The 57671-nt window shown below is 43.8% G+C and carries 63 protein-coding genes (2 of these 63 only partly in view); 12 read left to right on the top strand and 51 right to left on the bottom strand.

Going from position 1 to position 57671, the window contains the following annotated elements; genetic code table 11:
- The 3 genes in view from flhF to aroQ are tightly spaced (at most 19 nt apart) and all read right to left on the bottom strand, a layout consistent with a single transcriptional unit that may run on beyond the window.
- Positions 1 to 914, bottom strand: the 5' portion of a protein-coding gene (gene flhF, locus B649_RS02435; RefSeq protein WP_015652914.1) for a flagellar biosynthesis protein FlhF. 352 nt of this gene lie to the left of the window's left edge; 914 of the gene's 1266 nt are visible here — the first part of the coding sequence; it begins with the start codon at positions 912 to 914; its stop codon lies beyond the left edge, outside the window.
- A 19-nt stretch (positions 915 to 933) separates the two neighbouring features.
- The gene (gene folK / locus B649_RS02430) at positions 934 to 1419 is read right to left on the bottom strand and encodes a 2-amino-4-hydroxy-6-hydroxymethyldihydropteridine diphosphokinase (protein ID WP_015652913.1); all 486 of its coding nucleotides are present in this window, start codon (positions 1417 to 1419) and stop codon (positions 934 to 936) included.
- Positions 1420 to 1422: 3 nt separating this feature from the next.
- Positions 1423 to 1899: a type II 3-dehydroquinate dehydratase gene (aroQ, locus tag B649_RS02425; protein ID WP_015652912.1), complete on the bottom strand. Its 477-nt coding sequence runs from the start codon at positions 1897 to 1899 to the stop codon at positions 1423 to 1425.
- Positions 1900 to 2062: 163 nt separating this feature from the next.
- On the opposite strand from aroQ, the gene B649_RS02420 reads away from it, so the two are divergent.
- Together B649_RS02420 and sppA are read left to right on the top strand one after the other, a co-directional pair.
- Positions 2063 to 3274 (top strand): aminofutalosine deaminase family hydrolase, encoded by a 1212-nt coding sequence (locus B649_RS02420; RefSeq protein ID WP_015652911.1) that lies wholly within the window; start codon positions 2063 to 2065, stop codon positions 3272 to 3274.
- The gene (sppA, locus tag B649_RS02415) at positions 3271 to 4143 is read left to right on the top strand and encodes a signal peptide peptidase SppA (RefSeq protein ID WP_015652910.1); all 873 of its coding nucleotides are present in this window, start codon (positions 3271 to 3273) and stop codon (positions 4141 to 4143) included. The genes B649_RS02420 and sppA overlap by 4 nt, the downstream gene beginning before the upstream one ends.
- A 52-nt stretch (positions 4144 to 4195) precedes the next feature.
- Here sppA and B649_RS02410 read toward each other — a convergent pair whose 3' ends face one another.
- Positions 4196 to 4489 carry a nucleotidyltransferase domain-containing protein gene (locus tag B649_RS02410; protein WP_015652909.1) on the bottom strand — a complete coding sequence of 98 codons (294 nt, stop codon included), beginning with the start codon at positions 4487 to 4489 and terminating at the stop codon, positions 4196 to 4198.
- Positions 4490 to 4595: 106 nt separating this feature from the next.
- A complete protein-coding gene (locus tag B649_RS02405; protein WP_015652908.1) occupies positions 4596 to 5924 on the bottom strand; it encodes a hypothetical protein in 1329 nt (442 codons plus the stop codon).
- Between the two features lie 59 nt (positions 5925 to 5983).
- On the opposite strand from B649_RS02405, the gene B649_RS02395 reads away from it, so the two are divergent.
- Positions 5984 to 7146, top strand: a protein-coding gene (locus tag B649_RS02395; protein ID WP_291750865.1) for an IS3 family transposase whose coding sequence is annotated in 2 segments (ribosomal slippage) — positions 5984 to 6221 and positions 6221 to 7146 — 1164 coding nt in all. Because the reading frame shifts where the segments join, the coding sequence is not laid out codon by codon here.
- A 5-nt stretch (positions 7147 to 7151) separates the two neighbouring features.
- On the opposite strand, the gene B649_RS02390 is transcribed toward B649_RS02395, so the two are convergent.
- Both B649_RS02390 and B649_RS02385 read right to left on the bottom strand, forming a co-directional pair.
- Complete coding sequence (locus B649_RS02390) at positions 7152 to 7421, bottom strand: hypothetical protein (RefSeq protein WP_291750922.1); 270 nt, start codon at positions 7419 to 7421, stop codon at positions 7152 to 7154.
- A 26-nt stretch (positions 7422 to 7447) separates the two neighbouring features.
- The gene (locus B649_RS02385) at positions 7448 to 8263 is read right to left on the bottom strand and encodes a hypothetical protein (RefSeq protein ID WP_015652904.1); all 816 of its coding nucleotides are present in this window, start codon (positions 8261 to 8263) and stop codon (positions 7448 to 7450) included.
- Between the two features lie 133 nt (positions 8264 to 8396).
- Here B649_RS02385 and B649_RS02380 point away from each other — a divergent pair, with 133 nt between their 5' ends.
- The gene (locus tag B649_RS02380) at positions 8397 to 8780 is read left to right on the top strand and encodes a DUF6232 family protein (RefSeq protein ID WP_015652903.1); all 384 of its coding nucleotides are present in this window, start codon (positions 8397 to 8399) and stop codon (positions 8778 to 8780) included.
- Between the two features lie 16 nt (positions 8781 to 8796).
- Here B649_RS02380 and B649_RS02375 read toward each other — a convergent pair whose 3' ends face one another.
- From B649_RS02375 to nadA, 31 genes are all read right to left on the bottom strand, one after another.
- A complete protein-coding gene (locus tag B649_RS02375) occupies positions 8797 to 9186 on the bottom strand; it encodes a type II toxin-antitoxin system HicB family antitoxin (RefSeq protein WP_015652902.1) in 390 nt (129 codons plus the stop codon).
- 3 nt (positions 9187 to 9189) lie between these two features.
- Positions 9190 to 9378, bottom strand: coding sequence for a type II toxin-antitoxin system HicA family toxin (locus B649_RS02370; RefSeq protein WP_015652901.1), 189 nt, complete (start codon positions 9376 to 9378; stop codon positions 9190 to 9192).
- Between the two features lie 31 nt (positions 9379 to 9409).
- Positions 9410 to 10663, bottom strand: a complete 1254-nt coding sequence (gene xseA, locus B649_RS02365; RefSeq protein WP_015652900.1) for an exodeoxyribonuclease VII large subunit — start codon at positions 10661 to 10663, stop codon at positions 9410 to 9412.
- Between the two features lie 4 nt (positions 10664 to 10667).
- Entirely contained in the window at positions 10668 to 11378 is a 711-nt protein-coding gene (gene ubiE, locus B649_RS02360) for a bifunctional demethylmenaquinone methyltransferase/2-methoxy-6-polyprenyl-1,4-benzoquinol methylase UbiE (protein WP_015652899.1), read from the bottom strand.
- 8 nt (positions 11379 to 11386) lie between these two features.
- Complete coding sequence (gene ribD / locus B649_RS02355) at positions 11387 to 12397, bottom strand: bifunctional diaminohydroxyphosphoribosylaminopyrimidine deaminase/5-amino-6-(5-phosphoribosylamino)uracil reductase RibD (RefSeq protein ID WP_015652898.1); 1011 nt, start codon at positions 12395 to 12397, stop codon at positions 11387 to 11389.
- Positions 12397 to 12828: a ribosome maturation factor gene (locus B649_RS02350; protein WP_015652897.1), complete on the bottom strand. Its 432-nt coding sequence runs from the start codon at positions 12826 to 12828 to the stop codon at positions 12397 to 12399. The genes ribD and B649_RS02350 overlap by 1 nt, the downstream gene beginning before the upstream one ends.
- On the bottom strand, positions 12818 to 13183 hold the full coding sequence (rbfA, locus tag B649_RS02345) for a 30S ribosome-binding factor RbfA (protein ID WP_015652896.1): 366 nt from the start codon (positions 13181 to 13183) through the stop codon (positions 12818 to 12820). Before rbfA ends, B649_RS02350 begins: the two co-directional genes overlap by 11 nt.
- Positions 13180 to 15711 (bottom strand): translation initiation factor IF-2, encoded by a 2532-nt coding sequence (gene infB / locus B649_RS02340; protein WP_291750961.1) that lies wholly within the window; start codon positions 15709 to 15711, stop codon positions 13180 to 13182. Before infB ends, rbfA begins: the two co-directional genes overlap by 4 nt.
- A complete protein-coding gene (locus B649_RS12420) occupies positions 15704 to 15928 on the bottom strand; it encodes a DUF448 domain-containing protein (RefSeq protein ID WP_291750960.1) in 225 nt (74 codons plus the stop codon). Before B649_RS12420 ends, infB begins: the two co-directional genes overlap by 8 nt.
- A 50-nt stretch (positions 15929 to 15978) precedes the next feature.
- On the bottom strand, positions 15979 to 16860 hold the full coding sequence (gene thrB / locus B649_RS02335) for a homoserine kinase (RefSeq protein ID WP_015652893.1): 882 nt from the start codon (positions 16858 to 16860) through the stop codon (positions 15979 to 15981).
- A 9-nt stretch (positions 16861 to 16869) separates the two neighbouring features.
- The gene (locus B649_RS02330; RefSeq protein ID WP_015652892.1) at positions 16870 to 17322 is read right to left on the bottom strand and encodes a hypothetical protein; all 453 of its coding nucleotides are present in this window, start codon (positions 17320 to 17322) and stop codon (positions 16870 to 16872) included.
- Complete coding sequence (gene lpxC, locus B649_RS02325; RefSeq protein ID WP_015652891.1) at positions 17315 to 18199, bottom strand: UDP-3-O-acyl-N-acetylglucosamine deacetylase; 885 nt, start codon at positions 18197 to 18199, stop codon at positions 17315 to 17317. Before lpxC ends, B649_RS02330 begins: the two co-directional genes overlap by 8 nt.
- Before the next feature lie 147 nt (positions 18200 to 18346).
- The gene (locus B649_RS02320) at positions 18347 to 19717 is read right to left on the bottom strand and encodes a M23 family metallopeptidase (protein WP_015652890.1); all 1371 of its coding nucleotides are present in this window, start codon (positions 19715 to 19717) and stop codon (positions 18347 to 18349) included.
- Entirely contained in the window at positions 19714 to 20646 is a 933-nt protein-coding gene (locus B649_RS02315; RefSeq protein WP_015652889.1) for a DHH family phosphoesterase, read from the bottom strand. The genes B649_RS02320 and B649_RS02315 overlap by 4 nt, the downstream gene beginning before the upstream one ends.
- Positions 20647 to 20747: 101 nt before the next feature.
- Positions 20748 to 22724, bottom strand: coding sequence for a diguanylate cyclase (locus B649_RS12040; RefSeq protein ID WP_015652888.1), 1977 nt, complete (start codon positions 22722 to 22724; stop codon positions 20748 to 20750).
- A gap of 9 nt (positions 22725 to 22733) precedes the next feature.
- Positions 22734 to 23855, bottom strand: a complete 1122-nt coding sequence (locus tag B649_RS02305) for a sensor domain-containing diguanylate cyclase (RefSeq protein ID WP_015652887.1) — start codon at positions 23853 to 23855, stop codon at positions 22734 to 22736.
- Between the two features lie 95 nt (positions 23856 to 23950).
- Positions 23951 to 24850: a DUF302 domain-containing protein gene (locus B649_RS02300; protein ID WP_015652886.1), complete on the bottom strand. Its 900-nt coding sequence runs from the start codon at positions 24848 to 24850 to the stop codon at positions 23951 to 23953.
- 9 nt (positions 24851 to 24859) lie between these two features.
- Positions 24860 to 25297, bottom strand: coding sequence for a DsrE family protein (locus B649_RS02295; protein ID WP_041192376.1), 438 nt, complete (start codon positions 25295 to 25297; stop codon positions 24860 to 24862).
- Positions 25297 to 26202, bottom strand: a complete 906-nt coding sequence (locus B649_RS02290) for an MBL fold metallo-hydrolase (RefSeq protein WP_015652884.1) — start codon at positions 26200 to 26202, stop codon at positions 25297 to 25299. Before B649_RS02290 ends, B649_RS02295 begins: the two co-directional genes overlap by 1 nt.
- Before the next feature lie 10 nt (positions 26203 to 26212).
- On the bottom strand, positions 26213 to 27712 hold the full coding sequence (locus tag B649_RS02285) for an OprD family outer membrane porin (protein ID WP_015652883.1): 1500 nt from the start codon (positions 27710 to 27712) through the stop codon (positions 26213 to 26215).
- A gap of 39 nt (positions 27713 to 27751) precedes the next feature.
- Entirely contained in the window at positions 27752 to 29518 is a 1767-nt protein-coding gene (gene soxB, locus B649_RS02280; RefSeq protein ID WP_015652882.1) for a thiosulfohydrolase SoxB, read from the bottom strand.
- 10 nt (positions 29519 to 29528) lie between these two features.
- Complete coding sequence (gene soxA, locus B649_RS02275; RefSeq protein ID WP_015652881.1) at positions 29529 to 30302, bottom strand: sulfur oxidation c-type cytochrome SoxA; 774 nt, start codon at positions 30300 to 30302, stop codon at positions 29529 to 29531.
- 3 nt (positions 30303 to 30305) lie between these two features.
- A complete protein-coding gene (gene soxZ / locus B649_RS02270; protein ID WP_015652880.1) occupies positions 30306 to 30632 on the bottom strand; it encodes a thiosulfate oxidation carrier complex protein SoxZ in 327 nt (108 codons plus the stop codon).
- Positions 30633 to 30682: 50 nt separating this feature from the next.
- Positions 30683 to 31153 carry a thiosulfate oxidation carrier protein SoxY gene (soxY, locus tag B649_RS02265; protein ID WP_015652879.1) on the bottom strand — a complete coding sequence of 157 codons (471 nt, stop codon included), beginning with the start codon at positions 31151 to 31153 and terminating at the stop codon, positions 30683 to 30685.
- Positions 31154 to 31171: 18 nt separating this feature from the next.
- Positions 31172 to 31693 (bottom strand): sulfur oxidation c-type cytochrome SoxX, encoded by a 522-nt coding sequence (soxX, locus tag B649_RS02260; protein WP_015652878.1) that lies wholly within the window; start codon positions 31691 to 31693, stop codon positions 31172 to 31174.
- Positions 31694 to 31768: 75 nt separating this feature from the next.
- The gene (locus B649_RS02255) at positions 31769 to 32935 is read right to left on the bottom strand and encodes a HAMP domain-containing sensor histidine kinase (RefSeq protein ID WP_015652877.1); all 1167 of its coding nucleotides are present in this window, start codon (positions 32933 to 32935) and stop codon (positions 31769 to 31771) included.
- Positions 32925 to 33578 carry a response regulator transcription factor gene (locus B649_RS02250; RefSeq protein WP_015652876.1) on the bottom strand — a complete coding sequence of 218 codons (654 nt, stop codon included), beginning with the start codon at positions 33576 to 33578 and terminating at the stop codon, positions 32925 to 32927. The genes B649_RS02255 and B649_RS02250 overlap by 11 nt, the downstream gene beginning before the upstream one ends.
- Entirely contained in the window at positions 33575 to 34702 is a 1128-nt protein-coding gene (locus tag B649_RS02245) for a cache domain-containing protein (protein WP_015652875.1), read from the bottom strand. Before B649_RS02245 ends, B649_RS02250 begins: the two co-directional genes overlap by 4 nt.
- Complete coding sequence (flhB, locus tag B649_RS02240) at positions 34702 to 35769, bottom strand: flagellar biosynthesis protein FlhB (RefSeq protein WP_015652874.1); 1068 nt, start codon at positions 35767 to 35769, stop codon at positions 34702 to 34704. Before flhB ends, B649_RS02245 begins: the two co-directional genes overlap by 1 nt.
- Positions 35770 to 35778: 9 nt before the next feature.
- Positions 35779 to 36594 carry a carboxylating nicotinate-nucleotide diphosphorylase gene (nadC, locus tag B649_RS02235; RefSeq protein ID WP_015652873.1) on the bottom strand — a complete coding sequence of 272 codons (816 nt, stop codon included), beginning with the start codon at positions 36592 to 36594 and terminating at the stop codon, positions 35779 to 35781.
- Positions 36591 to 37583 (bottom strand): quinolinate synthase NadA, encoded by a 993-nt coding sequence (gene nadA, locus B649_RS02230; protein ID WP_015652872.1) that lies wholly within the window; start codon positions 37581 to 37583, stop codon positions 36591 to 36593. Before nadA ends, nadC begins: the two co-directional genes overlap by 4 nt.
- Positions 37584 to 37737: 154 nt before the next feature.
- Here nadA and plsY point away from each other — a divergent pair, with 154 nt between their 5' ends.
- The 7 genes from plsY to B649_RS02195 all read left to right on the top strand — a co-directional run bounded on the left by plsY (position 37738) and on the right by B649_RS02195 (position 43272).
- Entirely contained in the window at positions 37738 to 38352 is a 615-nt protein-coding gene (gene plsY, locus B649_RS02225; RefSeq protein WP_015652871.1) for a glycerol-3-phosphate 1-O-acyltransferase PlsY, read from the top strand.
- Positions 38349 to 38678, top strand: coding sequence for a dihydroneopterin aldolase (locus B649_RS02220; RefSeq protein ID WP_015652870.1), 330 nt, complete (start codon positions 38349 to 38351; stop codon positions 38676 to 38678). Before plsY ends, B649_RS02220 begins: the two co-directional genes overlap by 4 nt.
- A 62-nt stretch (positions 38679 to 38740) precedes the next feature.
- On the top strand, positions 38741 to 39382 hold the full coding sequence (locus B649_RS02215; RefSeq protein WP_015652869.1) for an OmpA family protein: 642 nt from the start codon (positions 38741 to 38743) through the stop codon (positions 39380 to 39382).
- A gap of 129 nt (positions 39383 to 39511) precedes the next feature.
- Complete coding sequence (gene hsrA, locus B649_RS02210) at positions 39512 to 40183, top strand: homeostatic response regulator transcription factor HsrA (protein ID WP_015652868.1); 672 nt, start codon at positions 39512 to 39514, stop codon at positions 40181 to 40183.
- Positions 40162 to 41460: a HAMP domain-containing sensor histidine kinase gene (locus tag B649_RS02205; RefSeq protein ID WP_015652867.1), complete on the top strand. Its 1299-nt coding sequence runs from the start codon at positions 40162 to 40164 to the stop codon at positions 41458 to 41460. The genes hsrA and B649_RS02205 overlap by 22 nt, the downstream gene beginning before the upstream one ends.
- An 84-nt stretch (positions 41461 to 41544) precedes the next feature.
- On the top strand, positions 41545 to 41799 hold the full coding sequence (locus B649_RS02200) for a YfhL family 4Fe-4S dicluster ferredoxin (protein WP_013459298.1): 255 nt from the start codon (positions 41545 to 41547) through the stop codon (positions 41797 to 41799).
- Complete coding sequence (locus B649_RS02195; protein WP_015652865.1) at positions 41800 to 43272, top strand: Ppx/GppA phosphatase family protein; 1473 nt, start codon at positions 41800 to 41802, stop codon at positions 43270 to 43272.
- Positions 43273 to 43322: 50 nt separating this feature from the next.
- Here the strand turns inward: B649_RS02195 and bamA are convergent, their stop codons facing one another.
- The gene (bamA, locus tag B649_RS02190; protein ID WP_015652864.1) at positions 43323 to 45560 is read right to left on the bottom strand and encodes an outer membrane protein assembly factor BamA; all 2238 of its coding nucleotides are present in this window, start codon (positions 45558 to 45560) and stop codon (positions 43323 to 43325) included.
- Positions 45561 to 45674: 114 nt separating this feature from the next.
- Between bamA and B649_RS02185 the strand changes: the two genes are divergently transcribed.
- On the top strand, positions 45675 to 46511 hold the full coding sequence (locus B649_RS02185; RefSeq protein WP_041192375.1) for a prephenate dehydrogenase: 837 nt from the start codon (positions 45675 to 45677) through the stop codon (positions 46509 to 46511).
- Here the strand turns inward: B649_RS02185 and B649_RS02180 are convergent, their stop codons facing one another.
- The 12 genes from B649_RS02180 to B649_RS02125 form a co-directional block, all read right to left on the bottom strand.
- Positions 46512 to 47660, bottom strand: a complete 1149-nt coding sequence (locus B649_RS02180) for a tetratricopeptide repeat protein (protein WP_015652862.1) — start codon at positions 47658 to 47660, stop codon at positions 46512 to 46514.
- Positions 47657 to 48436 carry a hypothetical protein gene (locus tag B649_RS02175; protein WP_291750921.1) on the bottom strand — a complete coding sequence of 260 codons (780 nt, stop codon included), beginning with the start codon at positions 48434 to 48436 and terminating at the stop codon, positions 47657 to 47659. Before B649_RS02175 ends, B649_RS02180 begins: the two co-directional genes overlap by 4 nt.
- Positions 48384 to 48779, bottom strand: coding sequence for a hypothetical protein (locus tag B649_RS02170; RefSeq protein WP_015652860.1), 396 nt, complete (start codon positions 48777 to 48779; stop codon positions 48384 to 48386). The genes B649_RS02175 and B649_RS02170 overlap by 53 nt, the downstream gene beginning before the upstream one ends.
- A complete protein-coding gene (locus tag B649_RS02165) occupies positions 48776 to 49609 on the bottom strand; it encodes a DUF58 domain-containing protein (protein ID WP_015652859.1) in 834 nt (277 codons plus the stop codon). The genes B649_RS02170 and B649_RS02165 overlap by 4 nt, the downstream gene beginning before the upstream one ends.
- Positions 49609 to 50556, bottom strand: coding sequence for a MoxR family ATPase (locus B649_RS02160; RefSeq protein WP_015652858.1), 948 nt, complete (start codon positions 50554 to 50556; stop codon positions 49609 to 49611). Before B649_RS02160 ends, B649_RS02165 begins: the two co-directional genes overlap by 1 nt.
- On the bottom strand, positions 50553 to 51665 hold the full coding sequence (locus tag B649_RS02155; protein ID WP_015652857.1) for a BatD family protein: 1113 nt from the start codon (positions 51663 to 51665) through the stop codon (positions 50553 to 50555). The genes B649_RS02160 and B649_RS02155 overlap by 4 nt, the downstream gene beginning before the upstream one ends.
- Positions 51646 to 53172, bottom strand: coding sequence for a VWA domain-containing protein (locus tag B649_RS02150; RefSeq protein ID WP_015652856.1), 1527 nt, complete (start codon positions 53170 to 53172; stop codon positions 51646 to 51648). The genes B649_RS02155 and B649_RS02150 overlap by 20 nt, the downstream gene beginning before the upstream one ends.
- Complete coding sequence (locus B649_RS02145; protein WP_015652855.1) at positions 53169 to 54080, bottom strand: VWA domain-containing protein; 912 nt, start codon at positions 54078 to 54080, stop codon at positions 53169 to 53171. Before B649_RS02145 ends, B649_RS02150 begins: the two co-directional genes overlap by 4 nt.
- Before the next feature lie 165 nt (positions 54081 to 54245).
- Positions 54246 to 54974: a phosphatase PAP2 family protein gene (locus tag B649_RS02140; RefSeq protein WP_015652854.1), complete on the bottom strand. Its 729-nt coding sequence runs from the start codon at positions 54972 to 54974 to the stop codon at positions 54246 to 54248.
- Positions 54961 to 56559 (bottom strand): phosphoethanolamine--lipid A transferase, encoded by a 1599-nt coding sequence (locus B649_RS02135; protein ID WP_015652853.1) that lies wholly within the window; start codon positions 56557 to 56559, stop codon positions 54961 to 54963. Before B649_RS02135 ends, B649_RS02140 begins: the two co-directional genes overlap by 14 nt.
- A 63-nt stretch (positions 56560 to 56622) precedes the next feature.
- Positions 56623 to 57666 (bottom strand): HAMP domain-containing sensor histidine kinase, encoded by a 1044-nt coding sequence (locus tag B649_RS02130; protein WP_015652852.1) that lies wholly within the window; start codon positions 57664 to 57666, stop codon positions 56623 to 56625.
- On the bottom strand, positions 57653 to 57671 hold the end of the coding sequence (locus B649_RS02125) for a response regulator transcription factor (RefSeq protein ID WP_015652851.1). Its footprint extends 617 nt past the window's final position; only the last 19 of its 636 coding nucleotides appear in the window; the start codon falls outside the window, past its right edge; its stop codon occupies positions 57653 to 57655. The genes B649_RS02130 and B649_RS02125 overlap by 14 nt, the downstream gene beginning before the upstream one ends.

The following is a 57671-nucleotide window of genomic DNA, read 5'->3' as shown; positions in this document are numbered from 1 at the left end:
ATCGTATCAATCAATATATAGTCACTGTAGCGCAACGCATTAAGAGCACTGGAGAATTCCGGCGGATCGACCACCGTCTCAATCCCCAGTTTCATCATTCGAGCATACTGCATCAGCTGCTCAACCGCACCGATACGATACGTATCGAGGACTACAAGACCCACTTTGTATTTTTTCTCTAAGAGATACGAAAAACGTGCCGCAAGTTTCGCGATCGAAGTCGTTTTTCCTACCCCCGTAGGACCTACGAGCATAATCACTTTTTTCCCGCCATTTTTCGGTGAAGTCTCAAGTCGAACAGGGATCATTTTGCGCATCAATACTTGAAAATAGCGCTTAACAGTTGAAGAACTTTCCCGCATTTTCGAAGGCATATGCTCCAACGTCAGCTGCATAATCTCATCAAGATGATTTTGATCCATCCCGCTTTGTTGGGCAAGACGGTAAATCTCGGCAAATTCTGGAGGGATAGGAGCCGATGTTTTCGGAGATTTTTCATCCCAAAACATGTTTTGGATCAGTTTAACTTTGTCGCCGAGTTTTTCGATCTCCTCTTTGATCCGCTTCAGATCTTCACTCTCAGCAGCAGGAGCTTGGCGGGCAGGTCGCTGCTCTTCTTCGGTCACTTCGGCTATTTTGGAGATTTGTTTGGCGGCTTCGGAGATATTGTAAAGAACATCACTGCTTTTTTGTGCCAATGGACGCTGTTTCATCAACGGTTCTTCGATTTTAGCTCGCGGTTTGGGAAGAGAGTCCTCTTCAATCCCTACGACAATCTCATACAAAGCACTTTTGCCCAGTGATTTTTTCTGTACTTCACGTGTCTCGATCAGCATCGCTTCTTCGCCAACCTCCAATTGCGCTTTTTTAAGCGCTTCAGCAGGGGTGGCACCGCTAAATGTCAAGATTTTCATAGTGTCTCCGTATGCTCTCTCAAGCCAAACTTCCAAGAGGAATCGTCACACTGGAGCGTTCACTCCAATGAGGATGGGGGATAGATAACTCTTTCGTATTCATCACACGATTTTCAAAGAATAGTATATCCAAGTCCAACGTCCTCGGCGCATTCGCAAAACTGCGACGACGCCCAAAACGTTTCTCTATCCGCCATACCAAACGCAACAATGCTTTTGGTTCTAATGACGTTCCGATTTCGATAACCGTATTGTCAAAATCACCCTGATCGTAATATCCGAAAGGGGGATTTCGCAATATCACCCCGCTTCGGATTCTACAAATCTGCGGTAATTTCCCCAAATAGTGCCAAAGATGATTCATCCGGCGCCGCGTATCTCCGATGTTTCCCCCAACGCCTAAAACGACGCGATAGCGATATCCCGGAGCCTTTTGAAGCGATTTAGGAAAATTGTGATCCACATAAATGCGATGGCTCTCATCCAGAATACGGCAGAGCGGCATAATTTACTCTTCTACCGTGCCTTGCTGTGCTTGACGCATTGCATTGATTTCACTCAAAATTTGCATCATCCCCACCATTGCCAAATGGTATCCGAACGGACCAAAACCGATCACCGAAGAGGTACATACCGGAGCGGTCATACTTTTTTGACGGAACTCTTCACGGCGATAGATGTTGCTGATATGAACTTCAATGGTCGGAAGATTGACCGCACTGATCGCATCACGAATCGCGATAGAGGTATGCGTGTAAGCAGCCGGGTTAATAATAATCCCATCCGCATCACCGTAACACTCTTGGATACGGTCAACAATTTCACCCTCTAAATTGCTTTGATAAAACTCGATCTCTACACCGTTTTGAGTTGCGACCTCTTTCATCTGTGCATGGATTTGCTCTAAACGCATCGGTCCGTATACTTGTTGTTCACGTACACCGAGCATATTGAGGTTTGGCCCTTGGATAACGACTATTTTCATTGATTAAACCTTGATTTCTGTTTTAGGGATAGATTATAAGGGGTTCTATATTATAAGGAACTAAATCGCTTAAATCTTATGCGCGTTCCATCCCTCTAAAGGGAGATTTCTCATCCGTTAGGTATACTTTATTTTTATAAAAAATTAGAATGAAAGAGCTCTTGTGCAAATTTTCCTCTCTGACGCACTTTTTTCCGACGGAACGATTCTCCGAGATCACGGTATCGTATTTAATAAAACTATTGTAGAAGTCGCCCCTAGCGACGATTTACGTTCACGTTACGGCGCACAATGTACAGAGTTGGGAGAGGGATCGATTCTTGTTCCCGGACTCATCAATTCGCACGTACATCTAGAGTTCAGCGCCAACCGATCTACCCTAAAGTACGGAGAGTTTATGCCATGGCTCTCCAGCGTTATCGCCGCGCGTGATGAACTAATCAACGAGTGTGATGATGAATGTACATCCAAAGCTATCGAAATGATGCTCTCCAACGGCATTACGGCATTCGGTGCGGTGAGTTCGTACGGTTTTGATTTGGAACCGTGTGTTAAAGCCCCTCAAAAAGTGGTCTTTTTCAACGAGCTCATCGGCTCCGATCCCATGATGGCGGATGCACTCTATGCCAATTTTCAAGAGCGCCTGTTTACTTCCCAAGAGAGTATGAGAGAAGGATTTTATCCCTCTGTTGCCATCCACTCCCCCTACTCCGTCCATCGGATTTTGATCCAAAAAGCGCTCAAATATGCTCGTGAAAAAAACCTGCGGGTTACGGCACATTTTATGGAAAGCCCAGCCGAGCGTGAATGGCTCGATTCTAACAGCGGAGCGTTTGCACCATTTTTCCAAAATTTTCTCAAACAAACCCAAGCCGCCAATACGGCTGAGGAATTTTTGAGTTATTTTCGTGACACACCTACCCTCTTTACCCATGCTATCCAAGCCTCAGATAAAGAGTTATCCGCCATCTCCGAGGGGAATCATTCCATCATCCATTGCCCCATTTCCAACCGACTCCTCGGAAACGGCGTACTCGATCTGAAATCTCTATCCGATCAAAACATCCGCTTTGTCTGCGGAACCGACGGTCTGAGCTCCAACTATACCCTTGATCTGTTCGAAGAGATGAAAATAGCCCTTTTTATCCATCCGAAAGATGATCTTCTCACCTTGGCACATCAGCTATGGCTGGGGGTCACCTCCTATGCGGCGGAAGCATTGCGTCTCAATTGTGGTAAAATCATGTCTGATTACGATGCTGATTTTCTTGTTATGCGGATAAACTATCCTATCAATGAGCAATTACCGATTCATCTCATCAATCAGCCTCGCGTCATCGAATCGGTCTATATCCAAGGGGAGAAAATACAATGATGGAAATTATCAAAAAAATCGGCTCGTGTCTCGCAACGGGTCTGCGATTTATCCAAGGACATTTTAAAGCGACCGTTTTGGTTTTGTTTGTCCTATGGCTCATTCTCCCCTCAGGAGATGAGGGGATAACCCCCCATAATCTCCAAAAAATCACCCTTACGGGACCCATTTTGGATGCGACAACGATTGTCGAACAACTCGATGAAGCACGTGAAAACGAGGATATCAAAGGGGTAATGTTCAGTATCGACTCTCCCGGCGGAGCCGTTGCCCCCTCGGTTGAAATCGCTTATGCCATCAAGCGCCTTAGTGAAACTAAACCCACTGTTGTTTACGCGGCAGGGATCATGGCAAGCGGCGGCTATTACTCCGCTATCTGGGGTAATGAAATCATCGCCAATCCGGGCAGTATGATCGGCTCAATCGGTGTCATTATGCAAGGGGCCGATCTCTCGGAACTGATGGAAAAAGTGGGGGTCAAAACCCAAGTTGTCCATGCCGGAACCTACAAACAGGTGGGTACCTTTGATCGCAAATGGAGCGACGAAGAGCGAGCAGAACTCGACAAAGTAATCGGCGGAACCTATGAACTGTTTGTCGGAGATGTAGCACGCGCACGAGGACTCCCTCTCAACAAAAGCAGTGAGTACGCAGATGCTCACATTTTCACCGCCGCTCAAGCACAAAAAGTGGGTCTCGTTGATTCTATAGGGGTTGAATTTGATGCTAAAAAGCGTGTAGAAGCTCTCTCTAAAGTAGCTGAGCCTATCTGGAATAAAGAAGATCCGATGGATAAATTTTTCAAACGGTTCGCCGCAGAGGGGGCGAGTTTAGCTCATATGTATTTCCCGCCCGTATCGTTACAATAATTTTCTCTCTATTCCCGATTTTTCGGGAATCAAACTATTTTATATCCAATCCCTAGACATAAATTATGTCCTTATAAATATAAGGCTTTAACTCGCTTTTGATCGTTTCGGCTCTGACTAAATCGACTTTGTGATTGAGATATTTCTCAAGATCAGCCAAATATTTGAGATATTTAAACATCGAAAAAGTTTTTCCTTTTTCGATCTCATAGACAATATCGACATCACTATCACTCTTCTCTTCACCACGTGAAAAACTGCCGAACAATCCGACAAGGATCAAGCCGTCTTGTTGATAACGAGGCTTTAGTGTTTTGAGTATTTCAAGAATTTCGTTTTTGCTCATCTCATTCAATCGTATTGATTTTATAGTGATATTGTACACTTAAAATGAAGGAATAGGAAAAACTCACTTTTGTTCATGCAGAACTTTCTCCTTGCATCTCACATCATTATTTATCAGAAACTACCTCTCTAGGCATTGCTCCAAAATTCAACCCTTGAAGAACATTCATCCTCAACCAGTTATTGAATGGATATATAATACTTTCCATACGTATAATCCACTCTGCTCCTAAAGCCAATGTTGTCCCATTTTTTTCTTTAATGCCTTCTGAAAGGATTTGATACGGCTTACTTTCAATAACTGGATTAGAAAAAATAAACATTATCACAGAGACTACTATTACACCTATCAGCATTCGTACAAATCCAGTCCATAAAGTTACCCAACTTTCCATTATAAGTGCACCACTTTTCATAAAATGCCCAAGACCTCCCAATAATGAGAAAAATAAAGCAACCGCAGGAACGAAAACTCTTTTAGCCGCTGATTCACCCAACTCTTCATGCTTACCTTCTGGGGCAAATTCCTTTGCATCGGAATTCAAGCGTGAAAGTTCTTTATCTACAAAGTATTCTAACACTCGATTATAAATATATTTTTCACTCTCTTCATGGATATACACCAACGGAAAAGTCATCTTATTATTTGTTATATTCAAAGTTTCTCTGATATGTTGTTGTGTACCTTTTTGTTTAAAAAACCACTCAAAAGAAAGGTTCGTTGGAATTGAGCGGCCCAATTGACGACTTAATGATTTATCTGCTTGTCTATATATCTTGTTACTGACAGCAGTATTAAATGAACTTCTATCACTAGGATTCCAGCCGTATGGCAAAATCAACCCATGATCTTTTTTTAATCTTGCTCGAATTTTATCGTGCATATATTCTGGTACATTGTCGGGATCATAGCCCGTTTTAGAACGTACAGCTGAAACATGGCGTTTCCAAGCTTTGCTTTGCTGTTTTTTAATGCTACTTGACGAAGTTTCACTTTGGTAACTTTCTACCATTGCATTGTATTTGTTTTGAGATTCTTCGACTATTTTTGCCCAAACATTATTATGGAAAGCCTGAGAATCACCAATACACCCTTCCTCACCTGCTTCACACGATCGTGTTAGTTGCGACTTTACAAATAAGGGTGTAAGTTTTTCAATATCTTTATCAATATTCTCTTTGTATAAAGCAAGTGCAGGAAACAACGCAACGAATGATTTCGCTGAAGCAGAATCCATTCCTCCATCTCCATACTTTTGATTGGCAATATCAACATCACCTGAAGCGATTTGAGGAGCCGCAATTGCTAAAACTACAGCTTGCTTACGTTCTTCATCGCTTAAACGGTCAATTAAAGACCTAACAATACTTTCTTGAATTTGATACATCAAAACAAATGAAAATATAAAGTGGAATGACCCCAAAACAGTAGACACTTTTTTATTCGTTAATTTCGTCGATAATAATCGACAAGGAATACGATTAGGAGAGAAAAATGCCCCCAAGATACACAGATGAGTTCAAAGAAGAAGCTGCAAAGCAGGTAATCAATAACAATTACCCGATCAAAGAGGTTGCTGATCGGCTGGGAGTACATCCTGATTCATTGAAAAAGTGGGTGAGCCAGTATAAAAGTCCCAAGGAGTTTGGACAGCAACAAGCATCTAATGATGAGATACGACGGCTAAAGTCAGAACTCAAGCGCGTTACCGAGGAGCGTGACATCCTAAAAAAGGCCGCCGCGTACTTTGCCAGAAACCAAGGATAAAGTACGCATTTATTCAGGTTCATGAACCCCTATATGGGATTAGACGATTGTGCAAAGCAATGCAAGTTCATCCGAGCGGATATTACGCTTGGGTGAAAGCGCCATTGTCTGATCGGGCAAAGGCAAATGAAGTGCTGAGTGTTCAGATCAAAGAGGCGTATGCACAGAGTCACAATGCCTACGGCTATCGGAATATCCACAAAGACCTAATCGAATCGGGAATCACCGTCAATCGCAAACGTGTGGCACGATTGATGAAGATTATTGGATTGTACGGTGCCGGAACTCTCAAGAAGAAACCTCGCCATAAAGCTGGCAGTATCCATAAAGCCCATCCGAATCATCTCAAGCAGTGCTTTAACGTCGAGAAACCTAATGAAGCATGGGTGACCGATATCACCTATATCCGAACTTATGAGGGATGGCTCTATTTGGCGGTGGTGCTCGATCTCTTCAGCCGTAAAGTGATTGGATGGGGGATGAGCCATCGGATGACAACATCCGTGGCTATGGATGCACTAAGAATGGCTACAATGCGGCAGCGTCCGAAACAAAGCGTGATACTTCATTCCGATCAAGGATCGCAGTTTAGCTCCTATGAATGGCAAAGTATGCTAAAACACTCCAACATCATCCCCAGTATGAGCAGACGAGGGAACTGTTATGACAATGCCGTCGTGGAAAGCTTCTTTAAAACCTTGAAACGTGAATGTGTCAGGAAAGAGATATTTGTAACGAGAGAGTATGCAAAATCCAAAATATTTCACTATATAGAGATGTTCTATAACCCTAAAAGACGGCATAGTTATCTGGGTTATCTATCTCCAAACGAATTTGAGGTACGATACTTTTTGGAATCAACGAAAAATGAGGTGTTAGCGGAAAACTAATGTGTCTATAAAACGGGGGTCATTCCAAAGATGATGAAAACCAATACAACTTTATTAAATGGAACCCATTCTTTATTTTTCAACCAAGAGAATAGAAACAATCCTGCGGCTATTCCAGACAACATACGACCATATGTTTCTATACCATCTATATCATTCTGAGATGATACACCACCTGCAACATCCAATAATCTTGCTGAAAAAGAGAGCTCAAAAATTAAATATAAAAGCGTAATCCATAGTAGAGGATTTTTAAAACTCGGAAATTTTGACACCATACTATTTCTATCTCCAACTCAATTTATGATTTATCGATTTGCCAAACAGTTTTAGCTTGTTTTACTTTTTTTGTTGATGTTTCCACTTTTTTAAGATTCTTTGAATCCTCAAAAGTTCTAATAAAAGGTTTATTGACGTGCTGAGAAGTATTATTTGTCTTGTTGATAGATGGATTGTTCGCTAATGGCTGACCGACTGGTTTTGAAATTATTTTCTGATTGTTGCTGTAATTACTTTGGCGCTCATTTTCTTTATATACTTTTTGCTCAGCAACCCAAGTAGAAGCCAATTTACCCTCACTAAGTCCATCACTATCATATAAATAAACAAATGGGTCAAGACTATTATTTTCTACAATTTTAAAGACACCGTTACCCTCTGATTTTAAATCAAATGAGTTATGGCAATTTCCAAGACGATACATAGAATATCCTGCTGGATCCATATCAATCAGCCAATTAGTTTTATCGCATTTATCCGATGCACCATACAACATCAAAATAGTACGATCATTCTGTCTCCATTGATCCATACTATAAAATTTTGTCATCGTCGGGATCGTTTCTCCTTTGAGTAAAGTCGCCCCTTTAAAATCAAACACCTGTCCATCGATTCGTTTTCGAATTTGTCCTCTACCGTCTCCATACGGTGATTTAAACTGCACAATATCTCTATAGGTAAAAACCTCTACAGTTGCTTGTCCAAAATCTTTTAACGATGTCGCAAGATTTTCACCTATTGAAGGTCCACTATGACTAGTGCAACCTGTCAAAATAAAAGATATAAAAAACAACGAAATAAACTCTTTTTTTCTTGAATTTAAAATTTTAGATAACATAAATAAGCTTTCAGTTCAAAATAATAATATTGATATTACCAAAAAAACGCTCAAATGAACGAATGTAGATTAAGTTTAATGAAAAAAAATTTATGTTAGAGTCTTTATAATTTATGCAATAAGGTAGATTCAAATGGAAGAAAAAGTATTTTTTGAAAGCGTAAACAATAAAGTTACTAATGCACGCTTTATTACACATGGAGAAACGTATGCTCTAGCAGGTTTAACTTCTGTTAAAATGACAGAAACACCTTCAAAATTTAAAGGTTTAGTAATTCTTGCTGGTATTTTTTTAATTCTTGTTGGAATAGCTAACATGTCTGAAAATGCTTCTAGCGGATTGGTAATACTAACATTAGCTGCTTTCTTGCTTTGGCTTGGTTTTAAAATAAAACCTACTTATAGTGTAGTTACTGTAAGTGCAGGAGGAACAATTCAAGCCCTTAGTTCAAAAGACTTCGATTTAATCAACAATATTGTTAATGCGATAAATGACGCAATTGTTCACCGAGGCTAACACAAAAAGAGCTTCTTTACGCCCCGATACTCAGACGCGCGATATACCCGCTCCGCGTCTCTCCCGCCTCTTTGGCTTTTGCATCAAGTCTCGCTAATACACGGCGAGGAAGGGTGATATTAACCCTCTCGGCTTTATCATCTAATATAGCGGGGTCAATCTCAACAATCGCCCAAATAGTCCCTGCGTATTCACTTAACAAACTGTACTTACTCACTGGCGATGGTGCGGGTATCGTTTCATTATCATCGAGCAGTCCGTCGATATGCAAAGTGATCGCCTCTTTGGCATTATCAATCGCTTCATCGAGGGTATCACCTGCTGAAAAACACCCTACGAGATCAGGGACGATCACCCCAAACGCCGTTGTCTCATTTCCCATTTCGATTGCGATAGGATAGCGCATAGTTTACTCCTCTTTCAGTCCGGCTTGTTTCATAATCGCCCGTACTAGCCCGATACCCAAATCTTTTTTAGGATGGGGGACGGTTACTCGACCTGCTTTGGTCGGATGTTTGAACTGATGGTGACTTCCGCGCACGGCAACCAATACCCAACCATCCGCTAACATCTTCTTGATTATTTCCGAACTTTTCATGAAAACATTATACTTACTATACACACTATTGTCAAATAATGCTAATTTCTACCACTTCCGAGCGGACAACGCGCCGCTCATTCATCGCATCAAACCGATCCCCGACACTGAGCGCATCCAAATCGATCACTTTTCCCTCACGGGCGATCTGGGCAAATCCGCTTTTGTTTTTATTTTTCGGATGATTGGCAGTAAACCCTTCCGTGAGTTGATTAATCACAAACTGCTTTTGACGGAGTGTTGATTCGATACTTTGGTTTAACCGCTCCATCAGAGGAGCAATCTCACGTCTGCTTTGCTCTAACCGCTGTGTTATCTGCCCAGTCAATCGCTCTTTTAACTCTTTTACCAGCTCGCGCTGTACCTCTAAACGATGTTCTACCCCATGACGTTTAAACGCCTCTTGCATAGAGGTGAGCTGTTCACGTTTACGCTCCAGCCGTTGAGCAATCATCCCATAGGCACTAAAGCGGATTTCATCGATATTTTGAAACAGCTCGTTTTGATCAGGGAGAAGCATTTGCATTGCGGCACTCGGTGTCGGAGCGCGCATATCAGAGACGTAATCGCTAATGACCCAGTCGATCTCATGCCCCACCGCCGACATCACGGGCGTGTTCATAGCGAAAATCGCATCGGCAACGATCTCCTCGTTAAATGCCCACAAATCCTCGATACTTCCGCCACCTCGTCCGACAATCACCGCATCCGCGTTTAATGTATCGGCATAGCGCAACGCATCAGCGATCTGTCCCGCCGCACTGGAGCCTTGAACCAATACATCCAACACGATGAGTTTGACCAACGGCCATCGGTGCGTTGCAACTCTCTGCATATCCTGCAACGCGGCACCTGTCGCGGAGGTCACTAAAATAATTGTTTGGGGAAATTTTGGAAAGGACTTTTTACGTGTCGGGTCAAAATACCCTTTGGCTTCCAACTTTTGTTTGAGTTGCTCGAATGCCACCGCCAAAGCCCCTGCACCGTAAGGCTCTGCACTGAATGCATTGATTTGATACTCACCGCGCGGTTTGTAGAGGCTCAGCGCTCCATGGAGGATGATGTGCGCCCCCTCTTCGAGAGAGAACTTTAGCCTAGCCGCATTACCCTTGAACATCACACATTTGATGGCGGAATCACTGTCTTTGAGCGTGAAATAGATATGTCCGCTGCCGTGTTTAGTGACGCGGGAGAGTTCCCCCTCGACGCTAACAAATTCAAAGGAGGTTTCTAATAGCGTCTTAATTTGTTCATTTAAACTGCTGACGCTGAGAGTGGAAGCCATAAAACTACTTTTTACGGGCAATCATCAAGGTCGAAATATCCATCGAGAAGCTTTTCGTATAGAGCATCTCAAATCCCGCTTCTTCAAGCTCGCGAGACATTTTTCCCACGGTCAAAAAACCTTCGATAGAGTCAGGCAAATAGCGATACGCTTCATAGTTATTAGAGATCAAACCGCCGATACGGGGAAGGACGTTGTTCATGTACCAATCGCGTACTTTACCCAACAGGGAAGGGTTTTCATTTTTCATAAATTCCAAAATGACGACAAGTCCCCCCGGTTTAAGGACACGATTAAATTCACGGAGTCCCTCTTGACGTTCAACAACGTTACGAATACCGTATGAGATACTGATGATGTCGGCCGAGCTGTCCGATTTTGGAAGCTCGGTTGCAGGGGCAATATGAAACGACATATCCGGAAACTTTTCGCGCCCTACTCCAACCATCCCCTCACTCGGGTCAATCCCGACAATCCGATCAACGATCAATCCCGCTTTATCGGCACGGCGTTTCCAGTATCCCATCATATCACCCGTACCGCACGCGACATCAACGATAGAATCAATCGTTTTTGATGGGCAGTAACCAAACGCTAAATCGCATGCTCTGCGGCGCCAGAAGGTATCGATACCCATACTGAGGACTCGATTAGCACGATCATACGTCGGAGCTATATCGTTGAACATCGATACGATTTTCTCTTGTTTGGTCATAAATAGTCCTATTTTTTCTTCATCCAAAGGATAATATTATCGGTGATTTTAGCGTTCATTACCTCAAAATCCTCTTGAATTACGCCAAGAGTTTGTGATCCGCCCCCAATTTTGGGTGCAATGTAACTGAGATACCAATTTGCAACCTCAGATGTGGCTTCCATCATTCCCATGCCCCCCTCTATCATCACCAATCGGTATTTATTTATTTTTTCCAATGAAGCTTCAACAAATACCTGACGGTTTGGAATATTAAAGAGAGGGATTGTACGATCAAATTCATTGTTGTGTGAATAGATTAAGACATCAGGGGCTTTCCCCTCTACCAGCCGTGCATCGAGCGTCGGACGATCACTGCGTACCGTATTACCGCCGATTACAATCAAGTCGCACCGGTCGCGTAGAGCGTGCATATGCTCACGTGAACTTTTTGAACTGATTGTGCCGTTATCAATCGTCCCATCAAGCCGCTGTGCCCATTTAAAAAACACAAAAGGGTTACTCTGCCACCGGATAAACGGTTCTAATAGTTTTTGCCCCTCATTTTCCAGTACGCCAAAAATACACTCGACACCCGAATCGCTCAAAATCTCTGCACCGCCTGCTGCTGAGGGATTGGGATCACGGACACTGATATAAAGTCTCTTAATGCCCAAATCACGGATCAACAAGGCGCATGAGGGGGTTTTACCGATATGAGAACACGGTTCCAGCGTTACTGCCATCGAGACAAAGTTAAAAATTCCATTATGGTGGGTACGAAGATACTCATGAATGTGGTGAGCGTCATCGCTATCCGCTATTGAAGTGTCACCGGAAAGGGCTGTATAAGCATCACGCAGTGCATACACTTCGGCATGAGGACCGCCCGCAATTATATGAGCACCGATGGATAAGATTGAACCATTTTCTAAAATACACGCTGCACCGACGGCAGGATTAGGAAAAGTGAGAAGTTGATAGTCCCACGCCGCGTTAAGCGCGAGTTTCATAGCATGAAGCGCAGTGGTGGTTTTCATTACCACTCGAAGTAAGTTTTAGCCTTGCTGATCGAGCGGAAAGGGATTCTTTGCTCACCGTTTTCTGCTGTTTTGAGAATAATTTCGTCGTTTTCGACACCGATCATTTCACCCTCAAACTTCTCTTTAGTGATCGTGCTCAAAGCAACTTTTTCACCCACGGACTGGACAAAATGCTCTAAGCTTTTGAGTTTACGTTCAATCCCTGGACTGCTCACTTCCAGACGGTATTCACCGCTTACGGGAGAGGTTACATCCAACAAAGGATTAATGAGATGAGTGAGTTCTGCACATTGGTTGAGTGTCACTCCGCCCGGAGCGGTGACGCTCACACGAAAAATCGTATTCTCATTTTCATTGAAAACGGCGGTATCGTACAACGATAAGCCGATCGATTCAACCATTTTTTTGATGTCGCTCTCAAGACTCATCTTTTTTCTCCTTGGCGATTTGGGCGAATAATGCCTCGATATTTTGGCTTCGTTTGAGGGTATCGTCAAATACGAAGGTCATACGAGGCGAACGGAACCACCCTTGATCTTTCATACAATGCTCTTCGATAATCGGGCGGGCTTTTTCAAGCAGTTTTAAAAATACTGCTTGCTCTTGCGGCGTATAGTGGTGAGGGTCAAGATACACTTTGGCATCACTGCGTCCGCGTGAACAATGGACATCGATAACATCCACTTCACGTACACGTGCATCGGAGAGTTGGCTGATCGCTTCGGGAATCAACTCTTTGAGAATGGATTCCGTTCGCTTGATTTTGATTTGTGCCGGCGTCACAGGGATACTTTTGTCTCGATTTTTTTGAAGGTTTCGATAACGTCACCCACTTTGACATCGGTGTAACCATTGAGGACAACACCACAATCAAATCCTTTACCAACCTCTTTGACATCGTCTTTGAAACGTCTAAGAGAGGTGAGATCACCCTCATGGATAACAACACCCTCACGGATAACGCGAACCATTCCGCCGCGTACGAGTTTACCGTCAACAACCACACAACCTGCGATGGTTCCTGCACCTTTAGGCATCGGGAACGTATCACGAACTTCGGCTTGTCCGGTATTCTCTTCACGGAATTGCGGTGCCATCATACCGCCGAGCAACAATTTAACATCATCGATAAGCTGATAAATAATAGAGTAGGTTTTGATCTCTACACCCATTTGTTTTGCCATAGCATTGACATTACCCGTAGGACGAACGTTGAATCCGAGTAGGGCACAGTTTTCACTGTTGTTTACCAAGGCGATGTCATTTTCGGTAATTCCACCGACACCGCTGGAGATAACTTCAACTTTGACCTCTTCATTACGCAACTCTGCAAGAGCCGATTTAATCGCCTCAAGAGAACCGTGAACGTCGGTTTTAAGAACGACTTTAAGGGCTTTAATACGACCCTCAGCGATCAACGAGGTCAAATCATCGAACGATGCTTTGGTACTCAATGAAAGTTCACGGTGACGATCATACTCAGCACGTTTTTGTGCTACTTCACGCGCTTCACGATCACTCTCCATCACCATCATCACTTCACCCGATGGCGGGACATCGCTCAAACCGACAACAACAGCTGTTTGACTCGGTCCGATTTGCTGAAGTTGTGCTTTACGATCACTAATGAGTGCTCGAACACGTCCATAAGCACCACCGCACACGATATTATCACCGACACGCAATGTTCCGTTCTGAACGATAACCGTAGCAACCGGTCCACGCCCTTTTTCCAACGTAGACTCAACGACGACCGCTTTTGCCATAACATCAGGGTTTGCTTTGAGTTCCATTACTTCAGATTGGAGCAAGATCGCCTCTAAAAGCTCATCAATGCCCGTCATCGCTTTGGCTGAAACGCCGACGAATTCAACATCTCCACCCCACTCGGTAGGGTTAAGTCCGAGTTCCGCCATTTGTGCTTTAACCATATCCGGATTTGCACCCGGTTTGTCCATTTTGTTCACCGCAACGATGACCGGAACTTTTGCATCTTTTGCATGTTGAACCGATTCGCGGGTTTGAGGTTTAACACCATCATCCGCCGCAACAACGATAACGATAATATCGGTAAGCTGCGCCCCGCGTGAACGCATCGCACTAAACGCTTCATGTCCCGGAGTATCCAAGAACGTGATCAATTTACCTTTTTGCTCTACCGAGTATGCACCGATGTGCTGAGTGATTCCACCCGCTTCGCCGTGGGCTACTTTGGCATTACGAATCGCATCAAGAAGAGATGTTTTACCATGGTCAACGTGCCCCATGATCGTGATAACCGGAGGACGTTCAACGGAACCTTCACTGTCTTCATGCTCTTCATCGTACGCCGTCTCAAGATTAAACGCATCTTTTGGATCGATAGTCGTTACTTCGACACCGAACTCACTCGCCAAGATTTCGATCTCGTCTTTTCCGAGGAAGTCGTTTTTAGTAACCATCATCCCGAGGTCAAATAAGACTTTAATGACCGCAGAGATTGTTTGCCCTACTTTTTCAGCAAATTCATAAACACGGACATCTTCTGCGATTTCAACGTGAGTAATGACTTCGTCTTCTTTTGCATCTTTTGTATAACGCTTACGTGCTTCACGAGAAACTTGACGCGGTTTACCGCGATTGGCACCCTGTTTTTTACCCGCGTTACGACCGATCGGTTTTTTCTCTTTCGGTTTTTGCTCTTCTTCCGGTGGTAAGTTAGCCCCCAAATCGTTGAAGTCCATCAATACGACTTGATCTTGCTCATAATCCATCGATACATCAGAAATTCCGCCGCCGAAGATATCAAGGCGAACCCCTTGATCTTTTTTCTGAACCGGGAAATTATTGCTTTGGACCTTTTTCGCACGCTTAGCTTCCAACTCTCGTTGCGCTTGCTCACTCAATTTTCCATAACTGGAAACATTGACATTTTCATGACGAACCGGAGCGACGAATTCCTCTTCTTGAGGACGTTTTTTCTTAACGATTTTCAGACCTGAGCGCTTAGGAATTTCTTGTTCCACAACCGTTTCTTCTGCATTTACTTCTTTTACTTCTGCTACAGCAGGTACTGTTTGGATGCTCTCTTCAACAACTGTCGTTACGGTTGGAACTTCTTCTGAAGATGAAGTTTTAGGGGAAGGCTTGGGCGTTGAGGCTTCATTCGACGCCCCGCTCATGATATAGTTCATGATTTGCTCAGCTTCTTCGATCGAAACCGAACTTGAGGCAGTTTTTACATTGAGCCCCATTGCGGCTGCTTTATCCACTACCTCTTTTGAATTGATACCAAGCTCTTTGGCAATTTCATGAACTCTAACTTTATCCATCATTAACGATGATCTCCTTTAACCGATTCATTAGCTCTACTGTTGCGCCGCTTTTACATTGACGGGACAACTGACCCGGAGTTTTCTTATGCTCGATGCAAGACCTGCACATATAAAAACTTCTTCCTTCATTAGCATAAGGTTGCAGTAACCCATTCCGACACTGAAGGCGTAAAAGTGCAAATTGAGCGAAGCGCTCACGACAAACTACGCACATGCGTATAGGCTGATGTAACTTTTGCGCCATTATATCCAATACTTTCTTAGTTATCGTTCCACAACTAAACCGTCATTATCAAAGCCTAAGATTTTGATCTCAAAATCGGTAAATTCCGCTTTAAATTTATCCGCTAACATTTGAGCATCTTGATCGTAAACCATGTTAAAAAAGGTCGATCCACTCCCTGAGAGCGTCGACATCAACGCACCGTTGTCGTATGCCATTTTTTGAACAGCAAAGAGTTCCGGCAACATTTTCATCCGTACTTTTTGGTGAAACCGATCTTGGGTAGCAAGACGAAGCATTTCCCAATCTTCGTTAAAAAAAGCCCCTACGGTTACGGCTGTGTGGGAGAGATTATATACCGCATTCTCTTTACTGTACGATTTAGGCAAGGTGGTACGTGATTTAGCCGTTGAGATCGGTTTGTTCGGAATGACGACAACCGCTTTCAGATAATCGGGGAGGTGTTTTTGTTGAGAAAAAACTTTTTGTTTTTCCACCATTGCCGCATTAAATCCCCCCATAACTGCCGGAGTAATGTTATCGGGATGGCTTTCATACACGAGAGCATGATTGAGGATACGGCGTTTGGATACTTTAACTCCTGCGGCTTCATGCGCACAACTGATCGCACTCACGATGACAGCCGAAGAGCTACCCAAACCTCGAGACATCGGGATTTGGTTGTAAAAGGTAAATTTGAAGTTTTGTCGCTTCTGGGTCAAACGGCGGTAATGCTCATTAAATATACTGACAAAAAGGTTGTTCCCTTTAAGTCTTGGGTTGTTTTCCCCTTCCCCTTTGATGGAGACGGCAAAAAAACGTGACGGCACCAATTCGACTTGGTTACGCAAATCAACGGCAAGCCCTAATGAATCAAATCCGGGTCCTAAATTCGCACTCGTTGCAGGTACACTAACGAACAAATAATTTCCTTATCCTACGGCATCAATCCCATAATAGGGGAGATTGTCCGAATCAAATTTTTCTAAATCGATATTTTTGGGAAGTTCAAATGCGATAATCTCGGGCGAGGCTATCGGTTCTAACTCAATGGTTGTCCTATTTTTAACAAAATAGAGCTTTCCGTACGCTTTGATGGGGCTATTTTTGTTGAAAAAGAAGGCATCCGTAGCTAAAAGTGGGATTTTTTTCGTAATACTCAGAGTTTTTAGAAAAAGGTAGGTCACCTTGATCCCCATAAAACTTCCGGGACCTTTGGCATAAATAAAATGTGAAAAAGTATACTTCTCCAACAACGAATCAAAAATCTCCGCCAGCACATCCGAGCTCATCCCATCACTGCGGATCTCTTCGACTAGCTCTCCTTCTTTGTAGACGCCTACGAGAACAGGAGAACCTAGTGCGATAACGAGTGCATCATGCATACGCTTTTGCCAGCTCTTTTGACTCAGCGTATGCTAGTTCGACGATTTCATAATTTGCCGGATCTTTGAGAAGCTCAAGCGTCAATTTATGGTTTAGATCGTGACTTCCGGCAAAGGCTTCGTAGTTACCGATAAAATTCATACCGATCAGTGACATATCCCCGATCGCATCGAGGATTTTATGACGAACAAACTCATCTCCGAATCGAAGTCCCTCAGGATTGAGCACTTTTTTGTCATCCAAAACGACCGCATTTTCCAAACTCCCGCCCAAGGCGAGCCCTTTGGAACGTAGATACTGTACTTCGTGAACAAACCCAAACGTACGCGCACGGGCAATCTCTTTTTTATAGTTCTCTTTGGTAAACGCTAATACATAACTTTGCTTGTCAATCACGGGGTGAGAAAATTTGATCGTGAAATCATAATTCATGTCATTGGAGGGGATTAATTTAACGTATTTATCACCCTCTTGTACAATCACCTCTTTTTTAATCCGCATGATTTTTTTCGGAATATCTTGAGCGATAATCCCGGCTTCTTCAAGAAGCATACAAAAACTCATAGACGAGCCATCCATAACAGGGACTTCATCGGCATCGACAATGACACGGAGGTTATCGATACCATAGGCATAGATCGCTGAGAGCATATGCTCGATCGTCGAGATGGTAACACCCTCTCGTCCGATAACGGTTGCCATTTTGGTATCGACAACATTTGCGGGAAGCAAAGGGATAGATACCCCTGCATCACTGCGGTAAAAAACAATACCGCTGTTTACCCCTAAAGGTTCGAGCCGTAATTTAACGGGTGAGCCTCGGTGCAAACCAATCCCTACAAGTTCAACACTTTTGCCAATCGTTGTTTGCATCATCTCTTTAATTCCTTACCTTATCCTATCTGAACACTACAATGAGTAAAGCCCATTTTAGTGGCAAGGACAAGTCTGTCCTTTGCAATCCCCTAAAGCTTTACGCAAAAATGCGTAAGACTCAAATATCTAAAAGTTATTATATCGGTTTTAGCGTTGATTAATTGTGAATTTAGCGCTTTCTATGACACTGGTAATATTGTCATAAATCCATTTGGTATCCATCCACTCTTCCGGTCTCACTTCAATCCCTTGGACCAAAATTCCAAAATGAAGGTGATCTCCCATCGCATATCCGCTGAGTCCTGTTTTAGCGATTTCTTGACCCAATGCAGCAACATCACCCTCTTGAACATGGACATCTGAACAATGCCCGTACAAGGTATAAAGGCCAAAGCCATGATCGACAATCGGCAAGTTTCCATAAATCCCGTTCGGCTGAGAGAACACAACATTTCCTCCATTGGAGGTGCGAATCGCCCCCATAGCAACGCTCGCCAAATCAAGCCCCATATGGTATGCTTGGCTTACGTTCTCTTGTCCTTTATAACTGTAAATGCGGTGATCTCCGAAGTCTGCCACTTTTTGACCGTTCACTAACGGGTAAAAAGGCTCAGGGCTAAAATCGACAATCATGTTTTTGGATACTTTTGAAGTCACTTCATGGATAATTTTTTCATTATCGGCACGTACTTTTTCGTTAATGATGCGAAATTGGTCTAACCGATCATCCACTCCGGCAGTTTGTTCATATTCATTCGCGAGTTCGGCAATTTTACCGTCCAAAAATGCATCACTGAGTTCAATATTCGAAACACGATAAGCATGATCTTTCAAACGAAGCGGTACCGCGCTTTTGGTCTCATTGCCCGCATGATCAAGTGCGACAACGGTTGCACTAAATGTTTGCTCCTGTACCGGCCATGCTACCAAAGAAGCGTAATATCCCTCTTTCATAAACGGTTGTGCGATAAAAGTTTTCCCAAAATTCGTCTCAATTCTCAAACTTTTCATGTGAGGATCTTCCGCTTTAAAAATTACGATTGCCGATCCCCCTTTTTGAATTTTATAGGAGTTGGCAATAATTGCCAAAACCGGTCGACGCTGATCAATAACAAGGGTGATCTCTTCTTTATAGGTATTTCCCATAAACAGACCCCACAAACTGTTGTCGGTTGCTTCGATTTTAAGTGTTACCGAAGCGGCTTCTACCCGGCGAACTCCTTTTGGAGGGAGGATATCAAACGATGTTTTATTCACTTTTGAAGGGGTGTTCTCATCCACTATCACCCATTCATCATGGGGTGTTGCAATGGTCGCTTTGTAAGATTTTAGACCGCTCGCATCTTCAACATTGACATGAATAGGATCTTTAAAATTCCAGTATCCTTCATGTGAAAGCGTTACTTTTGGATCTTCTCTCTCAAAAATAGGCGAAAATCCCATAAATCCAAGCGCACCTAAAACTAAAACTACTAATACCCATCCAATTATTCCCGAACCGTTTCGGCCTCTTCTCACACCAACTCCTTTGTTATCATCATTATCATCTCTTTTGCTAACTCATGATAATTTTCTTGTTTTAAATCCATTCCGGCACGCCGTACATGTCCACCCCCGCCGAATGCAGCCACGATTTTTGCGGCATTGACTACCCCATCGGTACGCAAGGAGATCTTTGCTCCGCCATGAGGGTGTTCTAGGACCATCACAGCCGCTTGAACGCTTCGCATCCCGAGTGCTTCGTCCAATACTTTTTTGCATTCAGCCACAGTAGCACCCGTCTCTTCCAATAGCGACAAGGGAACTTCCAATAAGGCCAATCGTCCATCCGCTAAAAGCTTCATTTGTTTAAGGAGAATTCCCCGAATCCGAAGCGATGCGAGTGAATGGCGACGATACAGCCACTCAACACACACGGTATGTTCAGCGCCCAGTTCTATCAGGGAGTGAGCCATCTTAAAAGTTTTGACATTGCATGCAGGCGCACTAAAACATTGAGAATCATCAATCAGTCCCGCATAAAGCGCCGTCGCCATTTTACCATTGATTTTTATATCGTTAGCAACAAAATAATCATAAACGACTTCCGTCGTGCTGATTGCCGACGTATCAATAATATTATGCGTCCCATAAAAGTTGTTGCTGATGTGATGATCAATATTTATTAAAGGAAGCTCTTTTTCAATCCCAAGCCGCCCATAACTCCCACAGTCAAAACTGATCATACACTCAGCATTCTCCGGAAAACGATCGGTAATTTTGTCAAACCACGGGAGAAATGCTAGATTTGGGTTTACTTCTGTCGAGATGCAAAAAAGGGTTATTTTTTTTTGACTGCGAAGCAAATAAGAATAAAAGGCACATGCTGCACCGAGTGAATCGGCATCAGGATTTTTGTGAGTGACTAAAACAATATGCTGGGAAGAATCAATCAGATTTGACGGCATCGATACTCAATACTAGCCTAATTTTAGGCGAAATATCCCGATTATACCACTTATTCTCGGGGTTGGAGGAGAAGGGATGATTAAATTTTAATCATTATGGATTATACCGTCACCGTCTCACTCTTAAAATAGGTAATTTGATTACGTCCGTTAGCTTTTGATCGATACATGGCAGCATCGGCATGGCGAACCAGCATCTCGACCTCTTCGCCATGATCAGGATACAAAGAGGCTCCGATACTCGCCCCTATTGTAATCAAATGTCCATTGACTACAAAAGGTTCTTCTAACGCTTTTAAGATACGATCAAAAAGCTGCTGAGCATCTGAAATCATATCAATATCGCTAAACACAACCACAAATTCATCTCCGCCGATCCGGGCAATCGCATCACTTTGACGAAGCTGTTTTTCAAGCCGATCCGCCACTTGTTTCAAAATATTATCCCCAATTTCATGTCCATAAACATCATTGACCTGCTTAAATCCGTCCAAATCCAAAAAGGAGATGACCGCTTTTGAATTTTTTCGTTTTGAAAACGATAATATTTGCTCTGCCAACGTCATAAAGAGGTAACGATTCGGAAGGTTGGTCAATGGATCGTAGTTTGCCATGTGGTGAAGTTGTTCTTGGCGTTTAAGATGTTCGGTGATATCGCTGAAAATCCCGATATAATTTTCCACTTCACCTTTCTCATCTCTCACTGCATCAATACGCAAAAATTCAGCGTACCGTTCACCATTTTTTTTACGGTTCCAGATTTCACCACGCCATGAGCCAAGAGTATTTATCGCTTCATTAAGTTTTTCATAAAATAGATTCTCATGCATCCCTGAGCGTAATATGATCGGTTTGTTTCCGATAACTTCTTCCGGTGCATAGCCGGTCAATTCACAAAAAGCCTCATTGACATCAATGATAATTTTTTGAGGGTTTGTAATAATAATCCCCTCTCTGGAGTTGTGAAAAACATTTGCGGCACGGCGAAGATATTTTTCATTTTCTTTAACAATCACGATTTGATTTTCCAGTGATTCTGAATTGGATCGTAATGTATTCGTCAAACGCCGCATTTTGGTTGTTAGAAAAATCAACAGGGCAATAACACCACTTAGCATAAAAATAATATAAAGTGCGTACCTTTGCGCAACATCCTGAAGTGAAAAGGGTGGAACGGTATCATAGGGTTTAATGCGCAAACCCTGCATCAAAGATCGGATTCCTTCGTACGATAAGGGAATATTCCATCCGTAATATCCGGCCGTTTTGGTAATCTCAGAGCCATAAGGTAAATTTAACAGGGCAACACCGACCTGATTTGCCAATACACGATCGGTATGTTTGGATGAAGCAAACGGCCATTCCGGATAAAGGGTAGTTGAAAGGGCCTGAGGAAAATTTTCTACCGGATGGATGATTTTAAACTCATCAAGATTGATTTTTCCCTCTTTTGCCATTTTTTCTAATACACCTGTACGAATAAATCCGGCATCCACGGAAGCGTTTTGGACGAGATAGACAACTTTATCGTGAGGCATATCGGTATAGCGTATTTTGGATTCTTTGGTGATATCAATACCGTTTTCTTGCAGTAAAATCCTCTGGGCTAAGTAACCCCCAAGAGAGAGTTCATCGACCGCAGCAATCTCTTTTCCTCTCAAATCACTCAATTTTTCAAGATCATGCCGTTCATGCCGTGCAATAATCACCCCTCCGAACTCCGTAAGCTCTTTTCCGCTGACATTTGCACGAATCAAAGTTGCCATACGGCTTGCATCAAATTTTGCTGAAAGATAAATATAGTGTTCAGGATTGCTAAACATAAAATCGAGTTCATCCAACGAAGCCGCTGCATTGAACTCAGCGTAGCCAAGAGGACGTATAATAAAACGATGGGTGGATATTTTACTGTTGAGATAAGTGGCTAAAGGCTGCCATTCACTGAGCGTATCGGCTTTTGAGCGAAAAGCCAATACACCGATTACTGCCTCTTTTTTTCCTACTTCAGATACAGATGCGCCAAAGGACAAAGAAAAAAAAGCTGCCAACAACAGTAGCAACACATATCGGAATGTCATTTTCTACCTTTATTTTTCGACTGCATCGGGACTTCTCAAAACATTAAAATAGGAGATTTTATTTCTCCCGGTCTCTTTGGAGTGATACATTGCGATGTCGGCATCACGAATCAGAAGCTCAATATCCTCCTTATCATCGGGAAAAATTGCCACCCCGATACTTGCACCGATCGAAAGGGAGAATCCATTCACCACATACGGCTCTTTGATTGCAAAGAGAATACGTTCCAAAAGAGCTCTAGACTCGGAAATCGCATTGATATCACTTAGGAGTAAAACGAATTCATCTCCTCCAAGCCGAGCAATAATATCACCTTGCCGCATCTGTTTTTCCAAACGTCTGGAGACATGTTTGAGGATACTATCTCCTATCGTATGTCCGTATTGGTCATTGATTTGTTTAAATCCGTCAAGATCCAAAAAGGCGACAATCGCTTTTGTATTACGACGTTTTGACTGTGCAAGAATTTGTCCGGCAACATTCTGGAATAAGCTGCGGTTGGGAAGATTGGTCAGCGCATCGTAGTTCGCCTGATGTTCAAGATCTTCTATCTCTTTTTTATTTTCAGTGATATCGCTGACAATAATCACAAATCCTTCAATCACCCCTTCTTGACTGTGTACTGAGTCGATTCGAAGGAATTTGGCATATTCCTCGCCGCTTTTTTTCTTATCCCAAACCTCTCCGCGCCAAGTACCGTTTATCTCAAGAGATTCATTCATTTTCGCATAAAACGATATCGCATGCCGATTGGAATAGAGAATTACCGGTTTTGTACCGATAAGCTTTTCGTGGGTATATCCGCTCATATCACAGTAGGCTTCATTCACATCAAGAATAACCATGTGCGGATCGGTAATGATAATCCCTTCGTGGGAGTTATGGAAAACACTGGCGATCTGTCGAAGATATTTTTCGGTATTTTGAGAGATTTCAATCTGTTTTTGAAGGGCTTCAGATTCATTTTTTAAGCGTTGATTGAGAGTACGAATATAAAAAAGCATCCAAGCGAAAACGGAGGCACTCACAATATACATAATGTATATCAGCGAACCGCTCTCTACCTCAGGGGTTGAGGCAGATACCTGTAAGCTATAAAATGATAAAAAAATTACTAAACGATATATCATTTCATTTTTCTTTCACGAATCATATATCTTACAGTATAAAAGATGTAATTTAAAATACACCTTTAAAATCACAAAAATACCGTTATTTCCCTCTTTTATTCTACCGTGGAGTGTAAAACCGCTTCAAAGTCTTTCTGAGCCTGCATTAATACCGCTTTGCCATCAGCATCACTGACTCGTGCACTGCTCATCCAGTTATAGACACCCGGGAATCCCATCACGATTTCATTGGTATCTTTTTTCTTGTATACCATCAAGGTACACGGCGCGAATGCCGCAGCTTCAGGACGTGTTTTCGCTACCGTATAGATAACTTTTAATTTGCAAATCGAGTAGGTATCGTAAAAATCAAACGGACTTTTTTCACCGAGGGCAAAATTATAATCGGTAAAATTGGACATTACAAATCCGGCCGGCTTCAAACCGTCTTCGATCATCATCTCCGTCTCTTCTTTATCGCTCGCCCAACTCTCTTTGCTGCTTGCTTTAACGTATCGGCTTAAAAGTTTCCCTTCTGAGGGGAGCGATGTTTCACTCATGGATACTTTCGCATTCGGTAACGCTTTCTTCAGTGTTGCCAATGCCTCTTTTTCGATCAATGCAAACTCTGCAGCTTTAAACCCTGCGATTTTTGCCATTGCTGAAGCAGTTAGGATAGAAACATGGAGTTCTTTCTCCCCGGCGCGTTGATAAATTCCAAATCCCATCGGGACAAAAATCCCCGCATCGGGATGGGCTTTTACCAAAGACTCTGAAAGCGTTTTATGGTACGCGGTCAAAAGATTAAACTGCGTAAAATCACTTTGTCCGAACTGGATTTTAAACGGCCCGTTCATTTCGCTGTTGGCTGAAATGACAAAACCGTTGGCTTCAAGTGCTTTTTCAACAACTCCGGCATTTAACTTGCCCTCCGCATTTGAAACACTGAATAAGTGTAAATCACCGCCAAAAAGGGACAAAAATCCCGCCAAGATAGTTATGAGTAGAATTTTCATGGTTAACTCCTAAGGTTGAATATAAAATGCGCCCTCAGTGGCGCGCTCGATCACTTCAGCGATCCCGGCACTGACGATCTCGACATCAGGAATTAACTGATCAGGCGAAATCTTTTTTGTCTCCATCGTGTTACCGCAGGCGACGAATTCGACACCGTATTGCTGCAATGCCCGTACACGCAGGGCAATCTCTTTTTCACTTTTGAGCAGAGTGCGGATACCGTGATAATAGGCAACGATACGCAGATGGATCTTTTCGGGTCCGTAAAATTTCAGGACATTGTTCGCCGTACTGAGACCGTGATGGATTGATTCATCATCTCCCAAACTGATCCCCATTACCACTTCACGCGGTTTTTCGATCGAGGGTTCGGGTTGTGCAAAACGGACATCTCCAAAAGCAAGCGTCGAGAGCAAACTCCCTAAAAACACTAATCGTTTCATCATTACTCCCATTCTAATACCCGATAGGATGCTTCAACATTATGACGATGAGTCCCTTCATACAGTTTGTATTTTTTATACTTATCCATACTCACTTTTTTAATCGTCTCATCAATGCTGAGCCCCTCAGCAATCGCTGCGCGGATTTCGGTACGCATCTGCGTGAAATAGTCCCGTGTCATTTTCACCGCCTCTTTGTCGGTACGCTCTCCGTGTCCGCCGACAACATGTCTAGCACCCAATTTGTCCAAATCATCCAATGCCGCTATCCAGCCATTGATATCTCCACCTCGTACAGATGGGAGTCGGTCATTAAAGACCAGATCAGCAGCAATCAGAACCTTTGATTTTGGAAGATATACCACCAAATCTTTAGCCGTATGGGCTTTGTGTTTCGCAAATTTGAGTTCTAACCTTTGATTCCCGATGGTAAGATTGGTATCGCTGCTGATCATCTCACTCGGTAAAGTCGGTTTGGTTTTGGCGTATGCCTCTGGAGAGATATAGGTTTGCATTCGGGTTGGGATGCTCATATCGGCATTCACCTTGAAATCATCCGAACTCAAAACTCTAACTCCGCTATCGGTAAAGAAATTGTTTCCAAGCCAATGGTCATCATGAATATGGGTATTGATCACGAGTTTAACGGGGAGGGATTTAATTTTTTGCATCGCTTTGTAAGCTGAGTGGGCATACGCATATGAGGGACCGGTGTCAACGACGACATACCCCTCACCTGCATCGATATAACAGCTGTTGACGATGTTGCCGTTGTTGGTTTTATCCATTATTTCGGGTTTTCCAAAAAAACAGTGAACGTCCGAAGTAATCCGTACCGGTTTGAGGGAGTAATCATACGCACTCAAACTCGTGACGGCTAAAAATAGAGTTCCCAACAACGTTTTCATCACTCAGCCTTTAGAAGAGGTAGTTAATTTCGAAACGGTATTCGTTGTATGAGTTGTTATCAACAGTGCCTTGAACAGTCGCACTGGTGTACGCTGGATCGGCATCAACCGTAGCAAAACGAAATTTAAACTCAGTATTTGGGAGTGTTTTAAACGTTTGCGTTGCATCAACGTGGAAAATATTTCGGTCAGTAAACGTTGATGTAAATGCTTTAGCATCATCAAAATCCATATTTTCATAGTCTGCTGCAACTAATAACCCTGGAACCAATCCTGCTTTTCCAAAATCGTAAACGGCTTTTACTGCCCAGTTTTTAGTATTTGCAATCCAATCCACTTGTGCCATTGAACGGGTATATCCGCCTGTCGGGAATCCACGCCACATTGCAATGATATCAGCATCATCAGAAACCTTTGAATACCCAGCTGAAAGTTCCAATGGACCGCTTGCAGCAACCAAACGTGCCATGATAATACTACCATCAGCATTATTTGGATCAGTATAACCATTAGCAGCACCTGCAAACGTTGTATTGCCTTTAAATGCACCACTCAATGATGCACCACCGATTGCGCCAGCACCATCATCCATTTGTTTCAAGTATCGAACACCCGGGGTTAATGTCCAAGCATCATTTAGTTTAATTTGATAATTTGCTTCAGCAATCGCCGTTTTAACAAATCCACTTAACGCAACATATTCAGCATCAAGTTTAAGATTCGGAATCGATTTATTAGAAGCCGTTACTAACACCATTTCAGGATTGACATCTTCACCCGCACCACTAATTAAAGTAGGTGTTAATCCTTTATGTACCCCTGAATCATCATTTTCATTATATTTTTCAAACGCGATTACACTATGAAAGCTTTGATGATCTCGTAGTTTTTGAGACATGATATAAGCTGCACGAACGGATGTGTCAGGAATATCTTTATTTTCGATCACTGCTGCTTCAAAAGTGTTTGGAATCATTTTAGTATCATTCGTTGCGAGCATAATACTGTCAATACCTTGACGACCGATTTTAACATTACTTTTGCCATTTTTGTATTCCAAATAAGCTTCGGCAAAATTGCCCATTGCCCCTTCGGTTCCATCCGCACGAGTATGGTAGGTATCTTTACCCGCTTTACCATAGTTGGTCACTGCACTCCCCAATGTATTATCCGGGTGCATAGGAACCGTGCCATAAAATCCTACTGTCGCACCTACACCTTTATAAAAACCAGTTTTATACACTAAGCTTCCGCCAAGACCCCACATATTGTTATCTTGCACTGCTGCATTTTCATTGTCCCAATCCCACCAAAACATATTAGAACGAAGACGTCCATAAACATCACCCTCGGTAAACATTTCACCAATCGAGTTTACTGCATCCGGTGCTTTGGTGTATTCAACTTGATAGTTCCCTTTAACCGTACGATCTTCAGATTTAAGCGCATACGCCGACGTTGCCAATACACAAGTAGCTGCTGCTACCATACTAAGTTTTACTAATTTCATTCCCAACTCCTTAAGTTTGATCGATTTACACACAGGTGCTTAACACCCACGTGAACCTTTTTTCGGACATCCGCAGTCATAATCCATCAGTTTGACATTGCTGTTACCGCTGATGTTGACATTTTTCTGACGGCGGATATAGGCCGCTGTCACATCGTAGACCGGTTTAGTCAACGAATCTTTGAGGTTTGAACCTGCATTTTGCAGGTTGCCTCCCCATGAAGAGACTTTGTAGACTTTCGTATCATTGAGAGGTTTGCCACCTACCATGATGTTCGTGATACGTTTACCGCTCACAGCACCCACGCGAATCTCATAGGTCACTCCACCCAAGCGGCTCATATCGCCTCCTTGTTGATAAAGCGGATTGGCGTTAAAGACGTTATCGGCGATATCTTCGAGCAATGTACGAATATGCAAGCCGGTCAACTCAAACGTATAGACGTTCGGATAGGTAATTGCAGTCATATCGTAGACATCGTCCATTGTGATCTTGTCACCGCCGAGAACCGTTGTCCCCCATCGGTATCCCGGAGTAAACGAGATATCCGAATCCATCGCGTCGATAATCGAATCGTTGATCAACTGATCGAACGTCGAATGGAAGGTATCACGTTTAAACAAGGTCGATTTGGTAATCCCCAACACTTCGGAAAGTTCGGAATCATACGGTGAATAAAGTTCTTTAACCAACGCCTCCCCCTCAGGATCGGCAGGGATCAGATTCGACGCAACCGGAATCAGTTTGTACTCGTACCCTTTGACCTTATGGTTTTGGATATCGAGATCGAGACGTCCGACGTATTTACCGTGACTTCCGGCGATAACGATCACCGTACCATTGATTACCGTAGGACGTGGAGATGGATCGTGCGTGTGTCCGCTAAGGATGAAATCGATCCCTTTGACCTGACGAGCCACCTCTTGGTCAACGCTGAAACCGTCGTGTGAAAGAACCACAACACAGTCCACTTTTTCCTCTTTACGAAGTTTATCCACATACGTTTGAAGGGTATCTAAACGTAAGCCGAAACTCCACCCTTGGGTAAACTCTTTTGGGTTTGCCGTAGAGGTAAACGGAAACGACTGACCGATAATACCGATCTTCGCACCGCCTCGCTCCATAATGGTATAAGGTTCAAAAATCAGCTCCTCAAAATCATCGGCAAACGAATCATCCCCGACGACGTTTTGAGAAACGAATTTGGCATTGAGCATCTCAATCAGCTCTTTTACCCGTTTTTTACCGTACGTAAATTCCCAGTGACCGACCATGACATCTACACCGAGGTAGTTTTGCGCTTTGACGATCGCTTCACCGCCGGTTTTAAGGGCAACGCCCGTCCCTTGCCATGTATCCCCAGAATCGAGAAGCATAACATTGTCCGCACCGCGCTCTTTTTTGATATGGTTGATGAGGGTTTTCATGTGCGAAATTCCCCCCATTTTCCCAAACTTGTTAGCTAACGCATCAAAGTTCATAAACGTGTCGAAATAGGCATCCAAGGTTTTACCCTGCATCCCGTAATGTTTCAAAAATGACTCTCCACATAAAAATCCCGGAGTTCCGGTCAAATTAGGAGCAGAGATCAATGTCGAAGGCTCTCTCCAATACAGCGGTTTAATGTGGGCATGCATATCACAGATATGAAGCAGCGTCACATTTCCTTTTGCATTGAACCCATAAATATCTTTGAGGCTTACCTCATCGGCACGTTTCGGACCTCCCGCGGCAGAAGCAACGGCAGGTACTCCGATCCCTAACGCCGCAGCGATATGGAAAAAATCTCTTCGTGATAAATCCATCGTTTAATCCTTAACGTTTTACGCTTGGAATAGCGATAGTATTCCCTTTGCTTTTGTTGGTGACGTACACTTCCAATCCAACCATCTCTTTCGAACCGAGTGGAAGTTCAGCTAAAAGGGCATTTTTCATACATTGCTGCATCCGTTTGTCGAGCGTCACCATTTGACTTTGGGTCATGCGGTATGCCGGCCAAGTACTTGCAGCTGCCGTCTCTTTTGCCCCTAAATCCGGTAACGGCTGCATACGTAGACGCTGTCCGATGATATCCATACTGTGACAATTGTTGCATGAAAGACCGCGACCGCCGCGACGCTCTTCAAACACTTCTTGTCCAAGTTTCATCATTTCTTGCATATGTTTATTCGCTTTAACATCAATATTGGTTTTCTGTCCGTTCGCCAATGATTTGACATACGCAGATATTTTAACCATCTCTTTGCTCTCAAGCTTCGGTACCGGTTTTTCATTCGCCGCAGCCGCCATTTGGATACTATGTGCCAACGTCACTACTCTTTTAGCACTCTCGACGTAACGTGGGAATCCTGCGATGTATTTAGGAAGATCTTTCTCTTTAACACCTAACATTTTAGCGTACCCGGCACTCCCGATAAGTTCACCAAAGAGTTGTTCCCCCTCAGCTACATCCATCTCTGCGGGATTATTATCCAAAAGCTCTGCGTACATTTTTTTGTCCGCATCGGACATACTGAGTTTTTCTTCCGCATTCACTGTTCCCAAAAGGGCTAAACACACCAACGCTGCCGTGATAGATAAAGTACGCATTGCTTATCCTTTTGGAGTAATTTGTGTCGTACTCTCGACGCTTTGACCTTTGTTATCTTTTGCAATAACTTTGAGTGTTCCAGCACCCGGTACTTTAAAGCTGATACTCATAAGAGGGTTCACCGAGAGAGATTCCCAGATCACCATTTTGGTAATCAACGTATCGTTGAACATAAACTTCACTTCATCGATGTATTCAGCCGGAATCAATACTCCCGTATCTTTGTTTTTACGCATACCGGTTTCCATCGGATGCATCGCCATAAAGTCGATTTTTACAACATCGCCTGCTTTGTAATCTTTCGGTTTGATTTTAATCAGTGTTTTCATAATATTAATCCTTTATCAATTTTTACTAAACGTTATAGAGTTGATTAAAATCAACCACACCCGCCGATGGTTACTTTGACATTTTGTTTTGCGCTAAGGAACGACCCGTCACTCATCTCTGCGATCGCTACCACATCCTGAGTCCCGCCGAGTTTTACACGGGTACCGAAAAATGCTTCCCCGTTTGCAGGGGTCAAATAGATATTGGCACAACGGACATTTCCATTTTTTGACGCGAGTATATGGATTGCTTTAACGTAATCTTTTGCGTTCATTGGACTCTCAACGCTCACTTTTACCGGAACAACCGCACCGTTTTCCGCAATCTCAGGAGCTTCCATTTTGACTTTTGCAGAAGCAACCAATGCTTTACCACCGGTAATCGCAGCAACTGCCGTCTCAAAATTCATCTCATTCGGACCGCCCGATTTTTTCTCTTCTGCCGCACTGGATACATGAGGCAATGCCATCGCACATGCCGCCGCTGCCCCAAAACCTTTTAAAAATGATCTTCTTTCCATAGTATTTCTCCTTGAACTTTATTTTTTAACTGCTGTGATATACGATATCAAATCGCACACTTCGCGCTCATTCATCAAACCATTAGCCAAATTAACCGTCATAGCCGATTTTGGATTATCCAATCGAGGATCAGCAATTTTTTGGTACATAAATTGAGCATTACGCACGCCGCTATCCATGTAAAGTTCTTTGTACTTGCTCAAATCAGGGCCGATATTACCGTACCCTTTGGCCCCTTCGATGTTGTGACAGGCAACACAGTTACCCATTTGTTTCTCTTTACCATCAGGAAGAAGGCGAGTTAAACCCTCCGGCGGATTCTCTTTTGCATCTTTTCCGTTTAGGTTATGGAAAATATAGCTTCCACGGGCAATCGCTTTAGGGTCATTGCTGACACATCCCTCAGGCATGACGTACGCTTTAGCTGCAGGAAGGGCATCTTTTTTCAAAATGGCCGTCGCATCCGGGCTCTCAATTACCTGTGATAAATCGGCTGCACTTAAAAAAGTTGCAAGACCGAGCATGATCACTTTTCGCATTGGCTCTCCTTGAATTCTTATTTCGAGGAGTATTGTAAAGCAGGAGTGTAAAATTAATGTAAAAAAAATGGATAATTAAAGGAGAGTGCAAATAGGCGGGTAAAAAGTATACGAAAAGGTACTTCCTTTCCCGTAGATTGAGTCGATTTGAAGCTCAATTCCCGCTTTATCGATAATCGATTTGACGATATTAAGCCCTATCCCAAATCCCCCTTTATCACGATTTTCACGATAATAACGCTCAAAAATACGGTTCACATCTTCGATTCCGACACCATAATCTTTAAAACTCATGACACATCGATCATCCATATTCAGTAAAAAGATATCGATTTTCCCCTCTTCCCGCGAATATTTAATCGCATTGGAAAGATTATTGTCGATAATCCGCTGAAGCTGTGTGGGATTGAATAAAATTCCTACCTCTTCATCGATATACGGTTCTAATGTAATATTTTTCAAAGCGGCAACTTCAGCAAAATAATCAATCCTCTCTTGCAAATAGCGGCTAAGATTAATGCGTTCATATTCAAAAGCCAAGCGTTCGTTTTTAATCAAATAGTCCATATCGTTATAAAGGGTAGCAAGGGTTTTCGTTGCCGCCTTAATCCGCTTAAGGTATTTATTACTCGGATTGGATCGATGATAAAGATCGATATTGACATTGATAATGGAAAGCGGCGTATTGATCTCATGCATCGAATCTTTGATAAACTGATCGAGCCGTTTGTTGACTCTCTGAAACGGCAAGGCAAAACGATCCAAAAAGAAAAGCGAGAGGACAAAGATCAGCGCAGCGATGGAGAGGAGGATAATGACCACATCCTGATAAATGCGTGCATACGAAATCTCCCCTCCTACCACTAAATACGATGCATCAAAATATCGCCGTTCAGGAAGAGCCACCACCAAAGACGCATATCCGTTCTGGATATGATATCCCGTTTTTTGAATACCTACTTCGGATTGAATTAGGGTAAAAATCGGCTTAAAATGGAGATCATACAACCCTGATTGAAACGAACGGAACCTCGGGTAATCAAACGCTTGTTTCTCTTTAGGATCAAACTCTTCCATCGAACGGAGAATCAAATGCGATTGACGTTTGAGCTTAAATTCATACTGAATTTCATACACATATTTCATGTAGGTGACATACAAGTAGGTAGGAACCAGTAATAATACTGCTACCAGCATCGTATACAAAAAAGCATTTTTAAGGGCGTAGCGATTATCGTTCAATGATGTAACCCAGCCCGCGACGATTTTGGATGATCTCTAAAGGGAGCTTTTTACGTAAATTATTGATCTGCACACGGATATTGGCAGGATCGACGTACTCACCCCAAATCTCATCTTGAAACATCTCCACCGAGACGACTTGATTCGTGTGCTTGAGCAATACGGCAAAAATCTCTTTTTCCGTTTTACTAAGAGCTATATTATGATCGTTGTGCATCAAAGTGAAGTTTTCAGTATCGTAAATCAGCCCTTCGCCAAAATCAATTTTGTTTTCCCCCTCATGATAAAAACTTTTCAATGCATGCATAATCCGTATCTGCAATTCGGTAAGATCAAACGGCTTACGGATATAGTCGCAGCATCCCGATTTGTATCCCTCCTGCAAATCGTCTACATTGACCATCGAGGTGAGGAAGATCGCAGGAGTTTTATTCCCCTCTTTGCGAAGGGTACGGAGGAGATCAAACCCGTTCATCCCCGGGACATTGACATCGAGGAGATAAAGATCAAAATGGGTTTCATAAATGGCATCGAATGCCCTCTCGCCATTGCTGAATCCGACTACCTCAAGCCCTAGTTCTTCTAAGAACTCGGTGATGCTCACACGGAGCATGTATTCATCTTCGAGTAACAATACCTTCATCGTATCTCCCCTTTGATCTCGTTGGTTACTTTGTAATCGAGCATAATACCGATCAATTCCTCTTTGGAATACGCATTAAGCCGTTCACGTGCTTCTTCGAGATAGAGTTCTCGATCCTCTGGGCCCACAGTGTCTTTGAGATACAACAGCTCTTTATCGTATACACTTTGAAACTGGGCATTATCGAGCGATTTTTTCACCATAACATCATAAAGCTCATTACGGGAGAGATGGATCAAAAATGAAATATCCTCTTCATCCGAGTGAGCATAGGTCGTAATTTGCTTCGGTGAAAGGGAAAAAATAAAAGCTCCGATACTCTCACCCTCCCCGTTCATCATCGGTTCATAAAAAAGATACCGTCCGCCGCTAAAAATGACACGGGCTGTTTTGAGTGTTTTAAAATTGATCCCGTTTAAAAGTTTTAAATCGCTTTCGGTGTATTTCGGATTGGCCAAAATATATTCCTTGCCGATGGCTGGATTCTCTTGCATAAATACCGCCGTTTCATAAAACCGCTCATCCATCAAAATATACAGATCAATCCCCAACCGATCAAAATATTCCTGCGTCGATTCGAAAAAAGAGACCACTTCGACAAACCCGATCATCTTCTCACTGTGATAAACGGGAACGGTCGCTTTAACGCCGATTTTTCGCCCAACTTCGATTGCCGAACGGGGATTCTTATGAGTTTGAAAATAGAGCAGATCGGGGCGGTGAAAATCCAGCGGCATCCCGGCATACGAATTATCCCAACTGCGGGCGAAAATAACGTAATCCGACGTGATGATTTGAGACCGGATCAACGAATCGGTATGAAGTTTAATCGACTCCATCACCTCGGATAAAATTTCAAAACCTTTATCTTCATCCTCTTGTTCCAATGCCTCGCTCAGAGAACTGTTTTGCCCCAGTATCAACGCATAGCGCAAAGCGGTAGAACGCTCTTTTTCGAGTTGATTATTCAGCGCCAGTGTAAGTTGGTCACTCAGCCGCTCTAACGTTTGCGAGGTTACCTTTTGCTCCAAATACCATAACACACCGCCCAGCATTATCGCTATGAATAAAAATACCCCGGCGATCATCTTTTTATCGGATAAAAAATGGTACCAGCGATCCATTAGACGTTTTCCTTGCGCTTCTTACCCATCTTATAGACATACGCCAACACTTCGGCAACTGCGGCAAACATCATATCGGGAATCGCTCTGTCAATCTCCACTTCTTTGTAAAGCGAGCGTGCGAGGGGAGGATTTTGGACGATATGAACCCCATTTTCACGTGCTATCTTTTTAATCTGAATCGCGATATTGTCAACCCCTTTGGCCACCACCACCGGAGCATTATGTTTGGTTTCATCGTAGACTATCGCTACGGCGTAGTGGGTTGGATTGGTAATAACGACATCCGCCGTCGGAACGGAGGACATCATCCGCTTACGTGCCGCCTGCATCTGAATCTGGCGAATTTTTGCCTTGATATGCGGATCCCCTTCCATATTCTTCATCTCATCTTTGATCTCTTGTTTCGACATTTTGAGTTTATCGAAATACTGTTTTCGGGTAATAAAAAGATCGAAAATCGCATACACAAAAATGATGATAAGCATGACCGAAGCAAGGACGATCGCTTTATCCCGCAACCACCCCATCTGATCTTCGAGGGTAAAGAGAGCAACCGTTGGCAGTTCTTCCATGTATCCCCAAAAAAAGATAAAACCGATTCCCAAAGCAGTCAAAGACTTAAAAGTAATTTTGAGCGATTCAAGTGCTTTTTGGAGGGTAAAAAGGTTGGCGAATCCTTTGATCGGATCGAGTTTGGAAAAATTCGGCATGAGCGGTTTCGTCGTAAAGTTAAATCCCATCTGTGCTACCGTCCCAAAAACTCCCGCGATCGCAACAATAATAGAGATAGGAAGCGCCATAATGAGAAATTCCCGAAACGTTATCAAGGCCATATCAAACATCAATTCACGATCCAACGGCTGATTCATCAACGAAAAATAATAGCGCGAAAGGTTGAGCAGACGATCGGCGATAAACGTAAACATCATCAAAAGAGCTAAAATTGCTACGAAGAGGACTACGACACCGACGATGTCCTGACTTTTGGCGACATTTCCCTCTACTCTGGCATCTTCAATCTTTTTGGAGGTGGGTTCTTCGGTCTTTTCTTGATCGTCAGCCACAAGTTACCCTTAATCCATTTTCATAGACAGATCTATCCAATTTGCCTGATGAATGAGAGAGCCGGTACTGATCGCATCAACGCCGGTACGTGCATAACTCTCGATAGTATCTAGGCTAATATTACCGCTTGCTTCAAGCAGCACCGAGGGATAGTTTTCTCGCTTAAAGAGTACGATTTCGCCTAAGTGTTCAGGGGAAATATTGTCGCACATTACAATATCGGCTCCCGCCTTCATCGCTTTTTTAGCCATCTCAAAATCTTCCGCTTCAATCTCGATTTTAGAGGTAAACGGGATTTTTTTACGGGCCTCTTCCATAAAGCTTTCGAGGTTGGTGATAGTTTTGAGATGGGTGTCTTTAAGCATCAGCGCATCATCCAATCCCATCCGATGGTTTGTCGCTCCACCGATACGGGTGGCGTATTTCTCAAAATTACGAAGCAGCGGGCGTGTTTTTCGGGTATCGAGTAGTTTGGTACCATAGGGTGTGATGAGATCGACGTATTGGCGCGTCAATGTCGCAATGGAACTGGCATGAAGAAGCATATTCAGCAGCGTCCGCTCAATCCGAAGCAATGTATGCGAATCACCGGAAAGCTCCATCAAAACCTCCCCACTCACAAACGTTTCACCGTCATGTTTGTGCCACGTAATACTAAATTTCTCACACTCCGCCAGTACCCGCAGATAGAGTTCTCCGGCGACTACGCCCTTACTCTTGGCGATAATTTTTGCTGATGCGGGAACAGGATCAGAAACCCGTGCGTACAAATCCCCCCGCCCGACATCCTCAGCCAACACTTCGCGGATAAATTGCTCAATCATAACGCCATCATCCTCTCAAGTGCAATTCTCGCCCAGTAGGCAGTCTCTTCATCCACCTCGATCTCATTGATCGGCGCACCGTCCTCGATTGCTTTGAGGGTGTTATACAAATCTTCCAGCGTCGTCTCGTTCATCGTCGGACATTCGGGTTTCGTACTGGAGAGAATATAGGTGTTACTCGGACGAAGGCGATTGACCATATTAAATTCGGTCCCTACCGCGACTTTTTGATCTTCTGGAAGTTCTTTAATGTATTTGATGAGCTGTGAGGTCGATCCGACGAAATCGGCGCGATCACAGATAGCAGGATCGCATTCGGGATGAACGGCGATCAAAATTCCCGGATATTTGGCACGATAAAACTCGATGTCATCGACGCTGAAGAGCTGATGGACGGAGCAAAATCCGTCATAACAGATGATATCGGCTTCTTTGGGATCACTACCGTCTCCAAGTACGCACGATTTCAGCCCCATCATATTGGCGATATTCTGCCCCAAGCAGCGATCCGGTACAAAAAGGATTTTTTTCCCCTCAGCCAGTGCTTTAGTGATAATCATTTTGGCATTGGAACTGGTGCAGACCATCCCCCCCATTTTCCCGACACGCGCCTTGACATCGGCATTGGAGTTGATATAGGTGATCGGTAAAATATCTTCTTGCTTGATCCCCGCATCTTCGAGCTTTTGGATCGATTGATCATAATAGAGTCCATCAATCATACGCGCCATTGCACAGCAGGCAACTTTCGGCATAACAACCCGCTTATTTGGGGAGAGAATTTTGACGCTTTGTCCCATAAATCCGACACCGCAAAACACAACGAACTCTTTATCATCCGCCATCGTACGACGGGCAAGTTCGAGTGAATCGCCGGTAATATCTCCCATCTCAAATACTTCATCCCGCTGATAGAAGTGCGCCACGACGGTAACGCTGAGACGGTTTTTAAGATCAATAATTTTTTGTTTTAATTCTTCAGTGTTCAAACCACTATTCCTTATACATTCGATAAAGCTGTTATTATAACCAAACTCATACCGCCCTCTCCTTGAAGCGTAAAACTTCTTAAGCACTTTTTTATTTCATTGTAACCATCGGTGAATTATAATACCGCCTTGTTTACCTAAGAAAAGGAATCGAATGGATTTTTTATTTAATCTCAACGTGCAGTTTTATTTGGCCGCGTATCTCCTCGGCGGTATCCCGTTCGGGCTGATTTTGGCAAAAGTGTTTGCAGGAGTCAATATCACCGATTCAGGTTCAGGCAGTATCGGAGCGACCAACGTGCTACGGGTTGTCAAAGAGACCAACCCCTCCCTCGCCAAAAAGCTTGGAGCTGCTACCCTCGCGCTCGATGCGCTAAAAGGGATTATCGTCGTTCTTGCCGCAAAATATTTCGAACTTAGCGACAGCGTTCAATGGATGGTAGCGGTACTCGCCGTACTCGGACACTGTTTCAGCCCGTACATGTGGTTTGAAGGGGGCAAAGGAGTTGCAACCGGTATGGGTGTTATGGCCGTTATGCTCCCGATTCCGACAGCCATCGCACTGGTGGTGTGGGGAGTTGCGGCCAAAACGATCCGTATTTCATCCCTCTCTTCCATGCTCGGATTGCTTTCCCTCGTGATTGCGTCATTCGTTCTCTACCCAACAATGTCTCACGCTCCGGTACTTTTTATCGCTTTTATCCTCTTTTATAAACATATCCCTAACTTTATCCGCCTTTTCAAAGGGGAAGAGAAACGGGTCGCATGACAATCCTCATCGAGAGTCTAACCTTTGAAACCATCATCGGTATTCTCGACCACGAACGCATTACTCCTCAGCAGGTGCGTATCGATTGTACAATCGACTATCCCTACTCTGCGGGTAACTTCATTAATTACGCCGACGTAACTCAGATCATCGAAGCGACGATGAAACATGAACGATTTGAGTTAATCGAAACTGCTTTAAACCTTTTGGGTACGACTCTGAAACAAAACTTTCCACTAATTGAAGAACTTACTTTAAGCATTCGCAAGCCTGATATTTTGTCCAATTGTACCGTCGGCGTTCAGCATACAATCCGCTATATATAAACAATTGGTTCACGATTCAGCGGTATACTAATAACACAAAACTCACACTCAAGGAACATCAAATGACACGTATGGCTTTATCATTATTCACCGCAGGATTACTACTCATCGGATGTGCAGGAACGGAAACAGGTTTTTCCAAAACTCAAACAGGAGCGCTTATCGGCGGTCTTGCCGGAGCTGCTGCCGGAGCCGCTACCGGTGATCATAGTGCCAAACGAATCCTTATCGGAGGTGCGCTTGGAGCGGCTGCCGGCGGAGGTATCGGATATTATATGGATAAACAGCAAGAAGAACTCAATAAAGAGCTCAAAGGAAGCGGTGTCGAAGTACAGCGCCAAGGGGATACAATCAATCTAAATATGCCGGGCGGAATCACATTCGACAGCGCACAAGCAAACATCAAACCTAACTTTGCACCTGTTTTGAATGATATTGCTAACGTTATGATCAAATATCCTGAAACCAAAATAGAGGTCCAAGGACATACCGATAATGTCGGAAACGATGCCTCAAATCTTACGTTATCACAACTTCGAGCCCAAAGTGTTACCTCCTATCTGAACTCGCGCGGAGTTGACTCAGCCCGTATCAAATCCGTAGGCTATGGCGAAAGTATGCCGATCGCGTCAAACGATACCCCATCCGGTCGTGAAACCAACCGACGTGTTGAAATCAAAATTATCCCTAATCCGGCTAAATAATAGAGAACATCAAAAACACCGTTTTTGTTCATTACCATTCCTATTTTTAAAAAAAATTGAAAAAAAGTTTAAAATTTTCTAAAAGTATGGTATCATTTCGGCAAAATTTCCGTTACATGAGGAATCTGAATGCGTATTCTGATCATTGAAGATGAAGTAACCCTCAATAAAACCCTTGCAGAAGGGCTTAAAGAGTTCGGTTACCAAAGCGATGTCGTCGAAACCCTAAAAGATGGCGAGTACTATCTCGACATCCGTAACTATGACCTAATCTTAATGGATTGGATGTTGCCGGACGGTAACAGCGTTGATATCATCCCTGATATTAAAACTAATACCCCTAAAACGGTAGTAGTCGTTCTCTCTGCTCGTGATGACAACGAAAGTGAAATCGAAGCGCTCCGCGCCGGTGCTGATGACTATATCCGCAAACCGTTCGATTTTGATGTACTTGTCGCACGTATCGAAGCACGTCTCCGTTTCGGCGGAAGCAATATTATCGAAATCGATGATTTGATTATTAATCCTGAAGAGGAAAAAATCATCTACAAAGAGAAAGAGATCGAACTTAAAGGGAAACCTTTCGAAGTATTGACTCACCTTGCACGTCATCGTGACCAAATCGTCTCTAAAGAGCAATTGTTGGATGCTATTTGGGAAGAGCCTGAGCTTGTTACACCAAATGTTATCGAGGTTGCAATCAACCAAATCCGTCAAAAAATGGACAAACCTCTCGGTATTACAACCATCGAGACGGTACGCCGCCGTGGATACCGCTTTTGTTTTCCAAAAGAAGTATAAGACGACGCTTTCTTTTTCAACTCATTGTCGCTTCGGCGGCATTGGTTATCCTTTTCTCCTCTTTTCTATACCTTTTTATCAAACAATCCATTTACGACGAAAAACAAGCTGAACTGATCGGCTACGCTGAAAATATTGCTTCCTATAAATCTCTGTTATCGACTCAGCAAAACAATACTGATGCTCTTATGGGACTCAATGTCGAACTCATTACCCTCACACCGGATGAAGAGCATCTCGATTTTTACGAAACAGATCATAAAGATAAAACAACTACCCTCACGCTTATCTATCCATTTGATTTTGAAAAGTCCTCTTATCTGAAAATTAGCCGTGACATTACTCCGACCAAACGGCTGCTGCGAAAAATCATGAACTCTATTTATCTCATCAACGCTGTCGGCTTTGTCGTTATTATCCTCTACGCTATCGCTTTTTCAAAAATGTTGATTGCACCGATTACTGCTCTGAGCCGCCGTCTTGCCAACATGAACGAGCACCTGATTCGTCCCATCAAGGTTGAACAGCTCCCGGATGAATTCGAGCCGCTGGGGGAAACACTCAATCGTCTTATCGCCCGTATTCAAAATTTTGTTAAGTACCAAAAAGAGCTCTTTATCGGTGCGGCACATGAACTCAAGACTCCCCTCGCTGTTATTAAACTCAAAAATCAGGTAACCCTGATAAAGAAAAGAACACCGGAAGAATACATCGAAGCAATCCGTATTACCAACCAAAGTGTCGATGAGATGAACAAAATCGTTGCCGATATTCTCAACATCGGTCGCCAAGAGGGGGCGCAGCTCGAAATACCGATTCAAACCGATATCATCCAAATTCTCAAAAAATGGGAAGGAGATTTTAAACTGTTAGCCAACAGTGAAAATAAATTGCTTATTACCCGTTTTGAGCCGGATGCCTTTAGTGCCGTATTACAGGTGACACTCCTCAACCAAATTTTGCAGAACTTTTTGCAAAATGCCCTAAAATTTACCCCTGAGAGGAAAACGATCGCCTTCAAAAGCTACCTTAACGGGGTCGGTATCGTCATCGAAGTGATCGATGAGGGGTGCGGAATCGATGAGAGTGTCGATCTCTTCGCCCCTTTCAAACGCCAAGGGAATAAATCGGGGGTGGGGCTCGGTCTTTTCTTGGCCAAAAGTGCCGCTGAGGCGATTGGTGCGACGATTACTCTCACCAATCGAGAAGACGGAATTGACGGCACAATTGCCCGTCTGGTTCTCCCTTCGAAACTTTGTTGCGTCCTTCCGCAATGATAAGATTTAGGAGTTTAAAACTCCTCAAAGGTTCCTTTCGCTATAAATCGCGCAATAACCAATCAAACAACCGAGGTTTACCCTATGCCACTACTAATAGTCGATGAATGTATCGCATGCGACGCATGCCGTGAAGAGTGCCCAATGGATGCAATTGAAGAGGGCGATCCGATTTATATCATCGATCCGGACCGTTGTACTGAGTGTGTAGGAACCTATGATGAGCCTGCCTGTATTGCTGTGTGTCCTGTCGATTGTATTATCCCGGATAAAGACAACGTTGAAACGATGCAGGAGCTCCTGTACAAACACAAGCAATTGATGGAAGAAGAGGAGTAAATGGCGAAATGTACCGCCGTTATCGATATTGGAAGCAATTCCATGAGGATGGCGGTATTTCAAAAAACCAGCCGTTTTGCTTTTCATATCCTGCATGAGGTCAAAAGTTCTGTTCGTCTAAGCGAGCATGCTTATAAAAATGAGGGCTACCTTCAGAATGAACCGATGGAGCGCACAGCGCTAGCGATCGGAGAGTTTCTCTCCATTGCCAGCTCATTCGGCGCTCGAAAGATATTATGTGTAGCCACGTCTGCTCTGCGCGATGCCCCGAATTCTTCCGCTTTTCTCTCCCGTATCCAACGAGAATACAATCTCTCTATTAAAATCATCAGCGGAGAGAAAGAAGCCTACTTAGGGGGGATGGCATGTGCCAATCTTCTCCCGAGTGTTGATGAAGCAATCAGCGTTGATGTAGGTGGTGGTTCGAGTGAATTTGCACTGCTACGCAATGGTAAAGTCGAACAACTTTATTCACTCAATATCGGAACTGTTCGCATCAAAGAGCTCTTCTTTGACAATAATGATATTAACGGAGCGGTTGAATACATCGATGAAGCCCTCAAAGAACTTCCCGATTTTGGAACCCATACGCTTATCGGTATCGGCGGAACTTTCCGTGCCCTCACAAGAGCTATCATGAAAAAAGAGGAGTATCCTCTCCGAAAGCTCCATGCCTATACAACCGACACCAACACCTTTTTACACTTTACCTCTCAAATACTCGAAGCCGGACCGAAAAAACTCCGATCATTGTTTATCAAACCCGATCGTTTTGATACTATCAAACCCGGTACTCTGATTTTAGAACGTATCATTCGACATACCCAAACCAAAACCTTGCTCTCTAGTGGTGTCGGTGTACGAGAGGGTCTGTTTTTAAGTGATTTACTCCGAAACAGTGGCGATAAATTCCCCGCTCATTACAATCCAAGTGTACGCTATCTACTCGATACGTATGGAATTCACAGCGATCATGCTCTCCAATGTGCCCATCTCTCGAAACGTATTTTTGATTTGCTTCATACTCATCTAGGGATTAACCTTGTGCATCGTCAGGAGCTGAGTATTGCCGCTAAACTCCTCTCTATTGGTGTAGGAATCCGCTATTATGCGTATCAACGCCATAGCCATTATCTAGCAATGAGTGCACTCGATTATGGGCTTAGCCATTCACAGATTGCATTGATCTCTCATCTGCTGCTCTTTAAAAAAGGGAGCAGTTCCTCTGATCTGATCCCTAAAGGCTCATATGGATCATTATTGCCAGATGAAGCTACTCTCGATGCTCTGAGCGCAATTCTATGGCTCTCCCATATCCTCTTAGCTGCACGTATCAATGCGTCCGATATCACCCTTTCAATCGACTCACACAGCGGTGCATTAGTCGTCGGATCCAAATCGCTTTATTTAGCACGAGAACAACTCAAAAACATCATTCTTCCTAAAAACTTTACCCTTATGCTAAAAGAGTGATCTAGGAACGAATTCACCCGTCGACAAGCTCAGGGTGAACGGAGATTATTTTAAAACCGTTGTCCGATCGTAAACTCAAAGTGAGTAACATCGTCGCCTGATTTATCTCCGATCGGATTTGCAAATACCAGCTGCAATGGTCCGACCGGGCTAAACCATTCCAATGATACCCCATAACCGCCCCGTTTGATTTCACTCAAACTCTTTTCTCCGATCATCCCGTAATCGACGAAGGCAGTGGCACGCATACGCGCTTCAGGGACTAAAGGTACACTGAATTCCAACGAGTTGGAGAAGGTTTGAGTTCCTCCGATTTTGTATGGTTCCCCTGCACTGTCAACACCATCGGTCGGTGAAAGGGAGTATCCTTGGTATCCGCGAACCGAACCGATTCCCCCCATATAAAACTTTTCTCCTATCGGTAAATAGCCGCTTTCATCTGCATAATTAAATCTGGCTTTGTACCGTAAAATGAGATCAAAATCGGTCAGTTTTTGGAGCCCTTGATACGCTCCGAAACTGGTACGGCTTTTGATAAAATCAGCACCTCCGCCTACACCGGCTTTCTCAATACTTTGAGAAAATGTGAACCCTTCACGCGGAATATAATAATCATCCGTATTGTCAAAACTAGCTGAAAGGATCACTGAACTTTTTGCATAATTTTCATAATAGCGAGGATCATATCCAGTACTGTTTTTATCAACATCACTATAATCATTTTTCGAGTAATTGTACCCCATGTATCCACTCCAGTAACGGTTAAAACGATGTCCTACCCCTACGCTGGTACCGACTGATGCGACAGAATAGCTGTCATACTCTGTCGAGCTGTTAAAGACTGAGAAGTTACCGCTAAAGTCGCTGTCGTTAAGTCGAGGATTAGAGATATTGAATGAGTAGTTACTGGTACGTTGAGAGCGTTCTAAATTGAGTCCTACATTGATCCCTGAACCGAAAATATTACGGTCACTCACGGAAACACTGAGGAGAATTCCACCGAAACTTCCATATCCCCCGCCGAGTTGGATATTTCCTGTCGGTGCCTCTTTCGTTTGGACGATCAAATCCATCGACTCATCATCGATCCGTTTCTCTTCGATCGTGTTACTCTCAAAATACCCCGTACGCCCGATCGCATTACGAGAATCTTTGAGATTAGTCAAGCTGTACAAATCCCCCGGTGCGAGGAAAAGCTCACGACGCACGACTCTATCAAGGGTACGGTTATTTCCGGAGACGATAACATTACGGATGCGTACTTTTTTACCCGGATTGATGCGATAGACAACATCAACACTTTTGCTCTCTTTATCTTTTTTCAGATCGGGTTGAACCTGTACATACGCGTATCCCAAATCGGCAATTTTGGTCTTGATACGATCAGCGTCTTCACGAAAGGTTTTGATGTTAAACGGTTTGTTTTTCTCTAAAGCAATAACGGCTAAGAGCTCTTTATCATCAATAACGGCAGTGTCTTGGAAAATCAAAATATCACTGACGCGATACACATCCCCTTCAAACACATTATAGTTCATCTCGGCGGTGTAATGGTCAAAATCGACTGCAACAAACGGTTCATCGATTTTTGCATCCAAATAGCCGTTTTGCATGTAAAAATCACGAATACGAAGCGGGTCGTATTGAAGCTCCGCCACTTTCATTTTACCGTCATTACGTCCCCAGAGCCATCCCATAAATTGCTCTTCTTTGTTCGCAATCATACTCTCAAAGTCGTCACTGTCTTGCGTCAAAACACCCGCATAGGTTAGCTTTTTAATGATAATCTCTTCACCCTCATTGACGATAAATTTCACCTGCATACTGCCGTTATCGAGTTTCTCGGACTCAATTTCGACAACCGAATCGATTTTACCATCCTGACTCAGAGCATCGATAATTCGCTTCTTAGCCCCTTCTAGGCGCTTTTCATCGTAAAGTGCCCCTTTTTCAATCTGCAACAAACTCTTGCTTGCCTCTTCATCGTTCTCTTTGTACCCTTTGAGCTCGATTTTAGAGATGATCGGTTTTTCTTTAAAGTGAAAGGTCACTTTACCCGTCTCCTCATCAGCCCATACATCTTCGAAATACCCCTGATCAAAGAAGTTTTTGATGGTTTTATCAACCATCACAGGGTCGAGAGGTTCACCCACTTTAACCTCATTGAGCCGTTTTGCAACCGCTTCGGAGATATGAATCATCCCCTCATACTGAATTGATTGAACATTTTGTGTCGATCCATAAACAAGAGCGCTCGCTACTGCTAAAGAGAGGGTGATTTTTTTCAAGCCAAAGTCCGTTGCGTTAAAATAGTCTCTTATTCTAGCACTGTAACGATTAATAGTTCTGTAAATTAAACTTAAAAGGGCTAAAATAGTGTCATTACTGCACAAAGGGCACGGATGAAGATAGGGATTGTAGGATTAGGGTTAATGGGGGGATCGATGGCGCTTGCGCTCAAACATCTCTCTTTTATCTCTTCGGTCATCGGATGCGACCATAATGAAGAGCATCAGAAAATCGCCCTGCAACGAGGATTGGTTGAGTCATTTGTAAGTTTTGAAGAGCTTAAGAAGCATTGTAATGTTATCTTTTTGGCTATTCCGGTTGACGGGGTCATCGCATTCTTGCAAAAATCAACCGATTTAGCCGGAAGTGACAAAACCTTGATCGATTTGGGAAGTACCAAAGCCCTGATCGTTGATGCTATACCCAGCGTTATTCGTCCTAATGTGGTTGCAGCCCATCCGATGACAGGAACCGAGCAGTTTGGTCCGAGTGCCGCTTTAGAAGGGCTCTATGCTGAAAAAGTAGTGGTACTGTGTGATTTGGAACACAGCGGCAATACTCAACGTGATACGGCGCTTCGCATTTTTCAAGCGATCGGTATGCAAATCCGAACGATGGGTGCGGCGCAACATGACCGCCATGCAGCCTTTATCAGCCACATGCCCCATATTATCTCGTACGCTCTCGCAAACACCGTGTTAGCCCAAGAGGAAAAAGAGAATATCCTCACCCTCGCGGCAGGGGGATTTCGTTCTATGAGCCGTCTGGCTAAAAGTTCCCCGGCGATGTGGGAAGATATTTTCCGTCAAAACCGCCAAAACGTCCTCAATGCGGTAGAACTCTTCGAGATTGAACTTCAAACTCTGAAAACTGCTCTTCAAAACGAAAATTACGCTGAACTGCGCCGTGAAATGAAAGGTGCCAACAAACTCTACGATATTTTTAAATAATCAAAGTTCAAATAGCCGCGTTTCCCGCTTCAAAGGTTTTCTCATCATCGAAATATTTGAAGTTGCCGAGGTAATAGCATTGGCACCCTTTTCTCTTCCCTTTTTTTGGAATTCAACCGTTTGAATCTTTCCGATGCTCTTCTTTAGATTATGACTGACCCGCTCCTTTAACCCCGGATCGGTCGTATAGACCCGCTCATACCAAAAGCGTGCTCGATCAAAACGTCCGCTCATGTACAGAGCATTGGCTCGGTTGTAACGCACCTGCGGAGAATCGTGTTTCATCTGATAGCGTGCGAAAAGGCGTTCACTTTTTTCATATTCTCCCCTCTCATACGCCGCTTTTGCCTCGATGAGTTCCTTAAAATCCAAAATTCCGGCATGAGCGGGTGTTAGTGAGAGGCTAAACAACAGCGCCAATGAACCGACACCCACGCTTTGACGCTTGCTCATGGACGAAAGGGCAAAAAGAATCAACGTCATAGCCAATCCCAAGGGATAAAAAAAGAGGGGAACATGCGCTTGAGCGAGGTGTATCTTTCTAAGCTCAATCAGTTTTTCATGGACGGCTGACACATCAGAGGGTGAAGAAACGATCCAAAAATCTTCCCTTTTCATCGGCGTTAAAGTCACAACAATCTTCATATCTGCATCGATTCGATGCAGTTTCTCCTCCAAAAGAGGCTTGTTGGATAGTTGCGAAGAAGGGGTTAGATGTTTAATCAATTCACTCAATATTCCTCCGTCATTACTGCGCGGTGCAATACGGTAAACGCGATCATCAAACCCTATCAGTTCAATCTTCTCTCCCAAAACGGTGTAAAGCGTTGAAAGGGCCAGAGAGCGGGTTTGATCAAAGTTTGCTCCCCCTCTATCAATCGCTAGGATAATATGAAGCTCTTTCCCCTCAATCGGCGTTGAGTCGATGATGACCGGTTGAGCCATTGCAACGATAATCAAAAGGGATGAGACGAGAAAAAGGCTATTCCGCCCCTTTAACCCCATCGTCGTCTCGGGCGCATGAAGTTTCTCGAGTACTGCTTCACTCAGCCAGCGATTTTTCAACGGTTTTTGAGTGAGCCAAAAATAAAAAAGGACTAGGGTCGGAAGCAACAGCCAGAGCAAAAATTCGGGGTGTAAAAAGCTCATGCAAGCCCCTTTTGATTACGACCGTACAGATAAAGAAGCATTGCTAAAAAACCGATAAAAAGGGGATAAATGTAGTAATACTCATAATATTTTTGCACTCTTATCACCTCAAACGGGGGGTGAGCACGATCACTCATCTCCACCCAATCTTCGTTCGGGTCGATGATACTTACTTCTACCCCAATCGGCAACGAACGGACCAACTTTTTGGGCTTCTCTGAGAGAACGAGCACCCATCCTTTCCCATCAGGGGAGGTGGAGAAAAAACGTTCAATTTCCTTGGTTATTTTTCCCTCAGAATGATCGGCAGTAAGCTGCAAAAGGATTTTTTGCAGTGCTTCATAATCGTCGCTAAGAGGGATCATAATGGGTGAAGCACCGGGAATATATAAGGCGAAGCGATCATGATTCCGTTTCTCGATGAATGATCGTATATCCCCTATCATCTCAGGATGGATCGATGCCGGGTCAAGCGCAATAAGAATATCGTATCCGCTCACCTCCTCTTTAACCTCTCGCACCGGTGACATCAGCGCGACGATAAAAAAGGAGATCATAGCCCATTTGGCAACCCACATCCAAAGAGGTGATTTTGTCTCATTCGATTCAAAAAAAAGTGTTCGGGGAAAGTAAATCGGATTGGTGCGCAACGGACACAACGCCTCGCACGCTAAAAAGAAAAAGAGGATAAATCCAAGTTTTGGGAACTGGAAATAAACGCCATCAAACATCGATAATCTCGACATAGAGACGATAATACCCCAACGTCTCCTCATCGATCATTTTCACCTGCGGGGCATATTTATACGGGGCTAACCGCTCAAAAAGGTTGTGATAAGCCTTCTCTGTCCGCTCGTTATCGGAAGCGAATACTCTTCCCAATTCAGTGATCGTATACGCGGCACGTTTGGGATCGGAAAAATCAATGGCAGAAAGTGCCATAAAGCGCTCTTTTCTCACATTTATTTTGCGTTTACGCAGCTGTTTGATCAGTGCTAAAATCAGTGCCAAAGTGACAGTAACCGTTATAATGACGACCGCAATGAAGTAATAAAGGGAATAATCGGGTATCTCAACCAGCGGTGCGATATCATTCACAGGAATATTAAGATCTTTCATACTCTCCCCTCAAACAATCGTCGCAATGTCACCACCGCATTCGCATCGGTATAGAGTTTCGTCGCCCGTACTCCCGCTTTGCGAAAGGTTTCAAATAGCTCAATATCATGGACTTTTACCCGATCACGGTAACGCTTGACACTGCGTTCATTAAAATCTCCCTCTAAAACCGCACCGCTCTCCGGATCGATCAGTGCGCTGAATCCCATAACGGCAGGGTTCTCTTCGGCACGGTCACGAACGACGATAGCGACCACTTCGTGCTTCCTAGCGAGGAGCCGCAAATCAGGAATCTCGAAAAAATCACCGATAAGGACGATGAGTGATCTGCGCTTTGTCCGCCGATAAAGCTCTTTTATCGTATGAGATAAGTCTACATGGTGATGCAATATTTCCGAATCCAACACGCTCACGGTCGCCTGCTGAACCGAAAATCGTTTTTTCGCGGGATGAATCTCACTCCGCAAATTTTCCGAAAAATTGCAATGACCGAACATATCCCCGTTAGCTACCGCCGAATATCCAATCAGCGCTACCGCTTCGGCAACACTCTCGATTTTAAACTTCTCCGATCCGAAATGAAGCCCTCCGCCCAACAATGCAACCGTGAGGACATTGAGTTCCCGCTCTTCCCGAAACACTTTGACGAACGGTTTTCCCATCTTTGCCGTCACGTTCCAGTCGATATGACGGGTATCATCGCCGCTGACGTATTCGCGCAATTCGATGAAATCATACCCCTCTCCGCGAAACATGGAGGGGTTATTTCCAATACGATCCCCGATGATCTGGCGACGGGCTTTGAGAAGAATCTGAGCGCTGTTTTTCATTAGGGAATCGGTACCGCTTTGATAATTTTCTCGATCAGCTCGTCGGTGGTGATCCCCTCCGCTTCCGCTTCATACGAGAGGACAAGACGGTGACGCATCAACTCTTTTATGACTGAGGCGATATCACTCGGAGTGACAAACTCTTTGCCGCGCAAGAAAGCAACGGCACGTACCGCTTTGAACATATCGATGCTCACACGAGGGCTTGCCCCAAACTGCAAGAACCCCTTGATCTCACCCAATCCAAACCGCTCCGGTTCACGGGTCGCGGTGACGAGGTTTATCATATATTTCTCTACCTCTTCGTCGATATGGATCGTTTTGACTCTCTCTTTGAGCTCACGCAGAGTTGAGGGGTCGATCACCGCATTGATTTCTTCACCCAGACCCGATCCGACACGTCGCGCGATGGAGAGTTCCTCTTCGGGAGTATTGTAACCGACATTGATTTTGAGCATAAAACGATCGAGCTGCGCTTCGGGAAGAGGATACACCCCCTCGTTTTCAATCGGATTCTGCGTCGCCATAACGAGAAATGGAGGGGGGAGTTTAAAACTCTCATCCCCCAGCGTCACTTGCCGCTCCTGCATCACCTCCAGCAGTGCCGATTGTACTTTTGCGGGAGCACGGTTAATCTCATCGGCGAGGAGAAGATTGGTAAAAATAGGCCCTTTTTTGATTTTAAAGCCGTTCTCTTTCGGATCGTACACCTCAGCACCCAAAATATCGCTCGGAAGCAAATCAGGGGTAAATTGCACCCGTTTAAATCCTAATCCTAACGTTTGCGAAAGAGCTTTAACCGTTGTTGTCTTTGCTAACCCCGGTATCCCCTCGATCAAAATATGCCCGTCGCACAATAATCCGATCAACAATCCGTCGATCATTTTTTCCTGTCCGACGACGACTTTTGAGACTTCGGAGCGTATTTGATTAATTACATTTATCATTTTGTCACCTTTTTATCTGTTGTAAGATTACCCAGTTTCTTTTTAGCTTCACTTAATTCCATTCTTCCCGCTTCAACTTCACCGATAATGGTTTCAAAACGCTTTTCTCCCGAAAGGGACAGGAAGATCACCAACTCTTTGGATGTTTTCGCATCATCGTAAAAATGCTTTGTCTTTCTCCGTGGACGTAATTTCCATAGCCGCCGTGCCACTTCGCCCAGCACGATTCCTGCTATCACAAGTGCCGAATAAAGGGTATAACGCATCCATCCGCTCCAATCACGCAAAGCAGGAGGGTCAAGGAGGTTGGATCGCTCATACCCCTGTGCCACTTCGATCGCAACCGCTTCGCTTTTGAGCCGTTTGATTTTTTGACTCTGTGTGTCAAACACATCGATGGTAAATTTGGGAATCACAAAACTCTTCTCACCCACAAGGGCAAATTCCTGACGTATCTCCCCCGAAAAACCTGCCGAATCGGGAAAGATATCTCGTGTCGGTTCTTCGGCAAAAACATTGACGCCGCTGATATTAAATTCATAAGGGACGTACTGATCGAGATTTCCCTTCCCTCGAAGATAGAGGCTCACATGAACCGGCTCATGAGCGACGACACTGCGTTTATCGACCCTTACTTCCAACTCCAGCTCACCGCTGAGTGCCGCGCTGTTAGGTTTGACACGGATAATGATTTTCGGCAGATGCGCGGTTTCATCATCAAAATCGTATTTTTTGACGTTATCCCGCCCGATCGAAGCATTTTCGATCGATGCAAAGGTCGTATGACGGATCAACGCATCAAGTGCCACCTCGATATTTCCCTCTTTCAAAGGGGTAATCAACACATCAAACGTCTGTACCCGTTTTCCCTTAATGATCTGATCACGCTGGGTCAGAATAGAGGCTTTATAGGTTTCTGTAGCGGAGGGTTTAAAATCAATCGTATAATCCGCCGCACTGGTAGAAAAAGTACATTGATAGCGAACTACCCCGCTTTGGTTCACATAAAGGCTCTGAGGTGCTTCGAGCATTTTCCACTCATACGCCGCTCCCCATCCGTTTACACTGATTATTATCAGCGCGATCAGCCTACCAAGGCTTCGTTTCATGGACACTCCTTTGGTTGATCAATTCATACTGTTTGGAACTGAGTGACGCTTTCCCCTGAGACGTTGAAAAACGGGGATCTGCCTGCGCTTTTTTACCCGCATCTCCCGCACCGGAGGAGGCAATATCACTTTGCATATTCGATCCTCCCCCCTCTTTCCCTTTTTTACCCTCACCTGTCGGTTTGTTCTCATCGGAAGAGAATTTATCTTTTTGCTCTTTACGGACATTGAGACTTTTTTGCTCTTGCGCACGTGCAATCGCGCGAAGATTCTGATCGGCTTCTCGGCTATAGCTCAGGGTAAGCGATTTGAGCAGAGCGTTACGACCGTTTTCAAACTCACTGAGTCGGATATGACAATTGCCCATATTATAAAATACCTTCGATTTGAACAAAGAATCTTCCGAACGGATGGTGCGGTAAAGAGCCAACGCCTCCTGATATTTTCCCGCTTTGTAGAGAGCATTGGCACGATTGAACTTGCTATGCTCCGAATCAATCCGTCCATACCACTGCGCCGAATGCTCATAATTTCCGCGAGAATACTCATATTTCCCTAATGTTTGATAGGGATAATCGAGCAACCCCGCATTAGCACTGATCCCTGCCAGCGCGAGCAAAGGGATAAGAGCTTTGCTCACCCTCTCCCCTACACTCGTATACCCCAGCACAAAAGCGATCAGCGCTAAAACCAGAGGGAAATAAAAGAGTTCACTATAACGTGTTACGGTCGTAGAACCCGCAAAATCTACACTCCGCTCCCGCTCGATCCACTCGATCACACTCGTTACATCGGCTCCATCGATCACTTTCCCCCCGCTTTGTTCCGCTATGAGATTAATCGCATCGTTACGTGAACTCACGACGATATGACCATCCTCATCTTTGAGTGAACCGTTCTCAGATGGGAGGGTGCTCCCCTGCGCTGAAGCGAGCATCACGACACACACCTTCAGACCGTTTTCCTCCGCATACGCGGACTCTTTCTCATAGGAGAGTTCATCCCCTCCGTCACTAAAGAGGACGACGAGCGGACGCTGGGCATGGGACATTTTACGAGCAAGCTCCAACGCACTCATCACCTCCGTCCCTTTGGTGATGATCTGCGACTCATCGAGTGAGGCAAACAGATGTGTGAGCAGTTCGGTATCTTTGGTCAATGGAGAGAGGATAATCGCACTCGTCGTATGGGCAAGCACCCCGAAGCGATCTTTTTTATCCCTCTCTACGATTTGGTGCAACACCCTCTTCGCCGCATCCAACCGAGTGGGTGCTATGTCAGTCGCCCTCATCGAGTAGGAGACATCGACGGCTAAAATAACATCACTTCCCGCCTCTTCAACCGTGATCGGTTTTTCGGGGATGACCGGACGGGTCAGGGAGAGGATCAAAAAGAGGAGACTCACCATCAGCCAAATCTGTGTATGCCAACCATAACGGCGCGCACCCCAGAGATAGAGGGGAAGAAGGATAAGGGCGATGAGCCATAACGGGGTGAGGAAACTCATCCTTTTACCCTCCGTCGCCACATTAGCCACATCACGATCACCAACGCCCCCGCCACCGCATACTGGTAATAGTGCTCGAAAAAGGTGTGCTCAGCACTTTTGATACGGGATCTCTCTAATGCATCGATCTGATTGTACACCTCACGCAATTCTTTCTCATTTGCCGCCGCAAAATATTCCCCTCCGCCATCACGCGCCATTTGCGCCAAGAGCTTGCTGTCAAATTCCCCTTTTTCGCCGATCCCGATGGTATAGAGTTTTATCCCCGCTTTGTGTGCCATCACTACTGCCTCTTTGGGAGAGATCGCACCGCTGTTATGCTCTCCGTCGGTGAGAAGAATAATCACCTTACTCTTGGCTTTGGAATCCTTCAGTGCCCGAACGGCTTGGGCTACACCCTCGCCGATGGCCGTATTCTGCCCCGCCATCCCGTGGCTGAGATAACCGATCATCTCGGAGATGATCTCTTTTTCATAGGTCACAGGGGTCGCGATAAAGGCAAAATCCCCGAACACCACCACTCCGACGTTGTCTTCACGCCGTTTCATGACGAAATCACGTGCGATTTTTTGGACGATCTCAAACCGTGTCGCGCGGCTCTCATCGCTCGAAAATCCCGAAGCGTTCATCGATCCGCTGGCATCGAGAGAGAGGACGATGTCGATCCCGTTACGGTTACGCGGATCGGAGTAATCGACCACTACGGGAGTTGCCAATGCCCCCACCATGAGCGTCACAACAAGTGCCTTGAGAAGCCATTCGATGTTTCTCCATTTTCCCGGATTGCCGAAAAATTGCAGATGGGGAAAGTACCGTTTTTGGGGAATGATTTTACAGCGGTATAGGCAATAGAGGAGTGGAGGAAGCGCTAAAAATGCCCATGCAAAATCAAATGACCAGATATTCATAAATGGGATTATACCTTTTCGTTTCTTACTTCTTTTGAGATCATACCTCTAAAATATCATATACCCTAATATCTCAGTTACGCTTTATTCTATAAAATTTTCAAATAAGTTCTGGAACTTTAACCAAAAAACATTAACGTAGTATTAGTACAATACCTACGTTGATTATTGTTTCACCTTCTCATCCAGTTTTAACCTCATTGCTTCGTTCTCTTGCGGAAAATAGCGATCTACACGCCTCACAATAAGTAAAATAATAAGCCATCCCATCACCATTGCGATAATGGTATGACTAAGGAAATGATCCCCTTTTAAAATTTTATACCACCCCATGCTCCATGCAATACTCAAAGAAATTACGAGTGCTGTATATCTTTGTTGTCGTGTTCTGGCAATAACAATCAACGCTAAAAGAGAAAATCCAAAACTAGCATGTCCCGCAGGCCAGCAACGAATTTTACTTTTTTGACAGAAATCAGCAGGGTAAGAATCAAAAACACCGATATGCGGGTACTCTCCTCCATACATTTGCCAATCTCTCGGGCATGGTACATTCGTGATAGTTTTGAGTGTGACAATCGTCATTGGGACAAAAATACCTGAAAGGACCAAAATAATAATTTCACGACGGTAGTGTTTAATCCATTTATTCTTATACGCAATCAACAACGAGATCAAAAGAATCGAATACATAAAGATCAGCAATTTTTTAATACCGTCATACAAAATGAAATCCAGCCAAGGCCGTTCTCCTCGAACAATGATCCACTCATGTGTTTGTAAATTAAAAAAATGGTTTTGAACCCACGTATCGATATTTCCGTTTATACCAAATAATGCAATTGTTCCTATCAAAATACCAGAAACAAGGAAAATAGATTTAGCGGAGACCATGAAAGATATCCAATTCAGCCTGATAAACAGAAGTTTTCACTTCCATTGCGTTTAATAACGTATGAAATAGATGATCATGCGTATAAGGGTGTGCCGCTCTTTTTTTTAATTTTGCTTTATCTATCCCAAAATGATCCCCGATCCACATGATCATTGGAACTTTTTTCTGAGCATCGGGAGCAATCGCATAAGGAAATCCGTGTAAATAGAGACCGTTTTCCCCCAATGATTCTCCATGGTCGCTCACATAAATCATGGCAGGATCAAATTCACCGTCATATTTTTTCAAGAAATTGATGGTTTTAGCTAGAAAAGCATCGGTATAAAGAATTGCATTATCATACGCGTTGACAATCTCTGCTTGCGAACATTGTTCCAACTGATTGGTCTTGCATACAGGGGTAAACTTTTCATACTCTTTGGGATAGCGTTTGTGATAGGCAGGACCATGATTACCCATTTGATGCAACACAATGAGAATATCCCCTTTTGGATGTGCTTTGATGTATTCATCTAAACCGTATAACATCCCCTCATCACGGCACTCTCCATCCTCACAAAGCGGATTTCTCTCCGGCGTTTTAAAATCTTCATATTGTGCCCGTACCGCTACCCCTTTGGAATCAGAATTATTGTCACGCCACAATACATTCACACCGATATGATGACTTAAAATATCAATAATATTTTCCGTATTTTTTGCTTTATCTCCATCATAGTCCTCTCTCCCTAAAGCAGAAAACATACAGGGTACCGATACTGCCGTTTCTGTACCGCATGAAGAAACATCGGTAAAATTGATAATATCTTCTTCTCTGAGCAACGGATTGGTTTCTTGCGCATATCCATTCAATGAAAAATGATCCGCACGTGCCGCTTCACCAACCACTACTATGACTAAATCCCGACCTGTATGCCCCATGGGAATCGACGCATCTTCTCCAATATGCATCAACTCACGATATTCATATTTAAAAAGCTCGAAAACATACTTTCCCATCGAATAGAGCGGATAGGCAGGATTTGTATAATACCGCAATGGCTTGTGCTCTCTAAAAAACGACGTATAAAATTTACTAAACGCAAACATTACGACCACAAGCAATACCATTATCCCCACAACCGTTTTGGCATCACGTATTAACTGCCCTCGAAGCGGCAAGAAAACAATTTCCGTCTTAACTAAAATCCACGAAGGCACTATTCCTAAAAATCCTATATACAGAACCATTTTTAGACTGAGTAAATCTGCCGATTCATTCACATTCGTCTGAAATATATTGGTAATCATATGAGTATCCACAACGATATTGTAAGTATCCATAAAATAGGCAACCGATGATGTAAGGATGAGGAGAAATGTTAATAGGGGTTTAAAGAGCCATCGATTGCTCAAAAGTGTCAATAAAATGACGCTAACGCCATACAGAACAATTGCCAATGAAATAATCGGGAGAGTGTTCGCCCACGAAAGCGGATAAACCTCTAGGACGTTCTTAAAAAAAGCGATATTTGCAAAAACAACCCAAAAAAGTGCTGTCCAAAAAATAATAGTGCTACTCTTTAGCGGTTTAATCAATGTCATACGTTTTTAGTGCTCCATCGTATCGATTTGATGGAACTCTAACCAAAAAGCATTAACGAAGTATTAGCGTAAAAAATGTATTCTCACATGCGTCCCTATCCCTTTTTGGCTCTCTATCTCTATCGCAATACCGACTCTATCGGCGAGGGTTTTGACGATATGCAGACCCATCCCCAGTCCCCTTTCGCTCTCTTTATAAAAACGGTGAAAAACTTTGTCGAGATGTTTGATCCCGATCCCCGTATCAATGATCTCTATGGAGGTTTGATCGTATCGAATGCTAACCTGACCGTTTGGATGATTGTATTTGCAGGCATTAGAGAGAAGATTGTCGATGATTCTCATTAAAATATCGCGATTTATCTTCACACTCACCTCATCTTGCCGCTCTATTATCAAAGTCAAAGAGGGATAAAGGTTTTGAAAATACCCTCTGCGTTCTTGCAAAAACGTATCCAATCGCACCGCTTCTTGCTCCAGTGGAAGCTCACGATACAATACTTCGAGATTTTTGTACAAACCGCTAACCGTTTGACCGCTGAGATAGATACGTTCAATCTCCTCATCGGCGTATTTACGTTTTAAAAGCTGCGCGTTGAGTAATATAGAGGTGATAGGGGTATTGAGATCGTGAATGATATCTTTCAAAAAATCTTCCATAATAGCTATCGTCTGCCGCATAGGAGAGAGGGTATAGTGAGCAAATCCCCCCGCGAGTAAGGCGATGATCACCATCATCACCATAAACACGATAATCACTTTTTGCTCTTCGCCCTCCATAAATCGGAGATATTGCTCATGCGGATAGGTCACCTTGATCATTTTTTCACGCGGGTTTTCAGACCATGGAAAGAGTGCATACACGGCACCTTTTTCCACGACCAACGTATGCATCGTTGCCGTCTTATCCATCGGCAGGATGGCGTAACTAAAATTATCACCCCTCAGCGAGTAACTAAAAGCATCCATTTCACCGAGTATATGAAGATCATAAAAGCGTTTTTGCTCATTATGATATAACCATAGGGCAATAGCACTGATCGTTAAAAGTGCTCCGAAAAAAATAGCAAATGATTTAACAAACGATTCTTTCTCATGTCGATTCAAGGCGG

Source organism: Candidatus Sulfuricurvum sp. RIFRC-1 (genome assembly GCF_000310245.1).
Classification (GTDB): domain Bacteria; phylum Campylobacterota; class Campylobacteria; order Campylobacterales; family Sulfurimonadaceae; genus Sulfuricurvum.
The sequence above is the reverse complement of the archived record's forward strand: the minus strand, read 5'-3'. Positions and strand labels throughout refer to the sequence as shown.

Bases quoted from the DNA above. Each gene is read 5' to 3' on its own strand.
- folK (WP_015652913.1), bottom strand. From the start codon at position 1,419: ATGCCGCTCTGCCGTATTCTGGATGAGAGCCATCGCATTTATGTGGAT.
- aroQ (WP_015652912.1), bottom strand. From the start codon at position 1,899: ATGAAAATAGTCGTTATCCAAGGGCCAAACCTCAATATGCTCGGTGTA.
- sppA (WP_015652910.1), top strand. From the start codon at position 3,271: ATGATGGAAATTATCAAAAAAATCGGCTCGTGTCTCGCAACGGGTCTG.
- B649_RS02410 (WP_015652909.1), bottom strand. From the start codon at position 4,489: ATGAGCAAAAACGAAATTCTTGAAATACTCAAAACACTAAAGCCTCGT.
- B649_RS02385 (WP_015652904.1), bottom strand. From the start codon at position 8,263: ATGTTATCTAAAATTTTAAATTCAAGAAAAAAAGAGTTTATTTCGTTG.
- B649_RS02380 (WP_015652903.1), top strand. From the start codon at position 8,397: ATGGAAGAAAAAGTATTTTTTGAAAGCGTAAACAATAAAGTTACTAAT.
- B649_RS02375 (WP_015652902.1), bottom strand. From the start codon at position 9,186: ATGCGCTATCCTATCGCAATCGAAATGGGAAATGAGACAACGGCGTTT.
- B649_RS02370 (WP_015652901.1), bottom strand. From the start codon at position 9,378: ATGAAAAGTTCGGAAATAATCAAGAAGATGTTAGCGGATGGTTGGGTA.
- xseA (WP_015652900.1), bottom strand. From the start codon at position 10,663: ATGGCTTCCACTCTCAGCGTCAGCAGTTTAAATGAACAAATTAAGACG.
- ubiE (WP_015652899.1), bottom strand. From the start codon at position 11,378: ATGACCAAACAAGAGAAAATCGTATCGATGTTCAACGATATAGCTCCG.
- ribD (WP_015652898.1), bottom strand. From the start codon at position 12,397: ATGAAAACCACCACTGCGCTTCATGCTATGAAACTCGCGCTTAACGCG.
- B649_RS02350 (WP_015652897.1), bottom strand. From the start codon at position 12,828: ATGAGTCTTGAGAGCGACATCAAAAAAATGGTTGAATCGATCGGCTTA.
- infB (WP_291750961.1), bottom strand. From the start codon at position 15,711: ATGGATAAAGTTAGAGTTCATGAAATTGCCAAAGAGCTTGGTATCAAT.
- B649_RS12420 (WP_291750960.1), bottom strand. From the start codon at position 15,928: ATGTGCGTAGTTTGTCGTGAGCGCTTCGCTCAATTTGCACTTTTACGC.
- B649_RS02330 (WP_015652892.1), bottom strand. From the start codon at position 17,322: ATGCATGATGCACTCGTTATCGCACTAGGTTCTCCTGTTCTCGTAGGC.
- lpxC (WP_015652891.1), bottom strand. From the start codon at position 18,199: ATGATGCAAACAACGATTGGCAAAAGTGTTGAACTTGTAGGGATTGGT.
- B649_RS02315 (WP_015652889.1), bottom strand. From the start codon at position 20,646: ATGCCGTCAAATCTGATTGATTCTTCCCAGCATATTGTTTTAGTCACT.
- B649_RS12040 (WP_015652888.1), bottom strand. From the start codon at position 22,724: ATGACATTCCGATATGTGTTGCTACTGTTGTTGGCAGCTTTTTTTTCT.
- B649_RS02305 (WP_015652887.1), bottom strand. From the start codon at position 23,855: ATGATATATCGTTTAGTAATTTTTTTATCATTTTATAGCTTACAGGTA.
- B649_RS02300 (WP_015652886.1), bottom strand. From the start codon at position 24,850: ATGAAAATTCTACTCATAACTATCTTGGCGGGATTTTTGTCCCTTTTT.
- B649_RS02295 (WP_041192376.1), bottom strand. From the start codon at position 25,297: ATGATGAAACGATTAGTGTTTTTAGGGAGTTTGCTCTCGACGCTTGCT.
- B649_RS02290 (WP_015652884.1), bottom strand. From the start codon at position 26,202: ATGAAAACGTTGTTGGGAACTCTATTTTTAGCCGTCACGAGTTTGAGT.
- B649_RS02285 (WP_015652883.1), bottom strand. From the start codon at position 27,712: ATGAAATTAGTAAAACTTAGTATGGTAGCAGCAGCTACTTGTGTATTG.
- soxB (WP_015652882.1), bottom strand. From the start codon at position 29,518: ATGGATTTATCACGAAGAGATTTTTTCCATATCGCTGCGGCGTTAGGG.
- soxA (WP_015652881.1), bottom strand. From the start codon at position 30,302: ATGCGTACTTTATCTATCACGGCAGCGTTGGTGTGTTTAGCCCTTTTG.
- soxZ (WP_015652880.1), bottom strand. From the start codon at position 30,632: ATGAAAACACTGATTAAAATCAAACCGAAAGATTACAAAGCAGGCGAT.
- soxY (WP_015652879.1), bottom strand. From the start codon at position 31,153: ATGGAAAGAAGATCATTTTTAAAAGGTTTTGGGGCAGCGGCGGCATGT.
- soxX (WP_015652878.1), bottom strand. From the start codon at position 31,693: ATGCGAAAAGTGATCATGCTCGGTCTTGCAACTTTTTTAAGTGCAGCC.
- B649_RS02250 (WP_015652876.1), bottom strand. From the start codon at position 33,578: ATGAAGGTATTGTTACTCGAAGATGAATACATGCTCCGTGTGAGCATC.
- B649_RS02245 (WP_015652875.1), bottom strand. From the start codon at position 34,702: ATGGATCGCTGGTACCATTTTTTATCCGATAAAAAGATGATCGCCGGG.
- nadC (WP_015652873.1), bottom strand. From the start codon at position 36,594: ATGATTGAGCAATTTATCCGCGAAGTGTTGGCTGAGGATGTCGGGCGG.
- plsY (WP_015652871.1), top strand. From the start codon at position 37,738: ATGGATTTTTTATTTAATCTCAACGTGCAGTTTTATTTGGCCGCGTAT.
- B649_RS02220 (WP_015652870.1), top strand. From the start codon at position 38,349: ATGACAATCCTCATCGAGAGTCTAACCTTTGAAACCATCATCGGTATT.
- B649_RS02215 (WP_015652869.1), top strand. From the start codon at position 38,741: ATGACACGTATGGCTTTATCATTATTCACCGCAGGATTACTACTCATC.
- hsrA (WP_015652868.1), top strand. From the start codon at position 39,512: ATGCGTATTCTGATCATTGAAGATGAAGTAACCCTCAATAAAACCCTT.
- B649_RS02200 (WP_013459298.1), top strand. From the start codon at position 41,545: ATGCCACTACTAATAGTCGATGAATGTATCGCATGCGACGCATGCCGT.
- B649_RS02195 (WP_015652865.1), top strand. From the start codon at position 41,800: ATGGCGAAATGTACCGCCGTTATCGATATTGGAAGCAATTCCATGAGG.
- B649_RS02185 (WP_041192375.1), top strand. From the start codon at position 45,675: ATGAAGATAGGGATTGTAGGATTAGGGTTAATGGGGGGATCGATGGCG.
- B649_RS02180 (WP_015652862.1), bottom strand. From the start codon at position 47,660: ATGAGCTTTTTACACCCCGAATTTTTGCTCTGGCTGTTGCTTCCGACC.
- B649_RS02175 (WP_291750921.1), bottom strand. From the start codon at position 48,436: ATGAGGAGACGTTGGGGTATTATCGTCTCTATGTCGAGATTATCGATG.
- B649_RS02170 (WP_015652860.1), bottom strand. From the start codon at position 48,779: ATGAAAGATCTTAATATTCCTGTGAATGATATCGCACCGCTGGTTGAG.
- B649_RS02165 (WP_015652859.1), bottom strand. From the start codon at position 49,609: ATGAAAAACAGCGCTCAGATTCTTCTCAAAGCCCGTCGCCAGATCATC.
- B649_RS02160 (WP_015652858.1), bottom strand. From the start codon at position 50,556: ATGATAAATGTAATTAATCAAATACGCTCCGAAGTCTCAAAAGTCGTC.
- B649_RS02155 (WP_015652857.1), bottom strand. From the start codon at position 51,665: ATGAAACGAAGCCTTGGTAGGCTGATCGCGCTGATAATAATCAGTGTA.
- B649_RS02150 (WP_015652856.1), bottom strand. From the start codon at position 53,172: ATGAGTTTCCTCACCCCGTTATGGCTCATCGCCCTTATCCTTCTTCCC.
- B649_RS02145 (WP_015652855.1), bottom strand. From the start codon at position 54,080: ATGAATATCTGGTCATTTGATTTTGCATGGGCATTTTTAGCGCTTCCT.
- B649_RS02140 (WP_015652854.1), bottom strand. From the start codon at position 54,974: ATGGTCTCCGCTAAATCTATTTTCCTTGTTTCTGGTATTTTGATAGGA.
- B649_RS02135 (WP_015652853.1), bottom strand. From the start codon at position 56,559: ATGACATTGATTAAACCGCTAAAGAGTAGCACTATTATTTTTTGGACA.